Here is a 57,671-nt window from a genome sequence, read left to right as displayed (position 1 = left end):
AGTGTACTTTTCGGCAATTCTTGCTATATTATCAGCGATGAATATTCAAGTAGCAGGGTTATTGGCAGGTGCCGGAATTGTCGGTTTAGCTGTCGGGTTTGGTGCACAAAGCTTAGTTAAAGACGTCATCACTGGATTCTTCATTATTTTTGAAGATCAGTTTGGTGTTGGTGACTATATTAAAATTACTTCAGTAGAAGGTACAGTACTCGAGATTGGATTACGTACAACAAAAATTAAAGGTGCTGCTGGGGAAATAAATATTGTTCCAAATGGATCTATCACTGATGTTGTGAACTATTCTATAAATAACTCAATTGCTGTTATTGATGTGAGTGTTGCATACAATTCAGATATTGCAAAAGCTGAGCGTTTAATAGAAGCATATCTTATAAATCTTCCAAAGAAACATGAAGAAATTACTACACCTCCTACTTTGTTAGGGGTTCAAAATGTAGTGGGAGCAGAGATTACTTTACGAATTTCTGTGGAAACATTACCAATGCAACACTTTGCAATATCACGTATGGTTCGTCGTGATGTTAAAGAAATTTTCGATCAAAATGGTATCGAAATTCCTTATCCGAAAATGATGGTTTATGAAAGAGATAATAATCAAACATTTAACGAAGAAGGAGAATGATGATGGAAGCAAAAAAGTTCGAACTTGGTGATGTAGTGGAAATGAAAAAACAACATCCATGCGGTACAAATGAATGGAAAATTATCCGTATGGGTGCTGATATTCGTATTAAATGCGAGGGCTGCCAACACAGCGTGATGATTCCGCGAAGAGAATTTGAAAAAAAATTAAAGAAAATATTAATTGCTGCTAATCCATTAATAGAAGAGCAAAATTAGACTTTTACTAGATGAGTCACTATAATTAACAAGTCATGTAAATGTAATAGTGTTTTTGAAAAATTGAAAGGTTGTGAATAGAATGGCTTTAACAGCTGGCATCGTGGGTTTACCGAACGTAGGTAAATCAACATTGTTTAACGCAATTACAAAAGCAGGAGCAGAATCTGCAAACTACCCATTCTGTACGATTGATCCAAACGTAGGAATCGTTGAAGTACCCGATAACCGTCTACAAAAATTAACGGAATTAGTAGAACCGAAGAAAACTGTACCAACGGCTTTCGAATTTACTGATATTGCCGGAATTGTAAAAGGTGCTAGTAAAGGTGAGGGTCTTGGTAACAAGTTCTTAGCACATATTCGTGAAGTAGATGCAATTACACAAGTAGTTCGTTGTTTCGCTGACGATAACATCACACATGTATCAGGTAAAGTAGACCCAATCGAAGATATCGAAGTTATTAACCTTGAGTTAATTCTTGCAGACTTAGAAGCAGTTGAAAAACGCCTATCTCGTGTCGAAAAATTAGCCAAGCAAAAAGATAAAGATGCAATGGCTGAAGCACCAGTTTTAACGCGCTTAAAAGAAGCTTTTGAAGCAGAAAAACCTGGTCGTTCTATTGACTTCACTGAAGAAGAATTAAAAATCGTTAAAGGCTTCCACTTACTAACTGTAAAACCAACGCTATACGTAGCAAACGTTTCTGAAGATGAAGTGGCAAATGCAGACGATAATGAATACGTACAAAAAGTACGCGAATATGCAAAAGCTGAAGGCGCAGAAGTAATTGTTATTTGTGCTAAAATCGAGGAAGAAATTGCAGAGCTTGATGATGAAGAAAAAGCAATGTTTCTTGAAGAACTAGGTATCGAAGAATCTGGTTTAGACCAATTAATTCGTGCAGCCTACAATCTTCTTGGACTAGCAACTTACTTTACAGCAGGTGTACAAGAAGTACGTGCATGGACATTCCGTAAAGGAATGAAAGCACCACAATGTGCGGGTGTCATCCACTCTGACTTTGAGCGTGGATTTATCCGTGCAGAAACAGTTGCTTATGAAGATTTAATGGTAAATGGCTCAATGACTGCAGCAAAAGAAGCAGGTAAAGTGCGTCAAGAAGGTAAAGAATACATCGTACAAGATGGCGATGTTATGTTATTCCGTTTCAACGTATAATTTAAAAGTAAAAGACAGTGCTGGATGTATCCGGCACTGTCTTTTACTTTTAATATGTTTTATTTTTATATAAATATAATCTAGGAAACTCTGGATCATCTTTTACCCAATATGTATTTGGGTATTTTCGAAGTGCGAAGTACATAGCAAAGTCCCCTACGGCACCGGCGATCAACCATGCACCTAACACAACGAGCATACTACTATTTATACAGAGGCCAAGAACCGCTGGAATAACGCCTGTTGTCCAAAAAGGTAGTAGGAGTGCTTTTTTCATTGCCCTATTACAAATAGGCTCTTTTGTTGTTGCATACGCTACACCCATTTTCAAATTTACACCGTATTCTAATGAACGAAAAGGCACTTTACCAAAGATTATAAAGCCAATTAAATGAAAAATTTCATGTAACACAATTAAAATAAAATAATATAAGATAAATAGAAAAATACTTAAAAGTGAAAAATTTAGTTCAAATACTTGATGAATCCAACCATTTAGAAGAATAAGTCCGATCATTAAGCCAAACGTTATAATAATGTTTTGCCAAGCAATTTTTTTTAAATCTAACTCAATTATTGAAGGTTCCTCATGTTCTATCAAATTTATCACCCCTATTCTTAAGTATAATGGAAAAGACTTGGAAATGTATAGGGAAGCAGGTTGCTATATTCAAATTAATGTGCTACAATTCACTGATGTGAGTAATAAATTTACTTGCTCCTTGCCCACTGCAACTAGTAGGGCCAAAGTCCATAAGGAGGTGCTTATAGATGAAAAAGTACGAATTAATGTACATCATTCGCCCAAACATTGAAGAAGATGCGAAGAAAGCTCTTGTAGAACGCTTCAACGAAATCTTAACTTCAAACGGCGCTGAAGTCATCGAATCAAAAGAGTGGGGCAAACGCCGCTTAGCTTACGAAATCAATGATTTCCGTGAAGGTTTCTACCAAATCGTGAAAATTAACGCTGACGCTAAAGCTATCAACGAATACACTCGTCTTGCTAATATTAGTGAAGACATTATTCGCCACATTGCAGTTCGCGAAGAAGAAAAATAATCTTAATTTATAAAAATCGCAGATAAAGGAGGTTGTATTCTGATGATTAACCGAGTCGTATTAGTTGGAAGACTAACAAAAGATCCGGAACTTCGCTATACACCAAGTGGCGCAGCTGTTGCTCGTTTTACACTTGCTGTAAATAGAACATTTGCTAACCAACAAGGTGAAAAACAAGCGGACTTTATTAACTGCATCGTTTGGCGTAAACAAGCTGAAAACACTGCTAATTTCTTAAAAAAAGGAAGCTTAGCGGGCGTAGAAGGTCGTATCCAAACAGGTAGTTATGAAGGACAAGATGGTAAACGTGTTTACACAACTGAAGTTGTTGCAGATAGTGTGCAGTTCTTAGAACCGCGCGGTGCTTCAGGAGAACGTCCGCAAGGACAGCAACAGTACGGTGGACAACCATCATATGGTGGTGATCAATCTTACGGCCAAGCTCCACAACAAAACAGCTATCAACAACAACCATCTTATCAACAGAATCAATCACCTAGTCAGCAAAACTATACGCGTGTAGATGAAGATCCATTTGCTAACAACAATGGTGGTCCAATCGAAGTTTCTGAAGATGACTTACCATTCTAAGTAAAAATCCATTGCACGCAATATATACCAATATACTTAAGGAGGCGACAATACTATGGCACCACGTAGAGGAGGCCGCAAACGCCGTAAAGTTTGCTATTTTACTTCTAACAACATCAAACACATCGACTATAAAGATGTAGATTTGTTAAAAAAATTCATCTCTGAGCGCGGAAAAATTCTTCCACGCCGTGTAACTGGTACTAGCGCAAAATACCAACGTAAACTTACAGCTTCAATCAAAGTTTCTCGTATTATGGGCTTACTTCCATTCAGCACAGAAGAAAGATAAGAATTTTCAAAAGACCGGGTAACCGGTCTTTTTTTTTCACACAAAAATAACTTCCTACGACCTTATATATGCATCTAAACACACTACATAAATTCTCTCCATTGAACACCTCACTATTCATGAAAGTATAGCCTAGCGCATTTTTGTTCAAGAACATGAAACATGGTACAATAATAAGATGAAATAGAACATTGTCTTTTGAAAAAAGGAAGGTTATAGATGCCTAAAAATAAAACACAACAACTGACACAAGGGGCGATGATGACCGTATTTTTTACAGCCCTATTAGCGATTACTTCATATATTCCTATATTAACTTTAGTTACAATATGGTTCATTTCTTTTCCAATTGCTTGGTATAGTGCAATGTACGATCGCAAAGCTTCAATGATAGTAGCTGTTGTTAGTATAGGAGTCTCAATACTCGTTACAGGTATAAAGGCTTTGCCACTTGCCATTATTTTTTGTCTTGTAGGATTTTTAATTGGCGATGCACTCCGCATGAAAAGAAGCAAAGTTTATTTATTTATGACAACAGGTATTAGTGTATTACTATCCACAGCGTTTATGTATATTATCCTGGTTAAGTTTTTAAATTTGGATGTATTGAAAATTATTATGAATGTCATTCAAGAAAGCTATATAAGGTCGAATGAATTACAAAAGGCTATGCCAGGTGTAACAGCAATGACTGATGAACAGTTAGTGCAGATGTTTGATGTATTTAATATGCTAATGCCGACTATGATTACGATGACTGTATTCATAATCTCTTTTATCATCATTACAGTTAATTTGCCATTATTAAAACGTTTTGAAATAACCGTTCCAAAATTTGCACCATTTAAAGATCTTCAATTGCCTAGATCTGTTTTATGGTATTATATGCTAGTTTTAATAGTGACAGTATTTATTAAACCTGAAAGTGGTTCGTTCGCTGATACGGTATTTTTGAATTTGTCATTTTTACTGAGCACATTGTTACTACTACAGGGTATGTCATTTATTCACTACTATGTGCATGAGCAAGAATGGCCTAAATGGATTGCAATAATAAGTACTATTTTAGCGTTACCTTTATACTCGTTTGTTACGCTACTTGGTATTGTGGATTTAGGATTTAATATTCGTGCGCTTGTGACGGGAACGCCGAGAAAATAAGGAGATGAATTTTATGGGTACTTTGTTTAGAAAAAGACCAATTCGATATCCTCTTTTAATTCTGTCTCTTCTTAGTGTAGCAAGCGTTATCACATGTATAATGTGGAATCCGTTCATTGGTATTGCTTATGGTGTTGTAGTGGTATTAGCTTTAATATCGACGTGGAAAACGGAAAAAACAACCTATGAAGAAACGGAAAAACACATTGAAACTCTCTCATATCGCATGCAAAAGATAGGGGAAGAGGCCTTGCTTGAAATGCCTATTGGTATCATATTAATGGATACTCAATATTTGATTGAATGGTCGAATCCATATATGCTAGGTATTTTAGATGTAGATACATTAATGGGAGAGGAGATTTTTAATCTTTCCGAAGATCTCTATACATTGATCAAACACGATGAAAAGAACGAAATGAATATTACGCTTAGGGATCGTAAGTATCGAGCATTTTATAAACCCGAAGAAAGGTTATTATATTTCTTTGATATTACAGAGCAAGTAGAAATTGAAGCGCTATACTATGAAGATCGTTCAGTAATAGCCGTTCTATTTGTCGATAACTATGACGAAATTACACAAGGTATGGATGATCAAAATCGTAGCCAGACAAATTCACTTATTACATCGCTTATTAATAATTGGGGCACGCAATATGGTATTTTCATAAAGCGTATAGAAACTGATCGTTTTATAGCGATATTAAACGAATCTATTCTACAAGAAATTGAGAAAAAGAAATTTTCTATCTTAGATGATATTCGTGAAACTACAGCAAAACAAAGTTTATCTTTGACATTAAGTATTGGTGTTGGTGCTGGTTCGCAATCCCTTATAGAACTTGGAGAACTGGCACAATCTAGTTTAGATCTTGTTTTAGGACGTGGTGGTGACCAGGTTGCAATCAAACAACCTAATGGTAAAGTGAAATTTTACGGTGGTAAAACAAATCCTGTTGAAAAGCGTACTAGAGTACGTGCACGCGTTATTTCTCATGCACTTCGTGATTTAATACAGGATAGTGATCAAGTCTTCGTGATGGGCCATAAAATGCCTGATATGGACGCCATAGGAGCAGCCATTGGTGTTCGTAAGATGGCTCAGATGAATAAAATCGATGGTTATGTTGTAATGGATTTTGATCAAATTGATAATAGCATTATCCGCTTAATGAATGTGGTTAAGGAAAAGTCTGATCTCTATGATCGCTTTATCACCCCTGAGGAAGCATTATCGAAAATTACCGATAAATCATTGTTAGTCGTTGTTGATACGCATAAACCATCAATGACAATTGAAGAGAAATTAATGCATAAGGCTGAAAAGGTAGTCGTAATCGATCACCATCGTCGGGGAGAAGAGTTTGTAAAAAATCCAATGCTTGTCTATATGGAGCCTTATGCGTCATCGACAGCCGAGCTTGTCACAGAATTATTAGAGTATCAGCCAAAAAATGATAAAATAACAATGTTAGAAGCAACAGCACTTCTAGCAGGTATTATTGTAGATACAAAAAGTTTCACTTTACGCACTGGAGCGCGTACATTTGAAGCAGCTTCGTATTTACGTACAAACGGGGCAGATACAATTTTAGTACAACGTATACTAAAAGAAGACATTAATACGTATATTGAACGTTCTAAAATAGTTCAAACAGTAGAATTTGTACATCAAGGGCTAGCAATAGCACGTGGAGATAACGATAAGATTTATAACTCGGTTTTACTTGCACAAACAGCAGATATATTATTAACAATGAAAGATATATCAGCTTCATTTGTAGTTGCTCACCGTAATGATGGGCTCATTGGTATTAGTGCACGTTCACTAGGTGAAATTAACGTCCAGCTTGTAATGGAAGAGCTCGGTGGTGGTGGTCACTTAACGAACGCTGCATGCCAAATAGACGTAACAACAATCGATGAAGCTATTAACATGCTAAAAGAAGCAATAGAGGTAGTATTAGAAGGGAGTTCGGAATCATGAAAGTAGTATTCTTAAAAGACGTTAAAGGTAAAGGCAAAAAAGGTGAAATCAAAAATGTAGCTGATGGTTATGCACATAACTTCTTATTAAAAAATAATCTAGCTGTTGAGGCAAATCAGGCAGCAATTAGCCAATTAGATGGGCAAAAGAAAAAAGCTGAAAAAGATGCGGCTGCTGAATTAGCTGCTGCGAAAGACTTAAAAGCAAAAATTGAAGAGTTAACGGTTATACTAAACGCAAAATCAGGTGAAGGTGGCCGTTTATTTGGTGCAGTGACTACAAAACAAATTGCAGATGGTTTAAATAAACAACATGGTATTAAAATTGATAAACGTAAAATGGAATTGGCAGACGCTATTCGTGCACTAGGATTTACAAACGTACCAGTGAAGCTACATCATGAAGTGACAGCTACGCTGAAAGTGCATGTTACAGAAGAAGCGTAAGGAGAGACATATATGAACGATCCATTATTGGAACGCGTTCCGCCTCATAATCTTGAAGCTGAACAATCTGTCATAGGAGCCATTTTTCTTGAACCACAATCACTCATAACGGCTTCAGAAATTCTTCTTGAAGATGATTTCTATAGATCTGCGCATGTTAAAATCTTCTCGACGATGTTGCGTCTAAGCGATCAAGGTAAAGCAATAGACGTTGTTACAGTGACAGAGGAACTTTCCAATCATAATGAGCTAGAAGACATTGGAGGTATTTCTTACTTAACCGAACTTGCCAATGCTGTACCAACAGCAGCCAATGTCGCTTATTATGCACAAATCGTTTCAGAGAAGGCTTTATTACGGCGCTTAATTAGAGTAGCAACGAAAATTGCAGAAGATGGTTATACACGTGAAGACGAAGTAGATGCACTTTTAGCAGAAGCTGAACGTAAAATGATGGAAGTGGCAAGTCGCAAGAACGCAGGGGACTTTAAGCATGTGAAGGATGTACTTGTCCAAACATACGAAAACATTGAGCAGTTACAACATCGAAAAGGAGATGTAACTGGTATCCCTACTGGATTCCGTGATTTGGACCGCCTAACTGCGGGATTCCAACGAGGGGATTTAATCATTGTAGCGGCACGACCTTCAGTTGGAAAAACAGCATTTGCTTTAAATGTTGCTCAAAACGTAGGAACAAAAACGTCTGAAAACGTTGCTATCTTTTCACTTGAAATGGGTGCAGAACAGCTTGTTATGCGTATGATATGTGCGGAAGGTAATATTGATGCACAAGTATTACGTACAGGTGCTTTAAATGTTGAAGATTGGCGTAAACTAACAATGGCAATGGGCAGTTTATCTAAGGCTGGCATTTTCATTGATGATACACCAGGTGTACGTATTAATGAAATACGTGCGAAATGTCGCCGGTTAAAACAAGAACATGGGCTTGGCATGATTTTAATTGACTATTTGCAGCTTATTCAAGGCAGTGGTAGCGGGCGCGAAAACCGCCAACAAGAAGTATCCGAAATCTCACGCTCACTAAAAGCATTAGCACGTGAATTAGAAGTGCCTGTTATTGCTTTATCTCAGTTGTCACGTGGCGTTGAACAACGTCAAGATAAACGACCAATGATGAGTGATTTACGTGAATCCGGAAGTATTGAGCAAGATGCCGATATCGTTTCTTTCCTATATCGTGAAGATTACTACGATAAAGAAACGGAAGATGCTAATACGATTGAAATTATTGTAGCTAAGCAACGTAATGGTCCAACAGACACGGTTAAGCTTGCTTTCGTCAAAGAACATAACAAATTTGTTAGTGTTGATTGGTCGCAACATGAGCCAGCTGGAGGATATTAGAGTATATGGAACACGAACGTTTAATTACTATACATCATAGTGCGTTCGTGTTTTTGTTTGTTTTTAATTGACTATTGTCTTTTCAGTTGATACAATAAGCGTTGTTTGATTCAGGATGCTTGAAAGCGTCTGACGGAGGTGCTGGTATGACATCAGTAGTAGTAGTAGGAACTCAATGGGGAGATGAAGGTAAAGGTAAAATTACCGACTTCCTATCAAAAAAGGCAGAAGCGATTGCTCGTTATGCAGGTGGAGATAATGCAGGACATACCATTAAATTTGATGGCGAAACTTACAAGTTGCACTTAATCCCATCAGGTATTTTTTATCAAGATAAGATTTCGGTAATCGGTAATGGATTAGTTGTAAACCCTAAATCTATTGTAACGGAATTAAAAGGCCTACAAGAAAGAGGAGTAAGCACTGAAAATCTTCGTATCTCGAACCGTGCACACGTTATTCTTCCTTATCATATTAAACAAGATATTGTAGATGAAGAAAGCCGTGGAGACAACAAAATTGGTACAACTGCTAAAGGTATCGGACCTTGCTATCAAGATAAAGTAGCCCGTATCGGTATCCGTATGGCGGACTTATTAGATCGTGAAGTATTTGAACAAAAACTTCGTGAAAACTTAGCTCTTAAAAATCGCCTTTTTGAAAAGTTCTATGAAACAGAAGGGTTAAATTTTGAAGATATTTTTGAGGAATACTATAGCTATGGTCAGGAAATTGCTAAATATGTAACTGATACTTCAAAGATCTTGAATGATGTTCTTGATGAAGGTGGTCGCGTATTATTCGAAGGCGCACAAGGCGTTATGCTTGATGTCGACCAAGGAACATACCCATACGTAACTTCTTCAAACCCAGTAGCAGGTGGAGTGGCAATTGGTGCAGGAGTTGGACCATCTAGAGAAATGCGTGTTATAGGTGTTTGTAAAGCCTATACATCTCGTGTTGGTGATGGACCATTCCCAACTGAATTATTTGATGAAGTAGGTAACCAGATCCGTGAAGTTGGTCGCGAATATGGTACAACTACAGGTCGTCCACGTCGTGTTGGTTGGTTTGATAGCGTAGTAGTGCGTCATTCACGTCGCGTAAGTGGAATTACAGATTTATCGTTAAACTCAATTGATGTATTATCAGGTCTTGAAACGGTTAAAATCTGTACAGCTTATAAATACAAAGGTCAAACAATCACAGAATACCCTGCTAACCTTCACATTATTGAACAATGTGAACCGGTATATGAAGAACTACCAGGTTGGGCTGAGGATATTACAGGCTGCAGAACGCTAGAAGAATTACCAGTGAACGCTCGTCGCTATGTTGAGCGTGTTAGTGAATTAGCTGGCATTCAAATTGCTACATTCTCAGTAGGTCCAGATCGTGATCAAACAAATGTCCTTGTTGACGTTTGGGGAGAATAAGTAAAATTTAATAAATAATCAAAAAAGCGGAGGGAAATTTTCTTCGCTTTTTTTCTGTCGTCTCACTTTATAAAGCAATTGGAACAACGGTTCTATAGCACCACAAGAGAGATATAATAAGGAATATACATCACTATTTAAAAAGAGCAGATATTAGTATTGATCAAGATTAGAACTGTGAAGAATATAGCAATTAATACTTTAATATAAATAAAAAAGGTTAATTCTCATTAGAGAATTAACCTTTTTGCATTTAGTGAATATCTTTCTTCTTAAAGCGTCCACCGCGGACTTCTGCGATATTACCAATTGCGAGGAATGCATGATCATCGAGTTCTTCTACAATCGTTGTAAGTTTAGATTCCTCTAGTCGTGTAATTACCGTGAATATCACCTTTTTTCCGTCGCCAGTATATGCGCCTTCACCGATTAAGTAAGTAACCCCACGGCCTAGACGATCCATAATGGCACGACCAATTTCCTCATATTCTTCACTAATAATATAGACAGATTTCGATTCATCAAGCCCTTGAATGACTACATCAATGGTTTTGTAAGCGATGAAATATGCAAGTACGGAATACATTGCTTGTTCCCATGTGAAAACAAAACCGGCTACCGTGAAAATGACTAAGTTGAAAAACATAATGATTTCGCCGACGGAGAACGGGGAATTTTTGTTAAATAAAATAGCCATAATTTCTGTCCCATCGAGAGAACCACCGTAACGGATAACGATACCAACACCAGTGCCAAGAACAATTCCGCCAAATACTGTTGATAATAGTAAATCTTTTGTAAAAGGTTCAATTGGGTGTAATAGAATCGTAGCTATAGATAAAGTAGTAATTCCTAACGCAGTTGATAAGGCAAAAGTTTTACCAATTTGCTTATAACCTAGGAAAAAGAAGGGTATGTTCAAGAGGAAAATAAATAATCCTAGTGGTAAACCAGAAAGGTGGGAAACAATAATAGATATACCGACAATTCCACCATCTAAAATATTGTTGGGTACAAGAAATTGCTCCAAACCAATTGCCATGATAATTGCACCAATTATCACCATAATAATGCGTTTTAGTAAACGAGCTTTAGAGGTTTTCCTATTCTTGTCACGAATTTTTTTTGCTTCTGCTAAAATGTCTTCCATACTCCTGTTTGAGTCATTCAAAACTAATCTCCCCATTCTCTAAAAACTAATAATTCTACCTTAATTCTACCTTAATTTTAACGGAATTTTCAAAAATGCAAAAGTGAAAAGAGTAATATTGTAACAATAATTACAAAAAAGAAATGAGATCTTTGTATAAATAGAGAGTAGTATGGTGAATAATGCTTACAAAAATCGTCTATAATAAATAAAAACTACCTATTTTAACCCTTGAATTGCAAAAACTTCAAAATAAATGGAGTGAATTATACATTTTAGTGACATCAAGCGTAATAAGTTCAATTGGAAAATGGAATATGTTAAATTAGAGAAGCTTGATTTCGACATAACTTTTGCAATAAAATAATTGATATTTAAATCAAAAAATCGAAAGGAGCTTATCATGCGTTTGAAACGGAATAGTAGTGAGAACTTTATATTTTCTAAACGAACCCGCCAATCAACAGCAATGAAAGCAGCAACTATCGTAATATTTCTCATGTCAATAATAGGATTTAATACTAATTACGCAAATGCTAAGCAAGATGATCAGTTGCATAAAATTTATCATATATACATTAAGAATCAATACATTGGAGCAGTTTCCAATGAAAAGTTGATAGATAAACATATCGAAGACAAAGTAAAAAAGGCCAGCACCAAATACGAAAATCTCTCTCTAAATGCTGCACCAGGTTTATCTGTTATATCAGAGCAAGTTTTTCAAGAGGATATAAATGACGAAGATACTTTAAGAAAGCTAGACGATGCTTTATCAATTAAAGCTTCAGCATTTGCATTACTCATCGATGGCAAGGTGGCTGCCTATGTAAAAGACATTGATGCATATGAAGCAGCACTCCGCCAGCTTAAATTACAGTATGTTTCAGCTAAAGAGCTAAAAGTATTAGATACTATTGAAAATGCCCATAAAACTTTACCACCATTAAAGAAAAACGAAACGCGTATTGTGGATATTTCTATAAAACAATCGGTATCAGGTATGACTGAATATACAGATCCATCTAATGTATTAACTACAAAGGAAGCTGTTAAATTACTAACAAAAGGCAAGCATCAAGAGAAATCATATACCATTAAAGATGGCGATACTCTTAGTAGCATTGCAGCAAAATATAAACTTTCAACTTCTAAGCTTTTAAAACTCAATAAAAATTTAACAGATGATAAATCTCTAACAATTGGACATTCCATTAAAGTAGCAGAGTTAGAGCCTAGGATTAATATTGAACTAACAAAAGAATCGATAAAGTCTGAGAAAATAGATCATAAAACAATTATTGAGAAAGATAAAACAATGCTAACAGGTGAGAAGGAAGTAAAACAAAAAGGCTCAGATGGTAAGAAACTAGTAAGACATGTGATTACCGAGATAGATGGTAATCCAGCTTTAGAAAAAGTAATAACGCAATCTGTTATGAAGGAACCGGAAACACGTGTGATTATTAAGGGAACAAAAGAAGTACCTTCACGTGGAAGCGGAAGCTTTGAATGGCCAGCAGAAGGTGGTTATATTTCAAGTGAAATGGGCTATCGTTGGGGTGAACTACATCGAGGACTTGATATTGCTAGACCAGATGGTTTTACGATTAAAGCAGCTGATAACGGTGAAATCACATTTGCAGGTGTAGATGGGTCTTATGGCAATAAAGTAACAATTGATCATAATAACGGGTATCAAACAGTTTATGGCCATTTGGCATCGATTGATGTGGAAGTGGGACAAGTAGTAGCACAAGGGTCTAAGCTTGGGATTATGGGGACAACTGGTAATTCGACAGGCGTACACTTACATTTCGAAGTGTCTAAAAATGGAAAATTGCTTAACCCGTTAAATGTATTAAAATAAAATAGACCGATGCAGTCCATTATGAAAGTGGACTGTTTTTTTACATAGAGTTCTTTGTGAAAGAAGTCAGGATTAACATTATTCCCCGGGCAATATCAATGTGCCTGGGTTTCCAAAAGATGCACTGAAAGCTAAAGCATGATAGAGTTAAAGATATGGAATATACAAAAACTAACGTTAATTGATAACATAAATCAAATTCATATATGAAGGGAAGTATAAATGTGGACAAGACAATTTTAGTTGTAGATGATGAAAAACCGATTGCAGATATACTGCAATTTAATTTAATAAAAGAGGGTTACAAAGTTGTTTGTGCCTATGATGGTGATGAAGCACTTGAAAAAGTGGAGGAAATCAAACCAGATTTAATGCTTCTAGATATCATGTTACCAAAAAGAGATGGCATAGAAGTATGTCGTGAAGTACGAAAAAAATATGATATACCTATTATTATGTTAACAGCAAAAGACTCCGAAATTGATAAAGTATTAGGTTTAGAATTAGGGGCAGACGATTATGTGACAAAACCATTTAGTACTCGTGAATTAATAGCCCGTGTAAAAGCGAATATGCGCCGCCATCAATCAACAACAGCAACTGAAGAACAAGAAGAAACTTCAAGTGATATCATAGTTGGATCACTTGTTATTCAACCAGAGGCATATCTAGTATTAAAGCGTGATGAGGCCATTGAACTTACACATCGTGAATTTGAACTATTACACTATCTAGCAAAACATATAGGTCAAGTTATGACACGGGAGCATTTGTTGCAAACAGTATGGGGCTATGACTATTTTGGAGACGTGCGCACTGTGGATGTAACTATCCGCCGCTTACGTGAGAAAATTGAAGACAATCCAAGTCATCCGTCATGGATTGTAACACGCCGTGGCGTAGGATATTACTTAAGAAACCCTGAACAGGAGTAAGATACATGCAGAAAGTCCGTTTTTTCAAATCCGTTCACGTAAAGCTAGTACTTATTTACGTGCTATTAATTTTAATAGCTATGCAAATTATAGGACTCTATTTCGCACAACGATTGGAACTAACTTTAAAGGAAAACTTCCAAACATCTGTTTCTGATCGTCTAAAGTTAGTTACATTTAGTGTTAAAGAGGAGCTTTTAAAAGAAAGAACAGAAGCTGAGCCAACACAGGAGCAAAGCTTGAAAACGGTTTTAAGCGGACTATCCTCTGAAGATATAAGCGAAATTCGTGTTATCGATGCACGCTATCGCATTTTAGCTACATCCGATACGAGCAATCAGTCCATCATTGGACAGCGCTCGTCGGATACTTTAGTGCGCCAATCAATAGCGACCCAAACTCCTTCGGAGAAAATATTCTTAGATAAACAAACAAAAACACGAGTATGGTTATTAGCAACGCCTATTACTTCAAATGGTAAGGTCATTGGAACTGTCTATTTAAAATCAAATATTGAAAGTGTTTTTGTACAGATGAATGAGATCAATCGTATTTTGGCAGGGGGTACTGCACTTGCTTTAGCCATTACAATTATACTCGGCATTTTCATCGCAAAAACAATTACAAAACCAATATCAGATATGCGAAAACAAGCTCAAGCTATGGCGAAAGGGAATTTTTCGCGCAAAGTACGTGTTTATGGCAATGATGAAATAGGACAACTGGCAATAGCTTTTAATCATTTAACAAATAGGCTCCAGGAATCGCAATCCACAACAGAGGGTGAACGAAGAAAGCTTGCATCCGTTTTAGCTAATATGACAGACGGTGTAATTGCGACCGATCGAAAAGGTCGTATTATACTAATCAATACACCCGCACAACAGCTTTTAAAAAGTGAAGACGATGAACTAATTGGACGCCCACTTATTTCTGTTTTAGGGTTAGAAGAAGGGTATACTTTTGAAGATTTAATCCATATGAAGGATGCTGTGAATCTAGATTTTAGTTCACCAGAACGACCTTATATTTTTCGGGCAAATTTCTCTGTTATTCAAAAAGAAACTGGTTTCGTAAATGGTTTGATTACGGTTTTGCATGATATTACTGAACAAGAGAAGATTGAAATGGAGCGTCGTGAATTTGTATCTAACGTTTCACATGAACTTCGTACACCGTTAACAACAATGCGTAGCTACTTAGAAGCATTAGCTGATGGTGCATGGCGAGATGAAAATATCGCACCTACTTTCTTAAATGTTACGCAAACAGAAACAGAGCGCATGATCCGTCTTGTAAATGACCTATTACAACTATCTCGTATGGACAGTAGAGAATATGAGTTAAATGCAGATATCGTAGATTTCAATAAATTTTTTGACCGTATTATTGATCGCTTTGAAATGTCAAAATCAAAAAACGTAGAATTTCAACGACATATCTCAGATACACAATGCTATGTAGAACTAGATACTGATAAAATTACACAAGTAATTGATAATATTATTTCGAATGCATTAAAATACTCACCAGATGGTGGTAATATCCGCTTTGGAGTAACAGCACAAGAGGGAATTTTAAAAGTCATGATTTCCGATGATGGTATGGGTATACCGAAAGAAAATGTTGATCGTATCTTTGACCGCTTTTATCGTGTAGACCGTGCTAGAGCCCGTTCTATGGGGGGCACTGGACTTGGCTTAGCAATTTCTAGAGAAATGATTCATGCTCATGGTGGTAAAGTCTGGGCGGAAAGTGAGGAAGGACATGGTACAACGATCTTCTTCACATTGCCATACGAATTAGATGGGGCAGGTGAATGGGATTGAAGTATGTTGAGCAGATAAAGTCTGTAGCTCTATTCGTCCTTGTCTTTTTAAGTATTACACTTACATTTTCTATTTGGACTTACAAGCCAAACTACGACATAATGGAGCAAACGAAAGTCGTACCTATTTCAATTGACAAGCAGCGTCAATTGTCAGATATCATTAAGCCCTATCGAATGCTTTTTCATATGAATGGCAAGTGGAAAGGTACAAATGAAAATGCTAAGATGAAAACTATTTTAAGTGAAATGAAAAACTGGGAACTTTCAGATTTGACACTTGTTAGTAATAATTTAGATGATAAAAAGCTCAATGAATTAATAGGTCTGAATAATGGTATGACGTTGTTTTACACAGGCGAAATACCATTCCCTGTATTCTTTCAAAACCTATTACCCGTAAATAATAAAAAAATACCTGAAGCTGCATTCAATCGCATGATTATTGAGTGGGATAAGATAAACAATAATGAGCTTCTTGTTTTTTTTGCTAATTCAAAAAACGACAAACTGTATAAAGCTAAAATAAAAGTTCAAAGTGAAAAACATTTCCAAACTAATATAGTAACAGTGGCAAAAAGCCTCCCAAACTATCTTGAAATTAAACGTGAGGGAGCGAAGAATTTCTATTTGCCAGCAAAGGATATTAACATTCCTAAATACACTTATATAGTTGATCCAGATCCTGTTGATCGCTATAAATATGCGCTTTTTTCTAATCCTAAAATTGTGAAGCATAGTCCAGATGAAGTGACTAGTACCGAAAAGTACACAGATGACAAATCATTAATGACTATTGATGTAACAAAAAAAACACTCAATTTTGTTAATACATCCATTGTAGACAACAAAGAAAAGGAATTAGAATCTGATCTCATTTTGAATACATTTAATTTTATTAATGAGCATGGTGGTTGGACAGGTGATTTCCGTTATAACGAAGTAGATTACGGTAATCAAAAGGTTACTTATCAAATGTATTTAGAAGATCAGCCGGTCTTTAGTGACCGATTAGTGACCTTAACAGAAATTTCGACTTATTGGGGTAACGATCGCATCTCGAAGTATTACCGTCCATATTACAAGCTTGTTTCTATACCAGCAAGGAATGAAGGAAAGTTAATGTCTGGTCCAGAAGCGATTGAAAAACTAAAGGATAGAGAGGATATTAAATTTGAAGATATTGAGGAAATTCGCTCAGGTTTTAACGTAACTACAGACGTAAATCCAAATTTATTCACATTGGAGCCAATGTGGTTCTACAGCATCAATGGTAAGTGGGAACATTTATCACCTGTTATTGCAGGAGGTGAACAAATTGGATTGGAGTAAAACGAAAACAATCTTCATCATTGTATTCTCAATATTAAACGTTTTTCTTTATTCTCTTTATGTCAATCGATATAATGAGGAACAGGAAATTGAAACATATGCAGAAACAACGATAGCGGATCGCTTAAAGAGCGAGAACATTACGATTAAAGGCTTACCTGCTGAAAACCAAAAAACTTCTTATATATCTGGTCAAATCAAGCAATTTAAACCAACGGACTTCAAGAAAATTGGTGATCAACATTTTAACATCATAAATGGCCCTATGCGGACTTTAAAATTTGAAAAACCAGTATCACTCAAAAACATTGAAGATATAAGTTTGACAGAATTTATGGCAGAGTATGTTTCCGGGGGAGAAACTTATAAACTTTGGCGTATTGATGAAGAAAAAAGAGAGGCAATCTTTTTCCAAAAAATTAATAATCGCATAATCTATTTTAATAAAAATGCAATGGTAACATTGCATTGGAATAAAGACTTAGCAGTGACAGGTTATGATCAAACGATGTTGGAATCACTAGAGGCAGTTGGTGAGAAAAGCACACTATTCACTGCTATTGAAGCAATCAAAGTACTATATAAAAAAGGGTTGCTAAAGCAAGATTCGAAAATTGATAAACCACAGCTTGGCTATTCTACATTTGCTCCTTTAATAGAGACTCAAGTTCTTTCGCCAACTTGGCATATCCATGTTGTTTTTGTGGAAGGTGACGAAGCAGATTATTTCATTAATGCGGTAGATGGTCAAGTTATCGATATTCAAGCAAAAGAAGATAAAGAATTAGAAAGTGAATAAGGAGTCTTTACTATGCAGTTCAGTGTATTAGCAAGTGGCAGTACGGGTAATGCTATTTATGTAGAAAATGATGACCATGCATTTATCGTAGATGCTGGTCTAACAGGTAAGAAAATGGAGCAGCTTTTTGCAAAAGTAAATCGCGATATAAAAAAACTAAGCGGTATTTTTGTTACACATGAGCATATTGACCACATAAAAGGCGTGGGTGTTTTAGCACGTAAATATCAGATACCAGTTTACGCCAATGCAAAAACATGGGCAGCAATGGATGATAAAGTTGGCAATATTCCGTTAGAACAACGCTTCCAATTTGATATGGAAACAGTACAATCATTTGGGTCACTAGATGTAGAATCATTCGCTGTTTCTCACGATGCTGCAGATCCAATGTTTTATACTTTCCATGAGAGCGGTCGCAAACTTGTAGTCATTACGGACACAGGTTATGTCAGTGATCGGATGAAAGGAATTATCAAAGGTGCTGATTCCTTTGTTTTTGAAAGTAATCACGATGTAAGCATGCTACAAATGGGGAGCTATCCTTGGTCTACAAAACGACGTATACTAAGTGATGTTGGACATGTTTCAAACGAAGATGCCGCTGTTGCTATGAGCGAAGTTGTAGAACAAAAACAAACACGAATTTATCTTTCCCATTTAAGTAAAGATAACAACATGAAAGATTTGGCTCGCATGAGTGTGTCTCAAACGCTACAATCATGTGGTATCATGCCAGGTGAATTTGTTACGCTATTAGATACGGATGCAGACGAACCTACTAAAGTTGTAACAGTATAATAATTTGAACCTCTCTTTAAAAGGGAGGTTTTTTTATGCACTTATAGGGAAATATATACTACGAAGATGAAAAATAAAATAGCCAATTTTGAACTGATTTTTAATCCATTTTCATCTGATTTTAATGTTTGAACGATATAGTATAACTATCAGGTTTACATCGGAGGGATAATACGTATGGGATATTACGATAACATTAACGGAGAAGATAGAAGTCGTTCTAAAAAACGAAGCAGTAAAGCGGGTTATTTCTTTAGTGGATTAATTGGTGTTATTATTGGTGCTTTACTTGTTTGGCTATTAATGCCATCGATGATCGATCGTTTACCAAACGGTTCAAGTAATTCATCAAGTGCAATTGGTACAAGTAATAACACAACTAAGCAAGTGGCAACTGAAGTAACAACAGATGTAACAGGAGCAGTCGATAAAGTTGCGGGAGCGGTTGTCGGCATTACGAATATCCAAGAATCTGAAAAAGATTTTTGGAACCAAGCTGAACCAACTACCCAAGAAGCTGGTAGTGGATCAGGAGTCATTTATAAAAAAGATGGTGACACAGCATATATCGTAACTAATAATCACGTAGTTGAAGGCGCTAAACAATTAGAAGTGACATTAGCAGATGGTTCAAAAGCAGAAGCAAAACTAATTGGTAAAGACGTTTGGACGGACTTAGCGGTCATCTCCATTTCAAGCAAAAAAGTTAATACTGTTGCTACATTCGGTAACTCTGAAGTTCTAAAACAAGGGGAGACAGTTATTGCAATTGGTAACCCATTAGGCCTTGATTTTTCTGGTTCTGTTACAACAGGTGTCGTATCGGGTAAAGATCGTACAGTACCAGTGGACTTAAATGGGGATGGTGTACCAGATTGGCAAGCAGAAGTATTACAAACAGATGCAGCTATTAACCCAGGTAACAGTGGTGGTGCTCTTGTAAACCTTGCAGGTGAAGTAATTGGTATAAACTCAATGAAAATTTCTGAATCGAAAGTTGAAGGTTTAGGTTTTGCAATTCCGATTAATTCAGCAATACCAGTTATTAATGAGCTACAAAAATCAGGTAAGGTAGAAAGACCATCTATGGGTGTGTCATTAGTTGACTTAACGAATGTTCCTGCATTCCATCAAAGTCGTACTTTAAAATTACCAGCTGAAATAACGGAAGGCATTGTTATTAGTAGTGTCGTTAAAGGTTCTTCAGCAGAAAAAGCAGGTTTAGAACAGTATGATGTTATCGTTGAGATTGATGGTCAAAAAGTAGAAAATTCAATTGATTTAAGAAAACATCTATACAATAAGAAAAACGTAGGCGATAAATTGAAAGTGAAAGTATATAGAGCTGGGGAAATAATTGAAAAAGAACTAATTTTAACGAATAGTACAACAAGTTAACCTTGTGGATAATAGAAATTAATTACAAACGTATCAACAGCGAGCAGGAAACGTGAAACCACGACTTTCCTGCTCGCTTTTACTTTGTTACAATAGATTGTGGATAACATCGACCAAATTGTGTATAAGTTTGCAGGAATTTTGAAAATTGAAAGGATGAAATATTTTGAAAATATACAGCTGTGAAACGCATATAGGACACGCTTTAGACATGTTCGTGGCAGACCAAAAAGAGGTTCCAGTATTTGAAATGGTAACAGATGAAGAAAAGTTATCCACAAGTTGTACTTATTGTGAAGAGGTAGCAACATATGTTGTGGCGAACGAATGAACGCCCACAAGATATTGATTCACCTTGTGGATATGTGTATAACTTCTGTGGATAACGTGTTTGTAAATTTAATGTGAAGGTGGATAACTTGTGAATATAGCGATTATTACCGTTGGGAAATTAAAAGAAAAGTATTTAAAAATGGGAATTGATGAATATGTTAAGCGTCTTGGCGCCTACGCAAAAATCGATCTTGTTGAAGTCCCAGACGAAAAAGCACCCGAACAATTAAGTGAAGCTGAAATGGAAATCGTTAAGAAAAAAGAAGGCGAACGCATTTTAGCCAAAATTTCACCCGACACTCACGTCATTGCCCTTGCTATCAACGGCAAAATGAAAACATCCGAAGAAATGTCCAAAGACATCGAATCACTTATGACCTACGGCAAAAGCAAAATTGCTTTCGTCATCGGCGGTTCTCTAGGATTACATGACGATGTATTAAAACGCGCAAACGAAAAACAATCGTTCGGGAAGATGACTTTGCCTCATCAATTGATGAAATTAGTGTTGGTTGAGCAGATATATAGAAGTTTTAGGATTATGAAGGGCGAACCCTATCATAAGTAAGTGAGGGTTTTTTTGAAAAATAGTACAGCACCTCTCCAAATAGTGGGATAAGTGTTGTTTTGTTGTTTGTCCGTATAAAAAAGAGTGAACTCCTTAATAGAATAGAAGTTCCTCTGGATAGCAAGGTTCTAAAAAAATTGATTTAAACCAAAGAATTCCGTCAAAATGTCATTGATGATTCGTACTTATTGGAGCGATACGTGAACAATTTATTGGATAATGCGGTTAGACATACACCTCGCCATGAGGAGATTTTTGTAGAGTGCTATACACAGAGCTATTATCCAAATAATACTTTAGTAAAATTAATGTATTTGACTAAATCTAAATTTTTTCTTCGAATAAGATATATTATTCTAAATTGAAAAGAAGGTAGATATAATGTCAAATCAAAGAGGTAATATAGATAGTGATGATGGGTCTAATTCCAAGGAATTACAAAGCGGTGTGGAATGGTAGCAAGTATTTAATCGCCTTTTTCATAGAATGAATATTCTATAGTTTTTACCTATAGGAAACGTAAATGCTGTTCTGTTCTATATCTCTTTTTAGATGATAGTAGAGCAGCGACTAATAGCAAATAGCTGACATGCGTAGGACCAGAATAATGTATGAGTACAATTGATCGAAAACCTCATTTAGATACGTTACGCTGAACCGTATCACAAATAGGGGAGGTTTTATATTTGGTTCCTTTTCTGATGAAAATTTTAAAAAGGGTAATTGTAAAATAAATTTAATAGACCGATAACACAAAGCGAAAACTCCTAACGTGATTTGTCTCGACAACAATTACGATGTATGAGTTTTCGCTTTGTGTCATTAGTTGAAACAATCTGTTTTTTTTTGGGTATTCAGTAGTTATTACCTCTGTACTAAATCTAACAAGCACAGCTATGTGGCACTTCTTCTTTACAAGGTGGACACCATGTTGCCCAAAAATTTAAAATCACCTTTTTACCTACATAATCCGATAAACGTACTGTTTCACCTTCTAACGTTTTCAACTCAAAATCTGGTGCTACATACTCTACTTGATTTGTCGTATCTTCTTTTTCATTAGTAGATGCTGTTTCGTTTTTTTTAGCTGTTTCAGCTGTTTTCACTGTTTCTTTCTCGTTACCGAGAACATTCATTGCGGCTATCATTATTAAACCTATGATAATAAGGATGGAAATCAAATTCTTAACCACGAATATAATACCTCCAATTTTGGAAATTCATAAGGAACAAATCTTAAAAAGGCATTAATGGAAGGTGTATCTTCTTGGTGGGGAAAGATATATTCTTGAAATGGTTTGATATAGTAGCGTAGCTGAGCGTCAGATATACCAAACCAGCCAGCTACTTCAGGTGTTGAGTAAAACCTTTTATCACGGAGATAGGAGTTTTCGTAATTCTTCCCTCGATAAATTCAATGTTTTCAAAAGTAAAAATTAGTTTTAATTATTTTGATTTTTCAAAAAATTATCTAGATAATTTTTGTGAGTATTTACAAAAATTGCAGAATCAAGTTCTTCCATTAAGAATAATGCCTTGTTTGCTAATACTGTTCCCTTATCTAATTCCCCAATCTTAATTTTATATAATCCTTTTAAAAATAAAAATTTGGTTTTTTCAAAGTAAAAATCAGTATTATTTAGTAGGCTGTCAAGTACTGTTAAAAAATATAAAGCGCTAGATATATTATGATTTTCCAAACAAATTACTACGGTATTAAGTAAAATGCGTATTAATTCAATTTTATTCTTTTTTAATTTTATAAATAATTGACCTCTGTTAATTAGTTCTTTTGATAGCGTTACTACGGTTTCTACTTTTAATGAACTTAAAGAATTACCGAATAATGCTAATTCATATATGCTCCAATTCTCAATAGTTAATAAATATTCGCATAAAAACTGGATTTCCTCATCCGATAGTGATTTTTGTTTATCCAAATTATAGAGCAGTGCTTTTGTCATTATTTCATTACATCTATGTATTTTTAAGTTTCTATTTTTCCAATTTGCTTGTTCTATATCAGCAATATTTTGTAAGTAAGATGTATTGTTATTCTCATAAGCGACTTTTATTTGTTCTATTAAATTTTCAAAATATGTAGAAGTGTAATCATTAGTAATCAAAGTAAATTCGCTTAGAGTGATATTAAGCTTTTCTAGCAGTGCATAAAAATTTGATAACGATATATCTGAATCTCCCCGTTCAAATTTTGATAAAAATGAAATTGTAACAATTCCATCAGCAACTTCTTTTAAATTGTATCCGCGCTCTAAACGAAGGTCCCTAAATATCCAGCCAAAACTCTTCAAGATAAATCATCCTTTTCATAAATGATAATTTTAAAATAAATCATCCTTTTTATTTTCCTAAATGACAAATTCAAAATAATATATTCAAATTATATTACAATTATTATGAAAAGACAGTAATTAAAGTAATTTTCATATGAATAGAGGAGGTATTAGCGTTAAAAATGAGTGCATACATAGGATTATCAATTCTTACCATTATTGGAACTACTAAATTTATTTAAAATAAGCTTAATACTTTTAAGAATAAATATAATATATATTTTGAAGGGAGGTGAAGAAAATGAAAAAGAACGCTAAATTAGAAATCAAAAAGGTCTCTGTTAAAAAACAAGTACCTAAACAAGCAGGCCGACGCTATACGTCACCTATCCGTTAATTATAATGATAAAAAGAAGGAGAATGTCGATTTTTTCGATGTTCTCTTTTTTCTAGTAAAGGAGATTAAGTATGAGATGTATAAAAAAAGATGAAAATACTTGTATTGTGATTGGAGCAGCAGCTCCTCAAGAAGTGGAATGCAGTGATTCTGACTTATTTTCAGAGTTATTTAATATAGATCTTAATGATTTAAATTTATCAGAAAGTACTAATATAAATTTTAATGTTGTAAATAATTTCAAAAAAGAACTCCTTGGCAATACGAAAAGTAATGATACATCTGATTTCATATATATTGATGGAGAAAGAAGCTTAACTACTGAAGAAGATATTATTTATTCTGAACCAAGTCGAAAAGTATTACATATTGCAAATTGTTCTATAAATTTTATAATGAACACATTTACAAATAACAAAGAGTCGAATAATATTTTTATCATTGAATTGTTTGATGATATTTTGGTTACTGGCACTAGTCGAAAGGAAGGAACTTGCTTAACTTGTGTTTTAAATAGATATATAGAAAGCAGAGCAGATATACTTAAATTTAAAGATATCAAATCTCTAATAACTAACACGCAAACAAGTAATGAACTAGCTTTCGCAGTGAGAGCTTTGGCTAAATACAAGGTTCTTAACAACGATAGCAATATAACTATCTTAAATAAAAGTAATTTAAACATTACTAATGCACACTTAATTAGTATGAATGGCTGTCATTTTTGCTTTAAACAAACTAAGAATAGTTTTAATGATCTAAAATTAGGAGAACTTGGTGAGACGAGTATTGGCGAGTATCGTACTAAAGAAAATAAGAGTGCTGTATCAATTTTAAATAAATATGTTACACCAATTGGTCCGGTATATAACCTTAATGAGTATAAGAATATAGATTTCTTGAAAACAATTATTTTTGAAGCGAGTTCTAATTCTTCGGATGTAGAAGTTGGTTATAATCTACACGGTGGGAAAGGAAATGATAAGGATTCCGCAATAATCAGTACAATAGGTGAAGCTTTAGAAAGATACAATGCTAGAAGATTTGAAACCGATTCTTTAATTAGAGGTCATTTTAATGAGTTGAGACAAAAAAATAATGTGTTACACCCTAACAGCCTTATTCTAGATAAGAATACACCCCATGAATTTCAACCTGACAAAAAATATGATTGGGTAATGTGTAAAAACCTTTCTAAAAGTCAAGATATACTGGTACCAGCAATAGCTGTTTTCTTTCCATTTCATTCTATAGATGAATCTGAACTGTTCCTTTCTCAAAGTTCCTCAGGTTTAGCATCTGGTTTCTCATGTGCGGAAGCAATATTATCAGGTTTACTTGAAGTCATAGAAAGGGATGCTTATACAATTTATCACAAGAATACTATGTATTATGGAACTATAGCACCTAGTGTTTACTCTGCTGAAGTAACTTCATTAATTGACTACCTAAATAATAACGGCATTACAGCTATTCTACAATATTTAAAAACAGATTTACCTGTCCATACAGTACATTGCACTTTATTTGACAAAATGAATCGTCTACCAATATACACACATGGCTCTGGTTGTAGTCTTGATATAAATTCAGCTATTAAGCGTGCAATAGTTGAGGCTTGTCAATTACGCGTATCACAAATAGAGTTATTAAATAGTGAAAATGATATAGATATAGATGTGGATGCAGATGAATTCGAAGCTTATCTTGAGTGGGCAAAAGGTAACGAAGATTTTGTTAGTCCTTTTATAAAACATAAAAAAGAACGAATAATATCAGGTTTCGATGATTACAGACAAGGTAGTGTAGTAAAAAATTTAAACTTTTTGTTGTCTAGTATAAATGAATTGGGTTATGAGGTAATAGTAGCTAATTTAGAACGAGAAGATAATCAACTAAATACTGTAAGAGTTATTATACCTGGATTCCAAGATATAGATGACTATGGTGGGAGAGTATCAAAACGAGTGGAGGAACTCCCAATTATTTTGAAATTGCCTGTTAAATCTAACATAAACCAAATGTTTTCTTGATAATAATTAAAGAGGTGCTAAAATGCTTAAACTGATAAATGAAGTGGAAGTTAAAGAGAATCAAATAATCAATAAAATCTTTGGAAATACGTTAGAAGTAAATGATGAATTAGAGAATTTTATTCTCGAATCTATCAATCATGGTCTTGCCCAAACTATGAAAAATTGGGGAATTGAAGAAAATAATCCTATTGTTATAGAACTTATTAAAAGTGGTTTTATTTTTGATAGTGAAATAGGATTACAAGTTGATAACCTTCACGCGGTTGTCAATCACTCACATACATTTTTCGGAGTACCTGATGGGGATTTGTACTATGATTGTATTGTAGCCGATGAGAATCAAGAGGAAATATACGGCTTTATTTCTGTGCCCTATAATAGAGGTTCCTTAGTTTATAACATAGATATTGAATCTCCTAATTATATAAGAGCTAAATCCAATGATCTCTTTCAGATAACATTACAAAATAATGGTAAATCAAATGGTTATTATTCAACTTATCAAAAGAAAAATATTTTTAAAGATAAAAACATTAAGGACTACGGAGAAATAATACAAAAAGCTTCAGATACAGCATATCTCGAAAGAATCGAAGACATAGCGTGTCAATTAATGAATTCATATATTAAACCAATATTTATTGGAGGGGATCATACCATTACATACCCAATTGTCAAAGGTATAAATTCATTAGAAAAAGAATTTCAAGTAATACAGATAGATGCTCATTCTGACTTTTCTCCATTACTAAATCCAAAAAATGCTACGGTTCAGCACAGTAATATCATTTCATTAATTAGTGAATTATCTAATTTAAAACAAATTTATCAATTCGGATTAAGTGGCTTCATGACGCACGACGAACTTTTAGGATTAACTCAACATAGTAAAATATCTTCATATTTTAGAACTGATTTTAAAAGTTTGAATATTGACAAAGATTTACCAACATATCTCACGATTGATGTAGATGTATTGGACTCAACACTGATGTCGGCAGTTTCTTATCCTAATGTTGGCGGTTGGAGTTTTGATAGCTTTATGGAGTTTATCCAAAAGCAACTCTCTGGTTTGAATATCATTGGTGTAGATATAGTGGAATACGATAAAGCGAAAGACAAAGATGGTAAAGGAGTAACCGTGGTAAATAATATGGTTTTAGAACTTTTGGGTGCTATCTAATACTTCAAATAAAACACATTTAATCACGATCGATGTATTTGGGAGAGGAAAAATACTATGCAGCAGAATATTAAAATTATTAAATATAAGTTTTATACAATTGAAGCGTTATACAATCTAGGAATTGTAATTTTTTCAGCTTCATTTTATCTATATTTAGCGGAAATAGGATACAATTTAAGTGAAATAAGTCTTTTCATATCTATTTTCTGGGTAGTTAGTTTACTTACAGAAATACCCTCTGGAATTATATCTGATTCATTCGGTAGAAGAAACACTATGCTACTTAGTTGTTTAATCCGCGCATTAGGGTTATTTCTTTTGTTCATTTCAAAAGGAGAAATAATATATTTAATATTGGGTGCTATTCTTACTTCAATTGGAGAATCTCTAAAATCAGGAACACTAGATTCTTGGTTAGTTGAAAGCATAAATAAAACAAATAGTGACGAACATTTAGAAAAAATATTTTCAATCAATGGAGTTATAGGACAAACACTTGGTATTGCAGGTGGTTTTATTGGAGCACAATTTTTAGGGAATATTAATCTTTCTTATCCAGTAATAACAGGTGGAATTATACTATGTATTACAGCATTTTTTGTTCTATTCTTTATTAGAAATGAAAACAAGAAGGTAATTGGAGGATTTAAACTAAAGAATATCTATAAAGAGTTTTTCGATTCTTTTAAAGAAGGCGTTAGATACTTCAAAGAAAACAAGAAATTTTCTTATCTAGTTATTTCATTTCTACCACTAACTATTATTTTAGCAGGACCTGGTAATCAATGGCAATTATTTTTCCAGCATGACAATAAAGATATTATTACAGGATATTTATGGGTTTTCATCGGTTTTATGACCTTCTTAGGTACGTGGATTGTAGGTAAAATACCACAGATTGAAAAGAGAAGAATGAATATACTTATAGTGAATGTAATAATAAACTCGGTATCTATTGCTACTCTCACAATCATTGGAAATTATATAGTTGCATTTGCTTTATTCTTAGTACATGTATTTATTACAGCTGGTGATGAGATTATTCGTATTACTGCACTGCATAAAAATATTAACAATGAGAAAAGGGCAACAATTCTTTCATTTTATTATACATTAGAAGCACTCTTCACAATAGTAGGTTTGGTACTTGTAGGTTTACTTTCTGATTACTTTAATATGAATGTTGCCTGGTTCACATGTGCTTTACTAGGGTTAATAGTTGCATTACCAACAATGATACTCACTAAGAAAAGAGGATAATAATATGGAAAAAACAGTTCGTGAACGATATTTCAAAGGCGATAGCCTATCTGTTATACCAAAAAAAGAAAAGAGCAAATTAGAGGTACTGAATGAAATAATTAAACTTTTTGAAAAGAATCATAAATATGATGAAAAAGAAATTAATGAGATATTAAAAAGTATTTATCCAGACTTTGCAATACTAAGAAGATACTTAGTTGATTATGGATACTTAAAAAGAAATAAAGAATGTAGTGAGTATAGTGTTAACGAAAGGTGACATACAATATGTATTTCAAACTGGAAGATAATTATTTCATCAGAATACCTTATTTTAAGGAAGAAACATGGAGGAATTTCAAGACTAAAGGGTATAGTAAGATTCCTATTTTACCAATTGAAAAAGACTATTTTCTTTCATCTTTAATATTATCATCACCAGAATTTTACAAAAACCTAATCCAATATGAAAAAAAGGATATAAAAAAAAAGAAGTTGATTGAAAATACATTATCAAATTATATATATAGAATGACTTATAAACAATCCCCATATGGGTTTTTTAGTACCGTTGTTAGTATAAATCAGTTTAAAAATTCATCAAATGGCATTCTTTCAAATCTGAATGAATTGAGAAAACAAAATTCTGAAATTTCCTTAAGTAAAGAATGGTACGTGAATGTTGTTAAAAAAGTACAAATGCAAGAAAATGTACTCAGGAAATTAAAAGTAAGAAAAGGATATTATATATCAAAAAATCAAAAATATATATATAGAGCTGACTTTGATTTATTATCAGAGTATGAGTTACTTGATTTTAATTCATTAATAGCAGAGATTATAGATTTATGCACGGAATTCACTAATATTGATTCTATTATTAAATTAGGCGAAATCAACAACCTAACTGAGATAGAAATTTTAGATATTATAAAAAAATTATTAGAACAGGATATACTGATTTCTGATATCCATCCTCAAATAACTAAATACAACTGGGGGGATTTAATTGACAATTTAGAAAACACCATATACCAAGAAAAATTATTACGGATTACCGAAGATATTAAGCATATAAATAAAGTAAAAGAATTTTCCCCTACGTGCCTCTTAGCTCTAACGGAAAAGTGTAAAGATATCTGTGAATCATCACAATATATAGTTGGAAATTCCATTATTGAAAACAATAATTTATCCTTGCTTGATAATAAGGATATTTTTCGTAACTTTCAGGAAATAATTCCTTATTTACTAGTAACTTTTAATAAAGAAGTAGAAGAATTAAGAGTATATACAGAGGAATTTTATGATCAGTATGGCGATAATTATGTCCCTTTTTTAAGGGTTATGAGCGAGTGGAATTCCTTAAACTATAATGAGAATGAAAATTCTAAGTCCAGTAATGTCTTAATTAACAAAGTTCACGAGGCTTTAACTCTTGGAACAAAGATTGATTTACAGATTAATGACTTTAATGAAATAAATGAAACAGAAGTCAAATTTCTAAAACAAATTTTAGATTTACAAATTGTAGTTAATATATGTTCTATTGACAATGAGCCCTATATAAATATTGATAATGGTGTGAAAATGAGAAGTAAAGGTTCATTTGAAGGCAGGATATTATCAGGTAAAAAATCAAAAGTAAATACGGATGATTATTACATTGTAGATTTTCCATATACATCTGTTGATTTGAAAATGAACAATATCTTAGGTGAAAGCCTAACTGAAGATTTAGATTTACATGATATTTATGTATATTGGGAAGACAATAAACTAAATTTATACTCAAAAAAAATAAATAAGAAGATAATTGTAAGAAAAAACAATATGATTAATTTTGAGTATCTTCCTACATTTTTAAAGAAACTATATATAATTTCAAATCAAATAACCTGGACAGCATTAAATGATGAAACATTAAAACACGCTCAATATATACCTAGAATTACCTATAAAAACTTAATTTTAAAGTTAGAAACATGGAAAGTAACAGAAAAAGGTTTAAATTATAATTCCTTCATCAATAAACTTAACTATTTGAGTAAGGTATACTCAATGCCGAATAAAATAATTCTATTTTTAGGTGATGATAAGTACCCTTTAGATTTATCAAATAGCTATGACATCCAAAAGAGTTTCGAAATTTATGAAAAATTAGAGTATTTAGAAATCAAAGAGGATAATCGTCAAACATATGAAGGATACTCCATTGATTTTATATTGAATTTTCGAAATTTAGAATTCAAAATTCAAGAGAAGCCAAAAAATAGTCAATTATTTTTATTGAATGAAACCCCTATAATGCTTGGAGCATTGAACAAACAATGGCTTAATTTCGAAGTATTCGTCGATCCAATTGAACAAGGTTATATCTTAGAGCAAATATATAAAATATGTACAGAATATAAGTTCTTTTTTGTAAGATACTTTAACCAAGAAGATGAAACACTACGAATAAGGTTTAAATTAGATAATGAAATGGATCGCACACACATACTAAATATTCTTTGTGATTTTTTTAACAATGAAATTAATAGTAGAACAATAACAAAATATAATCTAAATAGCTATGAAAGAGAAAATTTATACTTTGGAGGAGATGCAAACTTAGCTGGATTAGAAGAATATTTCATTTTAGAGTCTTATTTTGTAATAAATAAAATTCTACCCATACAGAATCCGGATGAAAAAAGGACATTGATTATATTTTATATTTTACACCTTGCAAAGAAGTTGAGTTATAATATCCAACCTATCGAGATAAATCGTTCATCAAAAGATTTTTATAGGATTATAAAGAAAAAATTAATTGAATTCTATCAATCAACAATATTTTTAGATCTAGAATTAAATATTTCTACAATATTACAGAACGCAAAAATTAATGGACTAGTCATAAACGATTTGCTAAAGAAAAAGATTATTCACTTATTTATAAATAGAGCAATAGGATATGATCCACAGGAAGAAAAGCTCATTATCGATATAGTAAAACAATTTACTACTACATTAAATTATTTAGGTGAAAAGCAAAGAAAGTAGGTGGACAGCTGTTGCTAAAATCTGATTATGATTATTTGTGTGAAGAAGTTGAAAATATTAATTTTTTATTATCACTAGATTTAGAACTGCCTTCAAATTATTTAAAAAAGATATCTAATACAATATCTATATTTAATGACCAATTTAAAAATCAAAAATCTTTGGAAGAAGATTTAATAAATAATACAAAGGAAAACAAGTATAGATATTTATATAATACGGAAAATAATATTCTTATTGACATTTATCATAAAGAAATAAACAATGACCTATTAAATGTTGATTATATTAATAATATATATAACCAATTAGTCATAAAAAGAAATGGATATATTAAAAACCTTTCACATATAAATTTTTTAACTTATTATAAAGCAGAAAATAATAACGGAGCAATAGAATTGCTTTTTGAAGCTAATGTTGACGAAACAATCTCTAAATATAGTAAAGAATTAAAAGCATTTTATAATAAAAATAAAATGAAAAACAATAATGATATTTTACATCCATTTGATTTAAATAGAATCAGAATAAACGATTTAAAGTACATATTCGATTTTAAAAAAGATATCTTAGAAAACATAAAGGTAATGGATCTGGATTTTGGTAATTATCTTGAAAATCTTTATAATGAAGGTTTTGTTATTTTAAAGGAATCCAGAGTACAGGAAGGTTTTTTTGTTGAGTTACCCTACTCTAAAAAAGGATTTGTCTTTTTAAGTTGTAGCGGTGACATTGATGATTATTTCAATATCATCCACGAAATCGGGCATCTTTATCACCAATATATTACATCTAATATTGACTATGAACACAGGTGTACATCATTTGAAGTAAAAGAATTTGTTGCGCATTCATTTGAAGCGATATTTGTAAGACAGTTTGCATCATATAATGTTAAGCAAGTTTATGAAATACAACAAAAATCTTCTGTTTTATGGAATAAAGTATTATTTGAATTTCAAAAGAAGATTTACGATTGTTTTGAAGAATATAAGACATTAGAGTGTAAAAATCGTCTTTTTGTAGAGTTACTTAAGAAGCATACACATAGTTATATTGGTAATACAAATAAATTTGACATAATATTATGTAATACATGGATGTATGAAACTATGTTGTTTGAAACACCTTTCTATAATTTAGAATATATTTATGCTCAAATAAATGCCATAAATATTTTAAATAATCACGAAAATAGCATAGAAGAACTTCAACAGATTTTTAAAAATGGCAAACATATTAAAATAGACTTATTAAAGCAGCATATACAAGAATATAAATATTAGGGTAGATATTGAGAACTGTCCAAAATAGCGTAGATTCTTTCCTATTTTTCAAGTATATGTATCGAATTACGGTCCATTTCAGTTTGTATAGAGAAGGTTGGTTTTTTGGAGAAAATATTTTAACAACGATTTCAGAAATAATCAAACTTTATTTCAAATCGACATAAAAAAAGCCCTTACTAATATTTACTTTAGTAAGGGGTACCACCCACATTTTAACGAAAATATACGCTAAGCAAATTCGATAAAAAAGAATATGGGCTTTCTACTCTAAGGAAAAGCCCACTCTAAGTTTTTATTATAGCAACTGGATATCACTGTAAGACCTTAGTTTCTACTTTTCTCTGATTCATTACTAAAGTTAAAATGAACAAAATCACGCTTAAAAATAATATCATGAGAAACACCTGTTGATAACCTTGAGAAAAGTCACGTATAATACCTGCTAAAACAGGAATAAGTCCACCAATCATATATCCTCCTGACTGCATCATGGCAGTCCATGCACTTGCATCTTCCGGTGTATTTGTTTCATCCAACGGTAACATAAGAGCCAACGGAAATAACCCACCAAGCCCAATTCCAAGTAAAATAGAAGGGATCCATGCTGTAGTCAATGGATATATCATGAGTGACAAACCTATTACCACAAAACACACACTACCTAATAACCAAAATGTTCGATTTTTATAAAAATCCGCTAAAGTTGGAATGACAAAGCTACATACCATTTGAACAAATGTAAAGACGGTAACCAGAGTTCCAGCTTGCTGACTATTTAACCCTACACTTTGAGTTGCTGGAGCAAGCCAAGTGGTAATACAATAAAAAATACCTGATTGCAGTCCAAAAAAGACTGTAAACAACCATACCTTCTTATTTTTTAATGGTAATATATTGTTTTGTTTATTATGTGTTTTAGTAGTTTTATCTAGTCTCATAACGGGATACCAGAAGAGAAGAGCAACAATGGTAAACACACTCCAAAATGCAAGTGCCACATTCCAAGAGTCTTTCAATACATGTTGTAAAGGGATAGTCATCCCTGCGCTTAAGGAAGCACCTGTTCCCATTCCAACTGAATATACTCCTATCATTAAACCAATCTTAGTAGGAAACTTCTCCTTAATAAATCCAGATAGCAATGGACCAGCAACCGCAATACCAATACCAATAAATAGAGAGCTAATAAGTAATGTGAGAACTGAATAAGTAAAAGCTCTCATACATGTTGCAACTCCAATTAAAATAAGACAAGCTAAAATTGCCTTTTCTGCTCCATACTTCTTGTTCACCTTACCTGTAAGTAATGCAAACACCCCCATACATAATACGGGAATAGATGTCAGAAAACTAACGGAAAAGTTGCTCATGTTTAAGTCCTGACGAATTGTCTCTAATAAAGGTGAGATTGATGTGATTCCTATACGTAAATTAATAGAAGCAAAAAATAATGCCAATATATAGATATAGGTTCGTTTTCTATTTTTCAAATTATATATCTCCTCTCTCAAAACATCAATATTGAGTATATCATCTGATGTTTTACGGTGTAATTATTTATTTAATCGTTTCAATAGTAACTCTCTTAAACTGTCCGATAGTGCATCCACCTCAATAATTCTTTCTAGTGCTTCTTTATTGTATTTACTGTGGAATTTAACATGATTAACTTGTGAAATCGATATCCTTTTAGGATGTTAGATGAAGAAGGTTTTGTAGGTAGTACATATCAAGTACTCACGCTGCCAACGACTTATATGATTGATACAAAAGGAAACATGGTTGACATCGTTAAAGGTCCAATGAATGGGGCATTGATGAAAGAATTAATTAACAAAGCTGAATAATAAAAATTAAACAGTACAAAAGAACTTATTGAGTAAACACTTAATTTGACAAGGATAATGTGTTTTTGTATCCTTTTGATTTAAAAACACCATTATTCATTGAAAAAGAGATAAATCAGGTTTAACATCAAAACTTGGAGTTGTCATGATGAAATTTTAAATATTTACTATTTCAGACAAGAAGAAAAGCGAAAACTCATGCATCGTAATTGTTGTCGAGACAAATCACGTTAGGGGTTTTCGCTTTGTTTTATTAGTCTATCAAATCTATTTTAAAATTATCATTTTTTGGAATTTAGCATCAGAAGAGGCACCGAATGTATTTCCAGTGGAAGTCGCACGAGAATATGAACTTCCTTAAAAAATAGTTGAACGTTGGTTTCACTCATATGCAACGGAACAACTTGTGGAAGAAGAGGCACAAGCTATTTATGTGGATGAATATAAGTCAAAAATCAAATCTATTTGTAGTAAGGAGCTCCTTATCACAAGTAGAGATGGTTTTTACAAATTTAGGATGAAGCGATAAGTTACAGTTAGCATGTTGCGGAGAGCCGTACCATAAGTAATGATGAAATATAATTTTAAGGTAACTTGTGGAATGTTGAAAAATCATATGAATTTGAGTCGATTATGAGCCTCTAGAGGAGTATAATTAGGAAAGAAAAGGTGTGTTCCTAGATCGCGTCTTGGCTTGCTGTGATACCGGAGCAAGGGCGGCCTATATCCTTTTTGCAAATCTTAAGGTAGAAGGATGGTAAGAATGAGTAACAGACAAAATAAAACAGATGTTATCTTAATCGGTGCCGGAATCATGAGTGCGACTTTGGGGACAATGCTCAAAGAATTGGCACCGGACTGGAACATTACAGTGTTTGAGAAACTTGCAGACGCAGGAGAAGAAAGCTCTAACGAATGGAATAATGCAGGAACGGGGCACGCAGCACTGTGCGAGCTTAACTACACTTCTGAAAAAACGGACGGATCCATAGATATTAGCAAAGCTATAAAAGTTAATGAACAGTTTCAGCTTTCAATGCAGTTTTGGTCTTATCTTGTAAACAACAATCTTATACGTAATCCTCAGGACTTTATCATGCCATTGCCTCATATGAGTTTAGTACAAGGCGAAAATAATGTAGAGTATTTGAAAAAACGTTTTGAAACGATGTCAAATAATCCACTGTTCAAAGGAATGGAATTTTCCGATAACCCAGAAAAGCTGATGGAATGGATTCCGCTTATTATGCAAGACCGTCCAGCGAATGAAGCCATTGCAGCAACAAAAATCGACACTGGCACAGACGTCAACTTTGGTGCTTTAACGCGTATGTTATTTGACCAGTTAAAAACTCAAAACGTCGATATCAACTATAAACATAGTGTCGAAGGTATTAAACGTACTAAAGACGGTTCATGGGAATTAAAAGTGCACGATATGGACGGCTGTAAAATGGAATACCATAATGCAAAATTCGTCTTCCTTGGAGCTGGCGGAGGGAGCCTGGAGTTATTACAAAAAACAGGTATACCTGAAGGGAAACATATTGGTGGATTCCCGATTAGCGGATTATTCATGGTATGTAATAATCAAGAAGTCGTTGAGCAACATAATGCAAAAGTATACGGAAAAGCTGCGGTAGGTGCTCCCCCTATGTCTGTTCCTCATCTTGACACAAGATTTATCGATAATAAAAAATCGTTACTATTTGGACCATTTGCAGGCTTTTCACCTAAGTTCTTAAAAACAGGTTCGAATATGGATTTAATCGCTTCTGTAAAACCGCATAATATTACGACGTTATTGGCGGCAGGTGTTAAAGAGATGGGATTGACAAAATATCTGATCCAACAACTTATGTTATCGAAAGGACAGCGTATGGAAGAGTTACGTGAGTTTATCCCGAATGCTAAGCTCGAGGATTGGGATATTGTAGTTGCTGGCCAACGAGTACAAGTTATTAAAGATACTGAAGCGGGTGGTAAAGGTACGCTTCAATTTGGTACGGAAGTTGTAAGTGCTGCTGATGGCTCAATCGCTGCATTGCTAGGTGCATCTCCAGGTGCTTCTACAGCCGTTCACGTTATGCTCGAGGTAATAAACAAATGCTTCCCGCAACATGTAAAAGAGTGGGAACCGAAATTAAAAGAAATGATTCCATCTTATGGCAAATCACTAGTTGAAAATCCAGAGCTATTACAAGAAGTTCATGCTTCAACAGCACAGGCGCTTGGTCTAAAAAAAGACTAGTCATATAGCTAATTCTTTGGATGAAGAAACAAAGTGTTTGTAGAAGATAAATCTTTTTCTTCAATTGTTTTGCTTGAATATTTTGTAGGTATTAAAATATCTTTTTTGAATTGAATTTTTATAGAACATTCAGATATCAGCTTTGAAAACTTAAATACTTTTTATTTTTTGGGAGATTTATTGTTACATATTTAAACCTCCCTTAGCTACATAACTGTGGACCGTACATAAGTAAGGGCGGTTTCTAAAAATTATATAAAAAACCTAAAGCAGATATTCTAAGTAAATAGAATGATCTGCTTTTAGTAATTATTTAAGGACTTTTTAGTAATTTATTCGTGTTTTTTCGTTAGAAATGCTGACCTAATAGAATTTTTAGAAAAACAAAAAATTCGGTGGAGAACGAGAGTCCTCCATATTGAACCGTACTATATAAGTAGATAGTTCAATAAAATAGATTTGCTGCTTTTATTCGGTAATGGAGGGCTTCAATATGCACGCGAGGTCATTTTTTATTATTTCTATTTAAAAACAGGAACTTTTCTTAGTACAGCACAAACCGGTATGGCCACACAGATTCCTACAACATTCTGAACGAGGTTTCCAGGAATAGAGGCTACTGGTAGAATCCAACTACCAAATATAACTCGTTCGCAAATATAATAGACACCTAACATAAAGGGAATCGAACTAATTGTAGCTAATAGATTAAATGTGAAATTATTTCCTTTGCGGTGTTTCGACCAAGCAATTTTCCCAACTATATAACCTTGTAAGCCACGAGCCAAAATAGTAAAAGGTGCCCACAATGTCCAACCAGATATTAAATCAAATAACCCCATACCAACAGCACCGGCAATTGCTCCCTTTTTAGGGCCAAATAAGATTGAGGCAATAAAGAGCATGGCTGTTCCAAGATGAACCAAACCACCGTTTGCAGTAATAGGTAGTTTAATATTTATCAAGAGAGTTGCAACGAATACTAGTGCAATTAACATTGCGGTTAAAATTAAATCAAAAGTGCGTGAGTTTGAATAACTTTTTGTTGTGTTCATAGTAATAGACCTTTCCTACTCTTTTCATTTTTGATAATTTTAGCAAAGAATTGGTATGTTTAAAAGTGTCAATTTATTTTAAAATAAAGGGGTCAGTTTATAGGGAAATGGAATAGTTTTTAATCAAAAATAGAGTAATGTCGTTTCAAAATCAATCAAATAAAAACCTTACTTAGATATATCGTGATGAACCGTATTATAAGTAAATGATGTTCTTGGTAAAAAGGAAATACGGTATTTATACATTATTTAAAGATATTGATACGCTATTCGAATATTCCCTTAAGAAAGTCTTTCGGATATTTTTGGTATAATTATACTTAAAATATAATTTTTTAAGGGAGAATTTAATAATGGCAAAAGTAGCAACGATGGATAAGTATTTAGATTCTTACGGAAAGAAGATTTGTAGTTCTGATATTTTTAAAGTTGTAAATTCGGTTTTCGAAATTAATTTAGACAAAGCACCTATTTTAACAAAAGTAGATACGGTAGAAAGTTTTTCATCAAAAGGGGACAATTCAATGTCTAGAATAGTAATGGATTCGTACCTTAATCAATATGATAAGGAAATCACAGGGGCAGGCATTCGTGGGATGATCAATGAAATTTTTGGTGTTAATTTAGATGCCATTTCTTCATTAGAAGGAGCAAGAATTTCATTGTATTCAAAAGATCAGTGGGTTGTTCAACATGAAAAAGACTTGTTTGTCGTGCATACCGGTACTGGTGATACTGATGTGAAGATTTATCCTACAAAGTATTTCACCGACCAGACTGGACTGGAGGGGCTTCCAACAGATTTAGAGATTTTATTAACAGAATTAGGGTACTCCTTCAATGTGGAAATTGGTAGTTACTATTTCTTGAATCCTACAGGTGAAGCTATTCCTGATGTCTTTAAAGGACAAACAATGGGTGTTATTCTTAAAGTAATTCACCAGTCACTCACTAATTTATAAAAATCTCTCATATAGTAATCAGAAGTCACTGTAAACAAAAAGCCATATAGGACAGGACAATTCCCGCCTATATGGTTCTAAACTCACCTTTGAAACCTCAAAAAGTCTTATTTCCCAAAAGAAGATAAAAACTTCACTCGGTCGCCCATAGGAGGCGTATTATGATCGACTAAAGCTACCTCTAAAACAGCAGGTCCATTTAAATTCTTGAAGTTGTTCAACATATCTTCGTTGAGATCTTGCATGTCAGTTACTCTAAAGCTTGGTATATTCATAGCTGCTGCCATCGCACTAATATTAATTGATTCTTGTTCAAATGATGGGTGTGTACGTTTAAATTGTAACGCATGTCCTTGATATACCATTCCTAAACGGGCGTTATTCATCACAACAAATAGAATCGGTAAATTATATTCTTTTGCTGTTAAGATTTCCATTCCATGCATGAAGAAGCATCCGTCACCTGTAATACTTACAACAGGGCGTTCTGGTTGAGCTAATTTTAGACCAATAGCAGATGCAATGCCACTTCCCATTGCACCGAAATGTACATTAATATCAAATGCCGAATAATCTAAAACCTTCATATGATGAATAACATAAGACATAAATTCACCAATATCAATTGTATATCTAGTAGAGGTAGGTAAATATTTTTGAAGATTTAGTAAAACATTTTTCGTGTTATACTCCTCTGTAATCTCATCAAAGTTTTCTTCTTGTTTAACACCAACTTCAGTAGTGTTTCTTGTTATCCCTGCAGTTCTTAATTCTTCAATCAGGAATTTTAAACTTAAATTAATGTCTCCTAGAACGGGTAAATCAATGTTATATTTTCGATTAAACACGGTTTGGTCAAAGTCCATTTGTATCGTAAAACGGTCTTTTGCAAGATTTACATTGTAATTATTTGTTGCCGTTTCACCTAAGCTTGACCCTACAATTAATAATACTTGCCCATCGCCTTCATTAATCATAGCTGAAGCAGCCTCATGACCAGCAAAACCAAAAACCCCTGCTAGTAGAGGATGATTCTCAGGGATGAATCCTTTTGCTTGGGGTGTCGTTAGAATTGGCCAATTTAGCATTTCTGCTAACTCAATTAATTGTTCAACAGAATTTCTTACACCTTGTCCTACAAGAATATAACCATTTTCTCTCTTTATTAATTCATTAGCTACATTTTTGATTATGTCGAGATTAGGATCAATTGCAGCTCTTATAGGCGGAGCAGGTATTTCGATGTTTTGGACTACTTCGTGTTGAACATCAATTGGTATCGCAATATGTACAGGGCCTGGTACTCCAGATACGGCAATTTCGCATGCTTTTACAACTTCGTTCAATAAGTCTTTTGAATCTTTAACTAATACACTATATTTTGTAACGGGTTTAAATATTGGTTCAGCATCTAATTCTTGAGAGGCATTTAATCCCATAGTATTCACTGGAACAGAACCAGTTAAAAATAATACTGGCAAATGCTCGCGCATGGCATTTGCAGCACCTGTTACGAGGTTTGTTCCACCAGGGCCACTGCAACCGATACTTACACTCAACTGATTTGTATACTTTGCGTAGGCTGCAGCCATATATGATGCTGCTCCTTCGTGCTTTGTTACAATTGGTGTTATTTCAGGCATATCATTTAGCTCATCAAAAAATGCATTAACAGAACCAGCAGGAATTCCAAAAATATACTTTACTCCATTACCTTTTAAATATTCTAGTACAATTTGAGCTGCTTTCATGATCATTCTCCTTTTATTAAATAGAATTATATGAAAAGTACTTTTTCACAATATCATCTGCCGACATTGGCTTACTGAAAAAATAACCTTGCATCAAATAACAATCTTGAGTAGATAAAAATTCTGCTTGTTCTTTTGTCTCGACACCTTCAGCAATTACTTCAAGGTTTAAATTTTGGGCGAGCGTAATTATCGTATTTGTAATTGCTGCTTCATCTTCTGTCATTTCTTGTACAAAGGACTTATCAATTTTTAATGTAGAAATGGGCAAGTTCTTTAAATACCCTAAGGATGAATAGCCAGTACCAAAATCATCAATGGCTAAGTTAATACCAAGACCATTTAATTGTTTCATCGTTTTTAAGGTTAACTCTGTATTTTTCACAATCAGATTTTCTGTGAGCTCTAGATGTAAATACTCAGGTGACAAATCTGCTTTTTTTAATACGTTTTTGACAATAGAAAATAAATTATTTTGTTCGAACTGACGAACTGATAAATTTACGGACATACTTTTTAATGGATACCCTTGATTGTGCCATGATTTTAATTGTTCACAAGCCTCTTTAAGAACCCATTCACCGATAGGAACGATTAAACCTGTTTCTTCAGCAATAGGAATAAACTTATCTGGTGAAATCATCCCTTGTTCTGGATGATTCCATCTCACTAAAGCTTCTACTCCCTCAAACTGATTCGTCTTATAGTTGATCTGAGGCTGATAAAAGAGAACAAGCTCATCTTGTTCTAAAGCCTTATATAGAGCATTTTCAAGCTTGATATTTTCAAAAGTTCTTATATTCATTCCGTCACTAAAAAAATGATAACTATTACCCGTTGTTTCTTTTGCTTTGTACATTGCCGTATCCGCATTTTTGATTAACGTATCCGTAGTATAGCCGTTATCAGGGAATAGACTTATACCAATACTCGTTTTAATATATATTTCATTATCTAGTAAATTAAAAGGTGTAGAAAAAGTATCAATTATAAGATTAACAACCTTTAAAACATCATTTTCAGTACTAATATGAGGTAAATAAATTGCGAATTCATCACCACCTTGTCGTGATAACGTTGCCGTATTCGGAACGCAGTCTCGTAAACGATTGGCGACATCTCGTAATAATCGATCTCCAAAGCTGTGCCCAAGCGAATCATTTATATATTTAAAACGATCTAAATCTAAATATAATACAGCTAATTTTTCTCCATTCTCTTTTGCATGTGTCAGCCCTTGGGTTAACTTGTCTGTTAAAAGAACTCGGTTAGGTAAATCTGTTAAACTATCAAAGTATGCATGGTATGTAATCTCTTCCTCCATTTTCTTCCTTTTAGTTATATCTTTAAACGTGACAACTTCTCCTACAATCTCTTCTTCTTCTTTTATTAAGGAGATGACATATTCAACGGGAAAGCCAGAATTGTCTTTTCTAAAAAACTTGCCATTTTTTAAATAACCTCCAGAAATTACCTCTAAATAAGATGAAACGCTATTCTTTCTTCCTGTTTCACTTCCGTTAATGATGATACTTACTGATTTCCCGATTAATTCAACTTCTGTTTCGTATCCTAACATATGTGCACCTGCTGGATTACAAAATGTAATATTTCGATCAAGGTCTAAACCAAAGATTCCTTCCCCTGCAGAGTTGAGAATCAATTCCTTCTCACGGCTGAGTTGCTGTAATTCTGCTATAACTCTTTCAAGCTCTTGGTTTTTCATCGTAATTTCCGATGTTCTTTTTTCAATAATGACCTCTTGCTTCTCCATATATAGGAGGTTTGACAAAGTAGCGGCTGTCGTATCAATAATGGATTGGGCTAGTTGTAATTCAGTTTCCGAATAGAGAATCTCGTTCTCACTTAGATTTACAACAGATATTTGACCTAAAATCTCACCCATTGAAATCAAAGGAAACATAAGCATACCCTTTATGCCAAAATTACGGCAAACATCGTGGTTAGGTCTTTCATCTGTAAATACATCTGGAATGAGAATGGCTTTCCTTGTTTCAAATACCTCTTGCATCACAGAGTCATTGCTTTGGTCAATTTTTATCTTATTATGTGTTTTTATCCAGTCTTCTTCTGTCCAGTCACTATTTTTACTTAATCTTGCAGGTTTAATTCTTTTCTCAGCAATTGGGTCAAGTAGATGAACGCCTATATTATAAGCATCTAAAGCTTGTGCTAAGTAGAAAAAACATTTATCAAGACTCTCTTGCATAGAGGAACACATCGATAAATCGCGTGTAGCATCAAGGAGCAGCTGCTTTTCTTTAATGAGATGCTCTTTATGAGTTAAATTGTTTGCGTTTTGAATAGCAACTGCAGCCATATTCACATATGCCTCAACTGTTTGAATTTCATCCTCCGTTAAGTTCATTGGAGTTCCATAATCAAATAAAAAAACAAGACCAAATAACTCATCTTCAAAAGAGATAGGAAGAGCTAATAAGGATTTAATTTGAAACCCGTCAACAGCTCTTGGATCGGGTCGATTATCCTTTGACGTATCAGGAATGTAGATTGTTTTTTTTGTTTCAATAACTTCGTTTGCTAATAGATCGATATCAGTATCAATGATATGCATATTCAGCTTCAATCCATTTATATACTCTGGTTTTCCTACATATCCTCTAAATGATCCATCCTCCTGAGGTAAATAAATGCCGACAGAATTACATCGGACGATTTCCTCAGATATTGCGATTGTTACCTGTTCTAATACGTCATGTAAATCAAGCTTCGTATTGATCATTTTAGTTATATTAGCGAGACGGGAATATCTTGTTTGATCTTTAAACATCTAGTAACCATTCCTTTTATAGAAATATATAGAAGTATTATACCTTATGATCTATGTTAGGAGATAAATAAATTACTTTTAGACTATTTGAGGCTAACCCTATCATAAATAAATGAGATTTTTAGGTCAAGATAGAAATCTTTCCCAAATATAAAAACTAATTTCGATCTAGCATTAATTATTGGATTTTAAAAATTTATTTACTTCGACAGTTCCTAACATACTGTGGGATGATGGGTATTTATATCACAGTAAGGAACATTGTAAATATGCATTCTAAGTAGAGTATTTAATTTGCAATTTTGGAGAGAAACTGAAATAAAAAGTACCAGGTTTCAAAACAACTCTGAATTGTTTTAGAACCTGGAACCTTTCATTATAAACAAAGACCAGAAAATGATTCCCAGTCGTTAAAAATTGTATTCATTCTAAATTACTTAAGCAATGTAAGTATTACATCTATTGTATTATCAACAAATGATCGCTCTGGACGAGATTTCATTATTACGGTTAGTCCAATTAACGATACGATTAGCGCCTGTGATAAAGCTTTCGCGTTTACATCGGCCTCGAGCTCACCTGATTGTATACCTCGCTCAATGGTTTCTTGAAATATGATTGAAAGGTACATTTGATGTTCCCTTGTAAGAATTTCAAATTTCTCATCATGAGGAGCGAGTTCGACCATTGTATTGATGCAAAAGCATCCTCGACTACGATTTTTAGTATACTCCTCATCAGCCACATCTTTAAAAAAAGTGCAAAATGCTTCTTTTACAGATGGATTATTTTGAAGTCTGGTTCGTACATCGGAAGCACGGGTCATTGTGTACTTGCGTAGAGCGGTTTCGAACAATTCTTTCTTGTCTCCAAAGGCTGAATAAATACTAGGTCGTTGAATGCCCATTCGGGAAGTTAAATCGCTTAATGAGGTAGCTTCATATCCCTTCTCCCAAAATAGTTGCATAGCTGCATCTAATACTTTTTCTTCGTCAAATTCGCGGGTTCGTCCCATAATTAATACCTCTTATCACTCTTGATTTTTTCTATTAATGATTCCAATCGTAAATTCAAGTTGCGTCTATTTCATTACCGAACAGTATAATATAATTTTATAATTAGACATTTATTTTGTCAAATGTAGCTTGGTTTATTTTATTGAAGTAAGGTCTTACTTTAAGTTGGAATCGGTTAAATCAAATATATTTATTGACAGTAATTGTTTCTATGAGTTATATTTACTGGGAATTATAATGTACCGTTCGGTATGTTATAATGATCGGAGTTTAAAATTAATAGAGAAGGGGGGACAAAATGGAGGAGGTTAAAGAAAAAGTAGCAGTTGTCACAGGAGGCGCTTATCATGTCTGGTCCAGTTCATAGTTCTTCCATGCCTCGCAATGTGACGCTATTATTTGCGGTTGTCTGCGGGATGTCCGTTGCCAATATCTACTTCGCACAACCGATACTCGATAATTTGTCGAGTGAGTTCGGTATTGGCCATTCAACTATTGGAATACTCATTACCATTACTCAGATCTTTTATGCAGCGGGATTATTGCTACTGGTACCACTTGGAGATTTACTGAACCAACGCCGACTGATTATTGGTCAGATGCTATTATCCATGATAGCTCTAGTTATAGTTGGTACTGCCTCCTCTAGCTCGACACTATTCGTAGGTATGGCTTTGGTGGGGTTGCTTGCCGTCGTGACACAGACTCTTGTGGCATTCGCGGCAACAATGGCTGCCCCAGCCGAACGAGGACGTGTCGTAGGAATGGTAACAAGTGGAATTGTGATTGGCATACTTCTTGCGCGAACCATTTCTGGGGTTTTAACAGATATTGCGGGTTGGCGTTCCGTCTATTTGGTCTCTGCAACGCTGATGCTTCTAATGGTTTGTGCATTATTTAAGGTGTTACCAAATGTTGAACAAGGGGTAAAATCACTGTCGTATCCTCAGTTACTTAGGTCGGTGTTTATCTTGTTCGCACAAGAACCAATATTACGCATTCGTGCTATTCTGGCTCTGCTGATTTTTGCTGCTTTCAGCATTTTGTGGACTTCACTAGTACTGCCTCTTAGCGCACCGCCATTATTTCTTTCGCACACTGCAATTGGGGCGTTTGGCCTCGCAGGAATTGCCGGAGCGTTAGCTGCAGCACGGGCGGGGAAGCTAGCCGATCAAGGCTACGGACAGAGAACGACAGGCGTAGCTTTGATCCTATTGTTGATATCATGGTTGTTAATCAGCTATATAGAACATTCGCTGTTCGCATTGGTCATTGGCATTGTTCTTCTTGACTTGGCGGTGCAGGCCGTGCATGTCACTAATCAAAGTATGATCTTAGCATTGGGTGCAGAGGCGCGTAGTCGTATCACAGCCGGATATATGGTTTTCTATTCCATTGGCAGTGCTACTGGTTCAATCGCTTCGACTCAGATATATGCACACTATGGCTGGGACGGAGTATGCTTGCTTGGAGTATTTGTTAGTGCTTTAGCTCTCCTGTTTTGGGCAATGACCTGCCACGCTACGGCTGCTGTATTAAAATAAAGCTCGTTTAAGATGATATTCAAATATGCAGATTCAGTAACATTAATCAGAGCTACACATCATCCTGCTTGAAAAGAACCAAATAATAGCCCGGAATAAAGATATATATATTTAAAATTTGCTTTCAAAGCTATTGACAGAGAAAAAAGCTATTAGAATAGGGGAGATTGACCGTGGAGATAGGTATTACATCGTTTGTAGAAACAAAGCCGGACGTTAAGACAGGGGAAGTGATGAGTCACGCACAGCGATTGCGTGAAGTTGTCGAGGAGATTGTTCTTGCCGATCGAGTGGGACTTGATGTGTTTGGCGTAGGTGAGCATCATCGGAAGGATTATGCGGCATCTTCACCAGCAGTTGTACTTTCTGCGGCTGCAGCGCAGACGAAACGGATTCGGCTGACCAGTGCAGTGACGGTGCTTTCTTCAGTTGATCCTGTGCGCGTTTTTCAGGATTTTGCTACCCTCGATGGCATTTCAAATGGACGTGCGGAAATTATGGCGGGTCGGGGTTCCTTTGTTGAGTCTTTTCCACTATTTGGTTATGATCTGAATGACTATGAAGAGCTGTTTGAAGAACATTTGGAATTGCTCCTTAAAATAAGGGAGTCCGAAAAAGTAATCTGGAAGGGCGGGCATCGGCCAGCGATTAACAATTTGGGCGTGTATCCACGCCCCGTCCAGAATCCGTTACCGATATGGGTTGGTAGCGGAGGCAATCAGGAGTCTGCTATCCGTGCAGGGCTGCTAGGACTGCCACTGATGCTAGCGATAATTGGTGGAAATCCGATGCAGTTTGAACCGCTCGTGCAGCTTTATAAGAAAGCGGCAGCGCACGCTGGTCATGACGAATCGCGGCTTAAGGTCGGATCGCATTCGATAGGATTTATTGCAGAGAATACGGAAATAGCGGCAGATACATTTTTCCCATCTACTCAGGCAGGCATGAATAAACTCGGCAAGGAGCGGGGCTGGGCGCATTATGACCGTTCTAGCTTCGATGCCGCGCGCAGTTTTGAAGGTGCACTGTACGTTGGTGATCCAGAAACGGTTGCCCAAAAGATCATTCACCTTCGTAAAAATGTAGGCATTACACGCTTTATGATGTATGTACCGTTAAGCACGATGCCGCATGGCCAAGTGATGAGAGCGATTGAGCTACTAGGAACAGAAGTAGCACCCCGTGTTCGGGAGGAAATAACTAAGTGGGAAGCGGAGATGGAATGTAAAAAAGTAAGGAATATATGAAGTCCATAAAGTTCATAAAGTCCATAAAGTTTAATAAAGGCTTATGAGCGATTGAGACCACTGAGAAGGTCCACTTTTCTCAAAAAATAAAATAGCAGAAAAAACGAGCCTTTAGAATCGCTTCTAAGGCTCGTTGCGTATTTATGGAGTATTGAGGGACATGTGGAATAGTGTGATTTCCTTAATACAGGAAAAACTACATCTTTCAATTCGTATGTTAATAAACATGTAGCTGCACATACAAATACTGACTATTTACTAAGCCACAAATATGTAACAACCGTTGAGGAGAGAAGTAATTGATTGAATGGATTGTATGTTTCTACTAACATGATCTATAGCTCCTTTGTTAGAAATCCTTTTGCTATTTTGAAATCACCCCCAAAATTGAGATTGAACTTCTTTCAATGTTTTTACGGAATTTGCTAACTTCTCCTTTTCCTTTGGGTTCAAAGATAGCTCTACGATACCTTTCCTTCCGCCACGATTAATGATTGTAGGAACACCAATATATACATCGCTATTACCGTATTCTCCTTCTAATAATGAGCCAACAGGTAATACAACTTCTTCATTTCGTAAGATGGCTTTTGTTATTCGAGCTAGCCCCATTGCGATTCCATAATAAGTAGCTCCTTTTGATTCGATAATTTCATAAGCTGCATCGCGAACTTGTAAAAAAATTTCATCTTTCCTTTTATCAGTTAAATCAGATGCAATTAGTTTTCCTGAAATATTAGCGGTACTCCAAACGGGAAGTTCTGAATCACCATGCTCACCAATGATATAAGCATGAACACTTGTTGGAGCTACACCAAATTCTTCCCCCAATAAATAACGGAATCTAGCTGAATCTAAAATGGTACCTGAACCAATCACCCTCTCTTTAGGTAGACCGGAGTATTTACAAGTTGCATAAGTTAAAATATCTACTGGATTGGAAGCTACTAAGAATATGCCGTTGAATCCAGAGTCCATAATGCTCCCTACAATGGATTTAAAAATAGTAAGGTTTTTGCTTACGAGGTCAAGTCGTGTTTCTCCAGGCTTTTGCGCTGCGCCTGCACAAATGACAACGATAGCTGCATCATTACAATCACTATAATTACCGTAGCTAATTTTTTGAGGAACTGGTGCATAAACCAGACCATGATTCAAATCCATTGCATCTGCTTTTGTTTTTGCTTCGTTTATATCAACAAGTACCAGTTCTTCGCATATTCCTTGATTAATCAGGGAATATGCATAACTTGACCCCACTGCTCCTGTCCCAACTAATACAACTTTATCTCCATACGTGAAATTCATCTTACACATGCCTCCAGTTTAATTTTTATATTTCTCAATATGCCTATCATATGTTTAAAAGAATTTTGAAAATGAATGAAAGTAGTTTGGCACTGATTATTTGTAATATACTCTCTTAGTTTCGTTTGAAAAATCAGTACCAAACTACAAAAACCATTACGTGAAAGTAGATTGTGTAATTTTTTGGTTTTAGCCTATATCTTGAAAAAATCCCACTGGATACTCATCCAGTGGGATTTTTTATTGTACTAAATATACTTCTTTTAATTCTGAAAAATATACTTCAGACCTAATGGTGAAGTGCGACAATTTCTTGGGCACGTTGATGTTCATCCCCTATTTTTTTGGCTTACTTTTTGCAACCAACGTTTCAAGCTCAGCTAATTCTTGAGAAAATTCCTCATTCACTTTGTTTGGAGCAATTTTTTGGTTTTTAGGTGTTTGAGGTAATGTACCTTTGTTTTGACTTTTACCTTGTTTATTGTCTCTTCCCATACTTGATCTCTCCTTTCATTTTGAATCCTTCTTAATATGGCGTTGAAACCTTTTTTTATCACAGAAAAATGCTTCTTAGCGAGGTGTATTAAATCTTTTGTTTGAGTAATAATTAGTAGAGCATTCTTTTTAGATAACATAAAGTGATTTTCAGTTAAACCTTATTGCTTTGAAATCAAAAGTAAATAGGTATTCAAGTAATGCACTTTGTATAGTGAAAAAACTTACAGTAACCAAACTGTAGTTGTAAACATTTCCACAATCCAGTATACTTTTCCCGATAAAGAGCGATTGATATTAACGAGATAAAGGATGAGTATAAATGACTTTTGAAAAGGTATTGCCACTTTTAAAAGCAGGCAAGAAAGTAATTCGTGAAGGTTGGGGCGGTGCTGAATTGTATGTTAAGCTTGTTGGGCAAAGCAAACATGAAGGCGAGAGTTTGAACCCATACTTTTTAATTAATGTGCAAGGTGAGGGCTACACAATGTTCACACCAACTGTATGCGATTTATTAGCAGAAGATTGGATAATCGTCGATTAATCTAAAAGCTCATGAGAAATCATGGGCTTTTTGTTATGAGGAGGGGAAAATTTGAAATTTGAAGAGTATACAGGAAAGACGGTATTTGTAACAGGTGCTTCATCCGGTATTGGACAGGCTCAGGCAATTGCCTTTTTAGAGAATGGGGCGAATGTATTTGGCTTTGATTTAGATGAGCATGGGTTAGTAACCATTAAACAAAAATATGATACGCACTTTGCATACGCGGTAGGTAGTGTATGCAAAAAGGAAGATGTAGAGAAAGCATTTAAAGAAGCTATGGCTACATTCAATCAAGTTGATATTTTATTGAATACAGCAGGAGTTTTGGATAGCTTTGCAAAAACACTCGATACAGATGAATATCTTTGGGATAAAATTATGAACACAAATGTAAAGGGTACTTATTTTGTGACGAATACAATTTTACCTCAAATGTTAAAAAGGAAATCTGGTGTTATTGTTAATATGGCATCAATTGCAGGACTTGTTGCAGGTGGTGGCGGCGCGGCTTATACAGCATCTAAGCATGCAATTGTTGGTTATACAAAGCAGTTAGATCAAGACTATTGTCGTGAAGGGATACGTGCGAATGCAATTGCACCTGGGGCAATTCAAACACCTATGAACAAGGCTGATTTTGAGGGAGATGGTGAAATAGCAAAATGGGTAGCTAAAGAGACACCCGCGGGTCGTTGGGCACAACCAAGTGAAGTGGCCAATTTAACGCTTTATTTGGCCAGTCAAGCATCTGACTATATTCATGGGGCTGTCGTACCGATTGATGGCGGTTGGATTGCAAGATAGCGTTGTTCAAAGTTAAATTCTTCTGATATAATACGCGAGTAAGCAAAAATACTGCTTGCACTACGGCACTTCAGATAGGGCAAATAGCTCTCTTCCTTTGGTCGTAGTTATTACTAAAATAGCGGTCGTGCTATTTTACAAAGGAGAATTTAAATTGAATACGTCTATTTTAAAAGGCTCATCACGTACTACTGTGAGTGAGCTAACAAAAACGGCACTTGTCGCAGCTTTATATGTAGCGGTGACTGTTTTATTGTCGGTTTTTAGTTTTGGAGCAGTACAGTTACGTTTGTCGGAGATGTTCAACTATTTGGCATTGTACAACAAGCGCTATGTCGTGGCAGTGACAGTGGGAGTAGTACTTGCAAATTTCATGTCACCAACGTGGATTCTAGATGTTCCAATTGGTGGTATTTCTACATTTCTCGTATTAATTCTTTGTCGCGCAGTGACTAAAAAAATTACAAATGATATTTTAAAGATGGTTATTACCGCATTAATTTTTGCTATATCCATGTTTACAGTTGCAGGCCAATTAACTATCCTGTATGATTTTCCATTTTGGCCAACGTGGTTAACAGTAGGGATTGGTGAATTATTGTCTATGACTGTTGGAGGAATCACTATTTATTTATTAAATAAAAAAATCGATTTATCTAAATAATATAAAACACATTCGCATTAGCGAGTGTGTTTTTTTGCGCCCAGCGTCAGAGCTAAGTATGGTTATTAACCTGTGACAATCTCCACACAATGAATTAGTCCTATGCTCAGCTTTATAACTCTTCACAGGGACGTACTTTGCCATATAAAGAAGGACCCATACCATGATTAGGTGTGGCTTTTTGTAGTTGATGGGTAGTAGATAATGTTAAGAAAATATTGATAGAAACCTACTGGACCTAATAAGAAAAAAATGTATCAATTGATAAATGTAATTGAGATTGTGAAGGTTTCTACTTAAACCAACCTAGTTGATTAGCTTAAGTAGAAAAATAAAGCATGTTGATTTAAGGGTGTTGTATCAAAATTGATTCCTTAAATATTCTTTTAGTGGTCAATTTTATAATTTATATGACATAATACGCAAATTTACAATGTCTAAATTTTCTCTACCTTGAACAAAAATTAACCTTAATCATATGCTAACAATATGTGATAGTGGAATTATTGTTTTGCTACTTATTAAAAAAGCCAAGTAACCCAGTAATATAAAACTATTAATGTAAATATTACTGTAGGTGGTATAACGACAATGGTGATTTTTATATATTGCCACCATGTGATTTTTACCTTTCCGCGCCTTACAATGTGCATCCACATTAACGTAGCCAACGTGCCCATTGGAAGTAGTAAAGAACCAATATCACTTCCGATAACATTTGCTAAATAGGCAACCTTTAAGGATAGTAAGTCTAAATTCATATTTGTTAAAGTGAGCGTTCCAACCATAAGCGCCGGGTGATTATTAAATATGTTGGAAAGTACAGATAGTAATATCCCCATTAACACACTGGTATGGAGCAGGCTTCCAGCAACCATAGGACGCATGAAATTTATTAACCAGTCTGTTAAACCGATATTATTTAGACCATAAATAATGATGTACATACTAAACGCGAAAATAATAATATACCATGGTGTTTTTTTAAGCATATCATTTGGAGGTACTTTTAAATAAGCCCATCTCCAGCCTAGAAGTACAAGGGACCCAATAACAGCCATGACGGAGACTGGAATTGAGAGAAATGAAGCAACAAAGAGACTGATACGGACTGCGAAAACAAATAGTAGGATGTTTCGCATAAACTTTGAACGGCCCTTGTCCGAAGAGTAGATAGAATTTTGCTTAAGTGGATGGTAAGAAGGTAGCGACAGTCCAGTTACTTTAGTAGGTACGGTTTTTGGTAAGGCTTTTTTAAATCGTAGGAACAGGAGCCCAACTAATAATAGTAAACCTAGTGTTGCTGGAACAAACATCATTGCCGTATGAGCATACAAACTCATATGCACGATTTTCAGGGCAATTAGATTTACAATGTTACTTACACCAATAGGGGCACTTGAGGCGGTCGCGATTAAGCCCCCAGATAGTAAATATGGTATTTTTTGATGGTTTTTTAAGCCCATATTGTTTAGTAACATGACCAAAATCGGGGTTGTAATTAAAATACTACCGTCGTTATTGAAAAAAAGTGTCATAAGAAAACACAAAAGATTGACATACCAGAATAATCGGATACCTGACCCTTTTGCTTTTTCCGCCAGTTTTTCAGCGACCCAGTTAAAGAACCCAAAGCTTTCTAAGACTATTGCCATAACAATGGTTGCCATAATGGTTATAGCTGCTCCGCTTATGGTTTCCGTAATGATTCCAAGTTCAGTAAGCGAGACACTTCCACTTAGTAATACAATGATAGCTCCGATTGTAGCAGGTATGGCTTCATTAATTCCTTTAGGTCGCCAAAGAATAAATACAAGAGTAACCAAAAAAGTTAATATGGTCACCCAAGCCATTGGTTGCATATTATTCTACCTTCTTTCTAGCTAGTTTTTTTGAATGTTATAATGAATTGAATACATATTTTGTTTGGAATAAATTTATCTTTATCACCCCGCTATTTATTTTTTAGTTATACTGCTCTATATTTATATGTATATTAAATAACGCTTGCTTTGGCTTTGTACCTATTTTTTGAAAATTCTATCTGGGACTATCAAAAGAGCACCACAATCTATACAAAAAATGTGTGGTTTTGATAATAAATATTCAAAATTACAGTCTAAATTCTAAGGAAATCAAAACAAACAAAACCAAGGAAAACATTCCTTGGTTTTGTTTGTTTCTTTGTCCTTAAAGGTAATCCCTTTTTATAGTAAAATTTCTTACAAAACCACTTTATACATATGTAAATTTGAACTATTAATAGAGACGAGGAATGCCATCATAATGCTAAATATAAATTGATCCCTAGTTTTTTTCTTTCTTATTAAAAAACCACAAATGAACGGGTCTTTCTAGTGGTGTAATATTAATAATGAAATAACCAATGATCAGAATCAAAATTATTAGTGAATAAATTAATGTATCGGTGGGATGATCATGCTCTACAATAATGAGCCGAATCATTGCAGTAATTCCGATATATATAAAATATCTAAGTGGAAAATGATAATCTTCCTTAAAATATTTTACAATCATTGTGATAAATTCGAAGTATAAAAAGAAGATAAGGATATTTTCGAGGAATAGCTTATAGTCACTACTACCACGAGTCATTAAAATTTCCAAGAAAATCGCTATTTCTTTAACAAGTAAGAATGATAAAATGAGCGCTAAAATGACTAGACATGAATTAAGAAATAGTTGTAAAAAAGCAGGTATGTTCTTTATCACCGCTGACACTTCCACTTTGTTTTTATTCATTCGATTCCCCTTATTCCGCTCTAATTTTTTCTAAAGATAGTATGGAAAAATAATATAACGTCATTCCAGTCTATGAAAAGAACTAATAATTAATGAGAAATCATTTTTAAGTACATCATTAAAAGACATTTGGTCATATTATTAGAGCAGAAATGTATTTGCAGATGAAATTTCGAGTATAATGGAAGTTTGTATAAGATAATCATCTATTCGGAAATATTAATAGTAAATAATTTAAAAATGAGGCTTAGTTATGAGTGGAAAAAGTTTTAAAGATTATAAATTAAGTAATGAAATCGTAAATGCGCTAAATAGCTTAGAATACAAAAATCCAACAGAAGTTCAAAGTAAAGTTATACCGCTTGTATTAGAGAATAAGGATCTTGTTGTGAAATCTCAAACGGGTAGTGGAAAAACGGCCTCTTATGGGATTCCAATTTGTGAATTAGTTGATTGGAAAGAGAATAAACCACAAGCTCTAATCTTAACACCAACGAGAGAACTTGCTGTTCAAGTCAAAGAGGATTTCACAAATTTAGGTAGATATAAACGAATTAAAGCAACGGCTGTTTATGGTAAACAACCTTTTGCCATCCAAAAGACAGAATTAAAGCAAAAAACACATGTAGTAGTTGGTACTCCGGGTCGTGTCATGGATCATATTGAAAAAGGCACTCTAGCATTGGATCAGATTCGTTATCTTGTTATAGATGAAGCAGATGAAATGTTGAATATGGGGTTCATTGAACAAGTGGAGGCAATTATTAAAGAATTACCACGAAAACGAGTGACGATGTTATTTTCAGCTACTTTGCCAGAGGCTGTTAAAAACTTAGCTCTTAACTATATGAAAAAACCTACTGATATTGAGATTAGGGCTACTGGACTTACAACTGATAAAATTGACCATGCATTAGTCGTAGTGGAAGAAAATAATAAACTTTCTGCTATTCAAGATTTAACGATTGTCGAAAATCCAGATAGTTGTATTATTTTTTGCCGAACAAAAGACAGAGTAGATACTTTGTGCGAACAATTAGCTGATTTAGGCTATAGCTGCGATAAAATTCACGGTGGCATGGTACAAGATATTCGTCTCGAAGTGATGGCTGATTTTAAGCGAGGGGATTTCCGTTATTTAATAGCGACAGATGTAGCTGCTAGAGGAATTGATATTGATAATATTACACATGTCATTAACTACGATCTTCCTTTAGAAAAAGAAAGTTATGTTCATCGTACAGGAAGAACGGGACGCGCAGGACAGAAAGGGAAAGCAATTACGTTAGTAACACCATTTGAAGACAAGTTTCTAAGTGAAATTGAAGAATATATTGGTTTTAAAATCCCGAACATGAAAGTACCGTCAAAAGAAGAAATTTTAAATGAGAAATCGGATTTTGAGGCAAAAATGAATATTGAACCAACGTTGAAAAAGGCGAAAAGCGAAAAATTAAACAAGCAGATCATGAAATTATATTTTAATGGTGGTAAGAAAAAGAAACTGAGAGCAGTAGATTTTGTTGGGACGATTGCGAAAATTGACGGTGTTACAGTAGAAGATATTGGCATCATTACAATTTTAGATGCATTTTCTTATGTTGAAATATTGAATGATAAAGGTCCAATTGTGTTGAAAAACATGAAGCATACGACTATAAAAGGTAAGTTGTTAAAAGTCTACGAAGCAAATAAGAAGTAGACTTTTAATGTAGGTAACAACCGAATGTAAAAATTAAATCTGAAACTTAATAATAATGGAGTTAGTAGTAATAAACTTCATTTTAGATACTTCACGAAAAACTGTACCTTAATCAGGTATGGTTTTTTCTTTGAACTTTAGGGTACATCAACTACTATGACCACCTCTTCCATATTCACCTGAACATTAATGCACTTTCAAGCATATAGTAATTGAGGCGACCTTTAACTTGTAGATATAAATTCCCTACATGAGCGTCCATGTTAATTAGCTGTTTAATTTAACCTTTTCGATGAAATATAACTGCCATTGTAATAATCTTTTTAAAGAAAGGCTGATTTAAATGAGAATTATTCATACAATGCCACTTATATATCACCCCTCAGACTTAATAATGTTTGAGCAATGCTTCGAGAGCTTAGGAGAATCGGACGAAAAATTCGTTGTTATTTATAACCAAGGAAATCTTAGCAAATCTACTTTAGAAGCAAAGCTTGCTCATTATAAAATTCCCAATGTAATTTTAGGAAATGGAGAAAACATGGGCATTGCTCAAGCGAGGCAAAAGTGTTTTGAATATATTTGGGATAATTTTAAAGAAGTAGACTATATTTCCGAAATACATTTAGATATGGTATTTCCTGAAAACTGGTATGAATCTCTAACCCACTTTTTAGATACTACAGATGAGCCAATGGTGTCCCCTGGTATTTTAACGAGTTGTGGAGAGTTACAACCAATAGGTCAATTTATAGTCCTTCCAGAATATAAAGAGGACATGATTTCAGTATTGAAAAGTTTTAGTCAAGAAGAAGTACGAGAGAGGTTTGTCCACCCTGTTATTCATAAGGCAAAAGCTTTAAAGGCTATTGGGGGATACGACCTTCAATTCTTTAAAGGGAAGCAAGGGTATGAAGACGATAGTTTACTGCTTGGCTACTTTTATTATATGGGTACCCGTACAAATTGGCGTCCAAAGTGCTATTTAAAATCCTGGGTATATCATGCAACGATGGCCCAAAGAATGTCCGTACCAGACAAACACTTGGATTTCCAGACAAATAAAGAGGGGTTGTTTTTACAATATGGAGCTTACGGAATGAAACATTTATCTCATCTTCATCAAAATCAGGCTTTCTTTGATAATCTACTTAAGGAATTTATACAATAGTTATAGATAAATTCCGAACCGATAAGATTTGTCGGTTTTTTTGTCTTTTATCTACGAAACATAACTCTGCTGAATACCAAATTGGGCGGTTGAGGATGATTTGCTACTATAGCGTTATATTGTAATTTCCTTTAAGATTGAATATGTTATTTATTAGTTACTAAAGGAGTAAAAAATGTCACCTATCTATTTTCCTCCATCATTTTGTGGGGATAAAGCTAAACTTCAGTTAAAAAAGGATTTAGAATTAATAAATCCTGATCAATATATTCCAAAAGGCGAGCAGTGTAGAGTCAATGAAATTAAAGGCTATGCTTATTTCCTTAAATTTCAAAACTTAGAGGAGCCAATAAGGCTTAAAGAATCTATTTTAGAAGCGCATTTTGACATTTTAGATGAAGGCATAAAAGATTGGCAGATTGAGAATTGTGAACTGCTAATAAAAGCAAAGTCTCAAAAGGTTAAGTTAGCCAAGGATTTGATTATCAAGGATGTAGTAATTATATATGCAGGCAAAGAGTTTTTCCTTATAGGATATATTGGTTATAAAGGCTATAAATATTGGGATTTATATGATGGGGAAACACATGAAAAGTTGCTAAATTTACGTGATGATGAGTATGTGAGTTATTTTTCAGACAATGAGATTTAATTACTTTATCCTAGATTATTCACCAATCAACAGAAAAACCCACTAAAAAGCTGATGAGTCAGGTTTTCAGTGGGTTTTTCTACTTCACTTAAAAAATGAAAAAAGAATCCATTTCTGTTAAGGTTAAATCGTCTAAGAACTAACCAAAAGAAAGGATTCTTCTAATGATTAGATTACC

49 protein-coding genes and 1 pseudogene (1 of these 50 running past the window's edge) are annotated in these 57,671 nt (G+C 34.3%); 36 read left to right on the top strand and 14 right to left on the bottom strand.

The window, feature by feature from the left end:
* The 3 genes from ACQKMD_RS10115 to ychF all read left to right on the top strand — a co-directional run.
* Positions 1-643: the 3' portion of a mechanosensitive ion channel family protein gene (locus ACQKMD_RS10115; protein WP_427751672.1), read on the top strand. It extends 251 nt beyond the left edge of the window; 643 of the gene's 894 nt are visible here — the last part of the coding sequence; the start codon falls outside the window, past its left edge; the stop codon is at positions 641-643.
* A 2-nt stretch (positions 644-645) separates the two neighbouring features.
* Complete coding sequence (locus tag ACQKMD_RS10110) at positions 646-861, top strand: DUF951 domain-containing protein (RefSeq protein ID WP_427751671.1); 216 nt, start codon at positions 646-648, stop codon at positions 859-861.
* Positions 862-943: 82 nt separating this feature from the next.
* Entirely contained in the window at positions 944-2,044 is a 1,101-nt protein-coding gene (ychF, locus tag ACQKMD_RS10105; protein WP_427751669.1) for a redox-regulated ATPase YchF, read from the top strand.
* Positions 2,045-2,093: 49 nt separating this feature from the next.
* On the opposite strand, the gene ACQKMD_RS10100 is transcribed toward ychF, so the two are convergent.
* Complete coding sequence (locus tag ACQKMD_RS10100) at positions 2,094-2,645, bottom strand: metalloprotease family protein (RefSeq protein ID WP_427751667.1); 552 nt, start codon at positions 2,643-2,645, stop codon at positions 2,094-2,096.
* 170 nt (positions 2,646-2,815) lie between these two features.
* Between ACQKMD_RS10100 and rpsF the strand changes: the two genes are divergently transcribed.
* The 8 genes from rpsF (at position 2,816) to ACQKMD_RS10060 (ending at position 10,393) form a co-directional block, all read left to right on the top strand.
* The gene (gene rpsF / locus ACQKMD_RS10095; protein ID WP_038178796.1) at positions 2,816-3,106 is read left to right on the top strand and encodes a 30S ribosomal protein S6; all 291 of its coding nucleotides are present in this window, start codon (positions 2,816-2,818) and stop codon (positions 3,104-3,106) included.
* Positions 3,107-3,148: 42 nt separating this feature from the next.
* A complete protein-coding gene (gene ssb, locus ACQKMD_RS10090) occupies positions 3,149-3,697 on the top strand; it encodes a single-stranded DNA-binding protein (RefSeq protein ID WP_427751665.1) in 549 nt (182 codons plus the stop codon).
* Positions 3,698-3,752: 55 nt separating this feature from the next.
* Complete coding sequence (gene rpsR, locus ACQKMD_RS10085) at positions 3,753-3,989, top strand: 30S ribosomal protein S18 (RefSeq protein ID WP_038178800.1); 237 nt, start codon at positions 3,753-3,755, stop codon at positions 3,987-3,989.
* A gap of 219 nt (positions 3,990-4,208) precedes the next feature.
* Positions 4,209-5,150, top strand: a complete 942-nt coding sequence (locus ACQKMD_RS10080) for a YybS family protein (protein WP_427751663.1) — start codon at positions 4,209-4,211, stop codon at positions 5,148-5,150.
* 13 nt (positions 5,151-5,163) lie between these two features.
* The gene (locus tag ACQKMD_RS10075; RefSeq protein ID WP_427751662.1) at positions 5,164-7,140 is read left to right on the top strand and encodes a DHH family phosphoesterase; all 1,977 of its coding nucleotides are present in this window, start codon (positions 5,164-5,166) and stop codon (positions 7,138-7,140) included.
* Positions 7,137-7,586, top strand: coding sequence for a 50S ribosomal protein L9 (rplI, locus tag ACQKMD_RS10070; protein WP_427751660.1), 450 nt, complete (start codon positions 7,137-7,139; stop codon positions 7,584-7,586). Before ACQKMD_RS10075 ends, rplI begins: the two co-directional genes overlap by 4 nt.
* A gap of 12 nt (positions 7,587-7,598) precedes the next feature.
* A complete protein-coding gene (gene dnaB / locus ACQKMD_RS10065) occupies positions 7,599-8,957 on the top strand; it encodes a replicative DNA helicase (protein WP_427751658.1) in 1,359 nt (452 codons plus the stop codon).
* 146 nt (positions 8,958-9,103) lie between these two features.
* Positions 9,104-10,393 (top strand): adenylosuccinate synthase, encoded by a 1,290-nt coding sequence (locus ACQKMD_RS10060; RefSeq protein WP_427751657.1) that lies wholly within the window; start codon positions 9,104-9,106, stop codon positions 10,391-10,393.
* 253 nt (positions 10,394-10,646) lie between these two features.
* Here the strand turns inward: ACQKMD_RS10060 and ACQKMD_RS10055 are convergent, their stop codons facing one another.
* Complete coding sequence (locus tag ACQKMD_RS10055) at positions 10,647-11,543, bottom strand: YitT family protein (RefSeq protein WP_427751655.1); 897 nt, start codon at positions 11,541-11,543, stop codon at positions 10,647-10,649.
* A 403-nt stretch (positions 11,544-11,946) separates the two neighbouring features.
* Here ACQKMD_RS10055 and ACQKMD_RS10050 point away from each other — a divergent pair, with 403 nt between their 5' ends.
* The 9 genes from ACQKMD_RS10050 (at position 11,947) to rlmH (ending at position 21,407) form a co-directional block, all read left to right on the top strand.
* Positions 11,947-13,413 (top strand): peptidoglycan DD-metalloendopeptidase family protein, encoded by a 1,467-nt coding sequence (locus tag ACQKMD_RS10050; RefSeq protein ID WP_427751653.1) that lies wholly within the window; start codon positions 11,947-11,949, stop codon positions 13,411-13,413.
* 224 nt (positions 13,414-13,637) lie between these two features.
* Complete coding sequence (yycF, locus tag ACQKMD_RS10045) at positions 13,638-14,348, top strand: response regulator YycF (RefSeq protein WP_427751651.1); 711 nt, start codon at positions 13,638-13,640, stop codon at positions 14,346-14,348.
* 5 nt (positions 14,349-14,353) lie between these two features.
* Positions 14,354-16,177, top strand: a complete 1,824-nt coding sequence (walK, locus tag ACQKMD_RS10040; RefSeq protein WP_427751649.1) for a cell wall metabolism sensor histidine kinase WalK — start codon at positions 14,354-14,356, stop codon at positions 16,175-16,177.
* Positions 16,168-17,508: a YycH family regulatory protein gene (locus tag ACQKMD_RS10035; RefSeq protein WP_427751647.1), complete on the top strand. Its 1,341-nt coding sequence runs from the start codon at positions 16,168-16,170 to the stop codon at positions 17,506-17,508. The genes walK and ACQKMD_RS10035 overlap by 10 nt, the downstream gene beginning before the upstream one ends.
* Positions 17,495-18,307: a two-component system regulatory protein YycI gene (locus ACQKMD_RS10030; protein WP_427751645.1), complete on the top strand. Its 813-nt coding sequence runs from the start codon at positions 17,495-17,497 to the stop codon at positions 18,305-18,307. The genes ACQKMD_RS10035 and ACQKMD_RS10030 overlap by 14 nt, the downstream gene beginning before the upstream one ends.
* A 12-nt stretch (positions 18,308-18,319) precedes the next feature.
* Positions 18,320-19,108 (top strand): MBL fold metallo-hydrolase, encoded by a 789-nt coding sequence (locus ACQKMD_RS10025; RefSeq protein WP_427751644.1) that lies wholly within the window; start codon positions 18,320-18,322, stop codon positions 19,106-19,108.
* Positions 19,109-19,285: 177 nt separating this feature from the next.
* A complete protein-coding gene (locus ACQKMD_RS10020; protein WP_427751642.1) occupies positions 19,286-20,506 on the top strand; it encodes a S1C family serine protease in 1,221 nt (406 codons plus the stop codon).
* A gap of 166 nt (positions 20,507-20,672) precedes the next feature.
* Positions 20,673-20,837, top strand: coding sequence for a CxxH/CxxC protein (locus ACQKMD_RS10015; RefSeq protein ID WP_427751640.1), 165 nt, complete (start codon positions 20,673-20,675; stop codon positions 20,835-20,837).
* 90 nt (positions 20,838-20,927) lie between these two features.
* Positions 20,928-21,407 carry a 23S rRNA (pseudouridine(1915)-N(3))-methyltransferase RlmH gene (gene rlmH / locus ACQKMD_RS10010; protein WP_427751639.1) on the top strand — a complete coding sequence of 160 codons (480 nt, stop codon included), beginning with the start codon at positions 20,928-20,930 and terminating at the stop codon, positions 21,405-21,407.
* 899 nt (positions 21,408-22,306) lie between these two features.
* Here the strand turns inward: rlmH and ACQKMD_RS10005 are convergent.
* Both ACQKMD_RS10005 and ACQKMD_RS10000 read right to left on the bottom strand, forming a co-directional pair.
* A pseudogene (locus ACQKMD_RS10005) lies at positions 22,307-22,432 on the bottom strand (peroxiredoxin family protein); the annotation flags it as partial.
* Between the two features lie 417 nt (positions 22,433-22,849).
* The gene (locus ACQKMD_RS10000) at positions 22,850-23,719 is read right to left on the bottom strand and encodes a helix-turn-helix domain-containing protein (protein WP_427751637.1); all 870 of its coding nucleotides are present in this window, start codon (positions 23,717-23,719) and stop codon (positions 22,850-22,852) included.
* Positions 23,720-24,169: 450 nt separating this feature from the next.
* Between ACQKMD_RS10000 and ACQKMD_RS09995 the strand changes: the two genes are divergently transcribed.
* Genes ACQKMD_RS09995 through ACQKMD_RS09970 form a run of 6 tightly spaced genes read left to right on the top strand, consistent with a single transcriptional unit; the run spans position 24,170 to position 32,899 of the window.
* Complete coding sequence (locus ACQKMD_RS09995; protein ID WP_427751636.1) at positions 24,170-26,131, top strand: YcaO-like family protein; 1,962 nt, start codon at positions 24,170-24,172, stop codon at positions 26,129-26,131.
* 22 nt (positions 26,132-26,153) lie between these two features.
* Positions 26,154-27,317 (top strand): arginase family protein, encoded by a 1,164-nt coding sequence (locus ACQKMD_RS09990; protein WP_427751634.1) that lies wholly within the window; start codon positions 26,154-26,156, stop codon positions 27,315-27,317.
* Between the two features lie 57 nt (positions 27,318-27,374).
* A complete protein-coding gene (locus ACQKMD_RS09985) occupies positions 27,375-28,580 on the top strand; it encodes an MFS transporter (protein ID WP_427751631.1) in 1,206 nt (401 codons plus the stop codon).
* A 4-nt stretch (positions 28,581-28,584) separates the two neighbouring features.
* Entirely contained in the window at positions 28,585-28,842 is a 258-nt protein-coding gene (locus ACQKMD_RS09980) for a DUF2087 domain-containing protein (protein WP_427751629.1), read from the top strand.
* A gap of 8 nt (positions 28,843-28,850) precedes the next feature.
* Positions 28,851-31,610, top strand: a complete 2,760-nt coding sequence (locus ACQKMD_RS09975) for a thiopeptide-type bacteriocin biosynthesis protein (protein ID WP_427751628.1) — start codon at positions 28,851-28,853, stop codon at positions 31,608-31,610.
* A gap of 11 nt (positions 31,611-31,621) precedes the next feature.
* Positions 31,622-32,899: a hypothetical protein gene (locus ACQKMD_RS09970; protein ID WP_427751626.1), complete on the top strand. Its 1,278-nt coding sequence runs from the start codon at positions 31,622-31,624 to the stop codon at positions 32,897-32,899.
* A gap of 314 nt (positions 32,900-33,213) precedes the next feature.
* Here ACQKMD_RS09970 and ACQKMD_RS09965 read toward each other — a convergent pair whose 3' ends face one another.
* The gene (locus ACQKMD_RS09965) at positions 33,214-34,392 is read right to left on the bottom strand and encodes a CynX/NimT family MFS transporter (RefSeq protein WP_427751624.1); all 1,179 of its coding nucleotides are present in this window, start codon (positions 34,390-34,392) and stop codon (positions 33,214-33,216) included.
* A 63-nt stretch (positions 34,393-34,455) separates the two neighbouring features.
* On the bottom strand, positions 34,456-34,581 hold the full coding sequence (locus tag ACQKMD_RS09960) for a 3-alpha domain-containing protein (RefSeq protein WP_427751716.1): 126 nt from the start codon (positions 34,579-34,581) through the stop codon (positions 34,456-34,458).
* A gap of 931 nt (positions 34,582-35,512) precedes the next feature.
* Here ACQKMD_RS09960 and ACQKMD_RS09955 point away from each other — a divergent pair.
* Positions 35,513-37,000, top strand: coding sequence for a malate:quinone oxidoreductase (locus ACQKMD_RS09955; protein ID WP_427751622.1), 1,488 nt, complete (start codon positions 35,513-35,515; stop codon positions 36,998-37,000).
* A gap of 521 nt (positions 37,001-37,521) precedes the next feature.
* Here ACQKMD_RS09955 and ACQKMD_RS09950 read toward each other — a convergent pair.
* Entirely contained in the window at positions 37,522-38,055 is a 534-nt protein-coding gene (locus ACQKMD_RS09950) for an ECF transporter S component (protein WP_427751620.1), read from the bottom strand.
* A 353-nt stretch (positions 38,056-38,408) separates the two neighbouring features.
* Here ACQKMD_RS09950 and ACQKMD_RS09945 point away from each other — a divergent pair, with 353 nt between their 5' ends.
* Positions 38,409-39,017, top strand: a complete 609-nt coding sequence (locus tag ACQKMD_RS09945) for a hypothetical protein (protein ID WP_427751618.1) — start codon at positions 38,409-38,411, stop codon at positions 39,015-39,017.
* A gap of 107 nt (positions 39,018-39,124) precedes the next feature.
* Here the strand turns inward: ACQKMD_RS09945 and ACQKMD_RS09940 are convergent, their stop codons facing one another.
* From ACQKMD_RS09940 to ACQKMD_RS09930, 3 genes are all read right to left on the bottom strand, one after another.
* Complete coding sequence (locus ACQKMD_RS09940; protein ID WP_427751616.1) at positions 39,125-40,768, bottom strand: thiamine pyrophosphate-binding protein; 1,644 nt, start codon at positions 40,766-40,768, stop codon at positions 39,125-39,127.
* A 16-nt stretch (positions 40,769-40,784) separates the two neighbouring features.
* Positions 40,785-43,580, bottom strand: coding sequence for a bifunctional diguanylate cyclase/phosphodiesterase (locus ACQKMD_RS09935; RefSeq protein WP_427751614.1), 2,796 nt, complete (start codon positions 43,578-43,580; stop codon positions 40,785-40,787).
* 433 nt (positions 43,581-44,013) lie between these two features.
* A complete protein-coding gene (locus ACQKMD_RS09930) occupies positions 44,014-44,595 on the bottom strand; it encodes a TetR/AcrR family transcriptional regulator (RefSeq protein WP_427751611.1) in 582 nt (193 codons plus the stop codon).
* 348 nt (positions 44,596-44,943) lie between these two features.
* Here ACQKMD_RS09930 and ACQKMD_RS09925 point away from each other — a divergent pair, with 348 nt between their 5' ends.
* On the top strand, positions 44,944-46,140 hold the full coding sequence (locus ACQKMD_RS09925; protein ID WP_427751609.1) for an MFS transporter: 1,197 nt from the start codon (positions 44,944-44,946) through the stop codon (positions 46,138-46,140).
* A 173-nt stretch (positions 46,141-46,313) separates the two neighbouring features.
* Positions 46,314-47,387 carry an LLM class flavin-dependent oxidoreductase gene (locus tag ACQKMD_RS09920; protein WP_427751607.1) on the top strand — a complete coding sequence of 358 codons (1,074 nt, stop codon included), beginning with the start codon at positions 46,314-46,316 and terminating at the stop codon, positions 47,385-47,387.
* Between the two features lie 375 nt (positions 47,388-47,762).
* Here the strand turns inward: ACQKMD_RS09920 and ACQKMD_RS09915 are convergent, their stop codons facing one another.
* Both ACQKMD_RS09915 and ACQKMD_RS09910 read right to left on the bottom strand, forming a co-directional pair.
* On the bottom strand, positions 47,763-48,695 hold the full coding sequence (locus tag ACQKMD_RS09915) for an L-lactate dehydrogenase (RefSeq protein WP_427751606.1): 933 nt from the start codon (positions 48,693-48,695) through the stop codon (positions 47,763-47,765).
* Positions 48,696-49,031: 336 nt separating this feature from the next.
* On the bottom strand, positions 49,032-49,190 hold the full coding sequence (locus tag ACQKMD_RS09910; protein ID WP_427751605.1) for a YfhD family protein: 159 nt from the start codon (positions 49,188-49,190) through the stop codon (positions 49,032-49,034).
* 322 nt (positions 49,191-49,512) lie between these two features.
* Here ACQKMD_RS09910 and ACQKMD_RS09905 point away from each other — a divergent pair, with 322 nt between their 5' ends.
* From ACQKMD_RS09905 to ACQKMD_RS09895, 3 genes are all read left to right on the top strand, one after another.
* Positions 49,513-49,734: a DUF2829 domain-containing protein gene (locus ACQKMD_RS09905; RefSeq protein ID WP_427751603.1), complete on the top strand. Its 222-nt coding sequence runs from the start codon at positions 49,513-49,515 to the stop codon at positions 49,732-49,734.
* 51 nt (positions 49,735-49,785) lie between these two features.
* Positions 49,786-50,541: a 3-oxoacyl-ACP reductase gene (locus ACQKMD_RS09900; RefSeq protein ID WP_427751601.1), complete on the top strand. Its 756-nt coding sequence runs from the start codon at positions 49,786-49,788 to the stop codon at positions 50,539-50,541.
* 154 nt (positions 50,542-50,695) lie between these two features.
* Positions 50,696-51,205, top strand: coding sequence for a QueT transporter family protein (locus tag ACQKMD_RS09895; RefSeq protein WP_427751599.1), 510 nt, complete (start codon positions 50,696-50,698; stop codon positions 51,203-51,205).
* Between the two features lie 521 nt (positions 51,206-51,726).
* Here ACQKMD_RS09895 and ACQKMD_RS09890 read toward each other — a convergent pair.
* Together ACQKMD_RS09890 and psiE are read right to left on the bottom strand one after the other, a co-directional pair.
* Complete coding sequence (locus tag ACQKMD_RS09890; protein WP_427751714.1) at positions 51,727-53,058, bottom strand: arsenic transporter; 1,332 nt, start codon at positions 53,056-53,058, stop codon at positions 51,727-51,729.
* A gap of 454 nt (positions 53,059-53,512) precedes the next feature.
* Positions 53,513-53,968, bottom strand: coding sequence for a phosphate-starvation-inducible protein PsiE (psiE, locus tag ACQKMD_RS09885; RefSeq protein WP_427751597.1), 456 nt, complete (start codon positions 53,966-53,968; stop codon positions 53,513-53,515).
* A 253-nt stretch (positions 53,969-54,221) separates the two neighbouring features.
* Between psiE and ACQKMD_RS09880 the strand changes: the two genes are divergently transcribed.
* The 3 genes from ACQKMD_RS09880 to ACQKMD_RS09870 all read left to right on the top strand — a co-directional run bounded on the left by ACQKMD_RS09880 (position 54,222) and on the right by ACQKMD_RS09870 (position 57,493).
* On the top strand, positions 54,222-55,670 hold the full coding sequence (locus tag ACQKMD_RS09880) for a DEAD/DEAH box helicase (protein ID WP_427751595.1): 1,449 nt from the start codon (positions 54,222-54,224) through the stop codon (positions 55,668-55,670).
* Positions 55,671-56,013: 343 nt separating this feature from the next.
* Positions 56,014-56,841 (top strand): hypothetical protein, encoded by an 828-nt coding sequence (locus tag ACQKMD_RS09875; RefSeq protein ID WP_427751594.1) that lies wholly within the window; start codon positions 56,014-56,016, stop codon positions 56,839-56,841.
* A 175-nt stretch (positions 56,842-57,016) separates the two neighbouring features.
* Positions 57,017-57,493: a hypothetical protein gene (locus ACQKMD_RS09870; protein ID WP_427751592.1), complete on the top strand. Its 477-nt coding sequence runs from the start codon at positions 57,017-57,019 to the stop codon at positions 57,491-57,493.
* Positions 57,494-57,671 lie beyond the last annotated feature (178 nt).

The sequence above is a fragment of the Viridibacillus sp. NPDC096237 genome, assembly GCF_050278625.1.
In the GTDB taxonomy this organism is placed as follows: domain Bacteria; phylum Bacillota; class Bacilli; order Bacillales_A; family Planococcaceae; genus Viridibacillus.
Note: the sequence above shows the minus strand (reverse complement) of the source record. Positions and strands in the feature narration are given on the sequence as shown.

Bases quoted from the DNA above. Each gene is read 5' to 3' on its own strand.
- ACQKMD_RS10110 (WP_427751671.1), top strand. From the start codon at position 646: ATGGAAGCAAAAAAGTTCGAACTTGGTGATGTAGTGGAAATGAAAAAA.
- ychF (WP_427751669.1), top strand. From the start codon at position 944: ATGGCTTTAACAGCTGGCATCGTGGGTTTACCGAACGTAGGTAAATCA.
- rpsF (WP_038178796.1), top strand. From the start codon at position 2,816: ATGAAAAAGTACGAATTAATGTACATCATTCGCCCAAACATTGAAGAA.
- ssb (WP_427751665.1), top strand. From the start codon at position 3,149: ATGATTAACCGAGTCGTATTAGTTGGAAGACTAACAAAAGATCCGGAA.
- rpsR (WP_038178800.1), top strand. From the start codon at position 3,753: ATGGCACCACGTAGAGGAGGCCGCAAACGCCGTAAAGTTTGCTATTTT.
- ACQKMD_RS10080 (WP_427751663.1), top strand. From the start codon at position 4,209: ATGCCTAAAAATAAAACACAACAACTGACACAAGGGGCGATGATGACC.
- ACQKMD_RS10075 (WP_427751662.1), top strand. From the start codon at position 5,164: ATGGGTACTTTGTTTAGAAAAAGACCAATTCGATATCCTCTTTTAATT.
- rplI (WP_427751660.1), top strand. From the start codon at position 7,137: ATGAAAGTAGTATTCTTAAAAGACGTTAAAGGTAAAGGCAAAAAAGGT.
- dnaB (WP_427751658.1), top strand. From the start codon at position 7,599: ATGAACGATCCATTATTGGAACGCGTTCCGCCTCATAATCTTGAAGCT.
- ACQKMD_RS10060 (WP_427751657.1), top strand. From the start codon at position 9,104: ATGACATCAGTAGTAGTAGTAGGAACTCAATGGGGAGATGAAGGTAAA.
- ACQKMD_RS10055 (WP_427751655.1), bottom strand. From the start codon at position 11,543: ATGGAAGACATTTTAGCAGAAGCAAAAAAAATTCGTGACAAGAATAGG.
- ACQKMD_RS10050 (WP_427751653.1), top strand. From the start codon at position 11,947: ATGCGTTTGAAACGGAATAGTAGTGAGAACTTTATATTTTCTAAACGA.
- walK (WP_427751649.1), top strand. From the start codon at position 14,354: ATGCAGAAAGTCCGTTTTTTCAAATCCGTTCACGTAAAGCTAGTACTT.
- ACQKMD_RS10035 (WP_427751647.1), top strand. From the start codon at position 16,168: ATGGGATTGAAGTATGTTGAGCAGATAAAGTCTGTAGCTCTATTCGTC.
- ACQKMD_RS10025 (WP_427751644.1), top strand. From the start codon at position 18,320: ATGCAGTTCAGTGTATTAGCAAGTGGCAGTACGGGTAATGCTATTTAT.
- ACQKMD_RS10020 (WP_427751642.1), top strand. From the start codon at position 19,286: ATGGGATATTACGATAACATTAACGGAGAAGATAGAAGTCGTTCTAAA.
- ACQKMD_RS09995 (WP_427751636.1), top strand. From the start codon at position 24,170: ATGAGATGTATAAAAAAAGATGAAAATACTTGTATTGTGATTGGAGCA.
- ACQKMD_RS09990 (WP_427751634.1), top strand. From the start codon at position 26,154: ATGCTTAAACTGATAAATGAAGTGGAAGTTAAAGAGAATCAAATAATC.
- ACQKMD_RS09985 (WP_427751631.1), top strand. From the start codon at position 27,375: ATGCAGCAGAATATTAAAATTATTAAATATAAGTTTTATACAATTGAA.
- ACQKMD_RS09980 (WP_427751629.1), top strand. From the start codon at position 28,585: ATGGAAAAAACAGTTCGTGAACGATATTTCAAAGGCGATAGCCTATCT.
- ACQKMD_RS09975 (WP_427751628.1), top strand. From the start codon at position 28,851: ATGTATTTCAAACTGGAAGATAATTATTTCATCAGAATACCTTATTTT.
- ACQKMD_RS09955 (WP_427751622.1), top strand. From the start codon at position 35,513: ATGAGTAACAGACAAAATAAAACAGATGTTATCTTAATCGGTGCCGGA.
- ACQKMD_RS09950 (WP_427751620.1), bottom strand. From the start codon at position 38,055: ATGAACACAACAAAAAGTTATTCAAACTCACGCACTTTTGATTTAATT.
- ACQKMD_RS09945 (WP_427751618.1), top strand. From the start codon at position 38,409: ATGGCAAAAGTAGCAACGATGGATAAGTATTTAGATTCTTACGGAAAG.
- ACQKMD_RS09940 (WP_427751616.1), bottom strand. From the start codon at position 40,768: ATGAAAGCAGCTCAAATTGTACTAGAATATTTAAAAGGTAATGGAGTA.
- ACQKMD_RS09935 (WP_427751614.1), bottom strand. From the start codon at position 43,580: ATGTTTAAAGATCAAACAAGATATTCCCGTCTCGCTAATATAACTAAA.
- ACQKMD_RS09930 (WP_427751611.1), bottom strand. From the start codon at position 44,595: ATGGGACGAACCCGCGAATTTGACGAAGAAAAAGTATTAGATGCAGCT.
- ACQKMD_RS09925 (WP_427751609.1), top strand. From the start codon at position 44,944: ATGTCTGGTCCAGTTCATAGTTCTTCCATGCCTCGCAATGTGACGCTA.
- ACQKMD_RS09915 (WP_427751606.1), bottom strand. From the start codon at position 48,695: ATGAATTTCACGTATGGAGATAAAGTTGTATTAGTTGGGACAGGAGCA.
- ACQKMD_RS09910 (WP_427751605.1), bottom strand. From the start codon at position 49,190: ATGGGAAGAGACAATAAACAAGGTAAAAGTCAAAACAAAGGTACATTA.
- ACQKMD_RS09905 (WP_427751603.1), top strand. From the start codon at position 49,513: ATGACTTTTGAAAAGGTATTGCCACTTTTAAAAGCAGGCAAGAAAGTA.
- ACQKMD_RS09890 (WP_427751714.1), bottom strand. From the start codon at position 53,058: ATGGCTTGGGTGACCATATTAACTTTTTTGGTTACTCTTGTATTTATT.
- psiE (WP_427751597.1), bottom strand. From the start codon at position 53,968: ATGAATAAAAACAAAGTGGAAGTGTCAGCGGTGATAAAGAACATACCT.
- ACQKMD_RS09880 (WP_427751595.1), top strand. From the start codon at position 54,222: ATGAGTGGAAAAAGTTTTAAAGATTATAAATTAAGTAATGAAATCGTA.
- ACQKMD_RS09875 (WP_427751594.1), top strand. From the start codon at position 56,014: ATGAGAATTATTCATACAATGCCACTTATATATCACCCCTCAGACTTA.
- ACQKMD_RS09870 (WP_427751592.1), top strand. From the start codon at position 57,017: ATGTCACCTATCTATTTTCCTCCATCATTTTGTGGGGATAAAGCTAAA.